This window comes from Erwinia persicina, assembly GCF_019844095.1.
Lineage (GTDB): Bacteria > Pseudomonadota > Gammaproteobacteria > Enterobacterales > Enterobacteriaceae > Erwinia > Erwinia persicina.
Window position 1 is genome coordinate 3504734 of record NZ_CP082141.1, and the last position, 56401, is coordinate 3561134.

Consider the following 56401-nt stretch of genomic DNA (forward strand, 5'->3'; position numbering starts at 1 on the left):
CGAGTTTGCTAAAGACCTGATGGAAAAAGAAGGGAAAGGACTGGTTGAGGCTACCCTGGATGCGGTACGTATGCGTTTACGTCCGATTCTGATGACCTCTCTGGCCTTTATCCTCGGTGTTCTGCCGCTGGCAATCAGTAGCGGTGCCGGTTCCGGTGCTCAGAACGCCGTCGGTACTGGCGTCATGGGCGGTATGGTGACGGCAACCGTACTGGCTATCTTCTTTGTTCCTGTGTTCTTTGTGGTGGTACGCCGCCGCTTCAGTAAGAACAAAGAGGAGCTGGAACACAGCCATCCTGTTGATACCCATCATCACTGATCAACGCTGAGTTGATGTGATTAAGAGGCCACCTTCGGGTGGCCTCTTTTTTTTTGCTTATTTGCCTTCCTCCTCCCCCTTCTGAAGTTGCAATTTAACAATCAGCAGCGCATACTAATGTTATAGTATAACATTACACTTGAGGCCAATAATGAAACAGGGCATTCATCCTGCATACCGCCAGGTAGTTTTCCATGACACCACAGCTGATGCTTACTTTGTGGTGGGTTCCACCATCAAAACTGACCGCACGATTGAACATGAAGGTAAACAGATGCCGTATGTCCTGCTGGACGTCTCTTCTGCATCACATGTTTATTACACCGGTAAACAGAAAGAATTTGCTAAAGAAGGCAGCGCCGCACGCTTCAGCCAGCGCTTCGGCGGTTTTCTTGGCGCGATGAAAAAGTAAGGAGTCATCATGCAGGTATTAAGCTCACTGGCTTCGGCCAAAAAACGCCACAAAGATTGTAAGATCGTTCGCCGCCATGGCCGCGTCTTTGTTATTTGTAAAAGTAACCCCCGCTTTAAAGCCGTACAGGGCATGGGGGGGAAAAAACGCTGATCGCCCCCGCAGGTGGTGACTGTAAAAGGGATAGCACAAGCTATCCCTTTTTTTGCCTTTTTTCTGCCACATCCCCCTCACCGTTATCAATCCTTAATACTTCCAGAGCGTTAGTGAAAACCATATTACGCCAACCCTTATTTCGCTGCGGCTACCGGCATTTTAAGCCAAGATAAAAACATCAAAATCAGTAGCTTAAAAAAGCAAATAAAGAGTCAGGCATTAGTAATGTTACGGGTAATACTTTAATAGGGACATCAAATGAAACGTTCAACATTCGCTCTATTATGCACATGTGCGATCTATTCTGTTGCAGGCCATGCCACGCCCATCCAGCTTTCGGCGTACAGCAACCTGCCGAAAGACACCGAAGTGAATGGCTTTCACGGTACGCTGTTTTATAGCGATACGGGTACCGTCAGCGGTTTGGATCTGCCTGTTCTCGGTTATGATCAGCTCGATCAGCTCAACGGTTTGCAGCTTGGCGTGATAGCGGGCTCTCGTATCCGGCATGGCATGAATGGTGCCGCAATCAGCCTGTTTAACTGGCACGGCGGTGAAGACAATGGTTTCAACCTGGGTGTCGTTAACCGTGTCGGCGATCTGTACGGTGCGAGCCTGGGAATTTACAGCGAGGCGAAAAGTATTAACGGGGTAAACCTCGGGGTGTTTACTGCCACGGGCGACGTGAACGGTGTCAATCTTGGCGCCATTGCTAATGACACGACCGGACAGGTGAATGGCGTTAATGTAGCCCCCTTTAACTGGACTCAGCAGGATACGGCAGGGGTGAATGTCAGCATCCTGAACCACTCCGGGAATGTGAACGGCGTCAATGTTGGCGCGCTGGGCAACTGGAGTGAAGGTGATATCAACGGTCTCAATCTTGGCCTCGTCAACGTTTCCGGCAGTATTACTGGGGCAAATTTAGCTCCCTTTAACTATTCGGGAGACATTACGGGGGCCAACGTCGGGCTGGTGAGCATGGCGCATAATGTGACAGGGATGAACCTGGGCGCGGTCAATATTTCCCGCGATGTGGAAGGCGCTAATCTGGGCGTGGTCAACGTCTCTCATCACGTTAACGGGCTTAATTTCGGCGCGGTTAATTTTTCCGCCGGGGAAAGCAGCACTGATATTGGCGCCTTTAACTATGCCGATACCACCTCCTTTCAGTTTGGTCTGATTAACGCGACTCAACACCTTGAGGGACTGCAAATTGGGGTCATCAATATCGCCGCCAACGCCGCCGTTCCGGTTCTGCCACTGGTGAACTATCACCGTACCTTCTGATTTTTAGCCCCCCCGGCTCAGGGGGCTGTCAGTAAAATCCTTACTTCATACTGCTGACCATCGCATTCACATTATGTTTAAAGGCGTTGATATAACTGTCAGCCGCTCCCCCACGGGCTGTTAAGGCTTCCGGATAAAGCTCCCCACCGGAGGTTGCCCCACCGGAGGCAGCAATTTGTTGAACCAGTCGCGGATCAGTCTGATTTTCAATAAAGTACGCATGGATTTTCTCATGCTTTAGCTGCCTGATCAGTGCAGCGACATCAGAGGCACTGGCCTCAGACTCCGTTGAAAAACCTACCGGTGACAGGAATTTCACACCGTACCGATGTCCAAAGTAGCCAAAAGCATCGTGACTGGTCAGCACTTTCCGTTTTTCCACCGGTATCACACTGAACGCCTTTTGCGCCCAGCCATCCAACTGCTTCAGCTGTGCAATATACGCATTTCCGTGCTGACGGAAATAATCTGCATCCTGCGGATCGGCGGCAATCAGTGCATTCATCACGTTAGTGGCATAAGTCACACCGTTCTGCATACTGTTCCAGGCATGGGGATCGGTGATGGTCTTGCCATCTTCTTCCATGGTGCGGGTATTAATGCCGCTGGAAGCCACAACCGTCTGCCCTTTATAGCCGGATGCCGAAATCAGACGGTCCATCCACCCTTCCATACCCAGTCCACTGACAAAAACAAGATCAGCCTTTGCGAGCGCCTGACTGTCTTTCGGTGTGGGTTCGAAGCTATGCGGATCGCCATTTGGCCCCACCAGACTTTTTACCACCACATGCTCACCGCCGACATTCTTTACGATATCAGCCAGCACGGTAAAGCTGGCTACCGCTTCCACGGTCTTTGCCATCGCTAACGGGGTGGCCATTACTGCTGACACTGCCAGCACTAAAGGTAATTTTTTCATTTTGACTCCTTTGCCATAGACAATGTTTTGCGTCCGGCAAAAATGCCGCCGCAAGGCCCGATTAAAATAGAAATAAAAAACAAAATTGCAGCACTGAGCACCACAGCGGGCCCGGCAGGTAATGAGAGATAAAAAGAGGCATAGAGACCACTGAAGCTGGCGATAGTCGCCAGAATCATTGCGGCGGCCAGCGTGCCGGAAAGATGGCGACTCCAGAAGCGCGCACTGGCGGCCGGTAGCATCATCAGGCCGACACTCATCAGCGTGCCGAGCACCTGAAACCCGGCGACCAGATTCACCACCACCAGCACAAGAAAAATGCCGTGCACCAGCGGCGAGGTCCAGCGGTTCTGGGCGCGTAAAAAAGTTGGGTCGAAAGCATCGATCACCAGTGGTCGGTAGATAAGAGCTAAAATCAGCAAAGACACGCTGCTGATGGTACTGACCAGCACAATAGAGGGAGTATCGACCGCCAGAAGCGACCCAAACAGAACGTGCAGCAGATCAACGCTGGAACCGCGTAAGGAGACCAGAGTGACGCCCAGCGCCAGCGAGCCGAGATAGAAACCTGCAAAACTGGCATCCTCACGCAGTGGCGTATAGCGGCTTACCGCGCCCGACAACAGGGCGACCGTCAGTCCGGCAATTGCCCCACCAATACCCATCGCCACCAGCGAGAGCCCGGAAAGCAGATAACCTATAGCGGCACCGGGCAGCACGGCATGTGATAATGCGTCGCCGACCAGACTCATGCGGCGCAGCAGAAGAAAAACTCCCAGCGGTGTAGCACTGAGCGACAACGCCACGCAGGCGATCAGTGCACGGCGCATAAAACCGAACTCGATGAAAGGTTGTATCAGCATCATATCCGGCTCCCTGCATTGCGAACGAAATCCAGTCCGGTTACGCCGCTGTCGCGGCACGACCATTCACAATGCTGATCCTTCAGGCGTAATACCTGTGGGAAATGTTCCGCCACCGTCGCCATATCATGCAGAACGACAATCAATGTACATCCCGCACGATGGCGCTCTGCCAGCAGCGCCAGCAGCAACGCTGTGGTATCGCTGTCGACTCCAGTGAAGGGTTCATCAAGCAGCAGCAATCCGGCATCCTGAATCAGCAGACGGGCAAATAAAACGCGCTGTAGCTGACCGCCCGACAGGGTGCCGGGTGCGGCATTGACAAAAGGCAACATGTTGACGCGTTCCAGCGCGACCAGAGCCTCCTCCCTCTGCTGCCTGGAAATGCCGCGAAACCAGCCACAGCGACGCCAGAATCCCATCGCGACCAGATCAAACACCGTGAGTGGAAAGCTCTTTTCAAGTTCGGAATGCTGTGGCAGCCAGGCCACGGTCGGACGCGGTAGGGAATAACGAAAGGAGCCACTGATGGCTGGAAGCATTCCACACAACGTTTTCAGCAGTGTTGACTTACCGCATCCATTGGCCCCCACTAATGCCGTCATGCTGCCGTGGCTAAATGTTCCTGACAGCGGGGGGGTTACAGCACGATGCTGGTAGCCTACCACCAGTTGATTCAACAGGATCATCAGCTCGCCGCCCACCACGTCAGCATAACCAGCATCATTACCAGAATGGCCGTGAGCACCACGCGCAGCCATGCCGGGCAGGTTATAAGCGTACCGAAACGTAAAAAAATGGGGGATGTGTTCATAAAAAACCAGATAAAATGTTATAACATAACAATTAAAATATCGTAAAAAGCGCCTCATCGGCACAGTAAAAATGTATCCAGGTATTTCACGGTACGTGAGGTTAGTCGCCCGTTTTTATATAAATAAAATTCAACAAGCCGTAAAGGCTGTGACAAAAGGCGCATTTCAGGTGAAAATAATCAACTGACAAATCATCACCATAGGCTACACTGGATTAAGCAGATGCTTTTATTAACAGTCAGAAACAATAGCCCTGATTAGTAAAAATTAACTCTGTGAGGAAAAAATGCGCAAAACGATAACGTTAAAATATCGTCAAACTCCTCCTGACCCACTAGAATTAATGGGTGTGAAACAACAGATAATTCCCAAAATAGAAGATAATTCTGTAGGTGCTCTGGAATGGTATTCACAGAATGCGCGATATGTTCCCGACGACGACAGAATTATTTCCCTGGAACATTTGCAGCAATCGCGTTATAAACTTAACTATCGTTTTCGCTGGAAGCCGTTCAATGCCTGTCTGGATATAGACGCCTTTGAAACGTCTAACCATTCAGTCAATTTTAGCTATCACCCAGGAGCTCCGGCGTTTGATTTTGCTGATAACCATCGCCATGAAATGTCAGATGAATTGTAATATTGAGTCAGGCATTTAACGCCTAATTAAATTAAGTTATATTTTGTATATACTATTCATAGTTGAGATGTATTTATCACTTCCTGGCACACCCTGTTTAAAAGTGCAGTCATATGGCACGTTTCGCAAGCTATGGAGGGGAAAAAGATGGACGAATACTCACCGAGAAGGCATGATATTGCACAGCTTAAATTCTTATGCGAGAACCTGTACGATGAAAGCCTGGCGACATTAGGTGACAGCCATCATGGCTGGGTTAACGATCCTACTTCTGTTGCTAATCTTCAGCTTAATGATCTTATCGAGCATATTGCAGCCTTTACTATGAATTACAAAATTAAGCACATTGAGGATGTTGACCTGATAAGCCAGGTTGATGAATACCTTGATGACACTTTCACATTGTTCAGTAATTATGGCATTAATGTTCAGGACTTACAGCGATGGCAGAAATGTGCAAAGCGGCTGTTCAACATTTTTGCAGAAGAGTGTTCAACGGCACGTACACAGGCCAGTCATTCCTTTTAGTAACCCATTACTCTTTCTACGGTTTAATAATGACAGACAAACTTTTAACGAAAACTGATTATCTTATGCGCCTGAGACGCTGTCGTTCAATCGACACGCTTGAGCGTGTAATCGAAAAAAACAAATACGAATTATCTGATGACGAACTGGCTGTATTCTATTCGGCTGCGGATCATCGCCTGGCTGAGCTGACAATGAATAAGCTCTATGACAAAGTGCCTGTGGCAGTATGGAAATTTGTTCGTTAAGCGTGTGACAACTGAAGCTGGAGGAAGTGGAGAGAGGCTGGGGGCAGAATTGGGTGGGGGCCCTGCCAGCTACATCCCGGCACACGCGTCATCTGTTACGGCTGCTTCCTTCCGGATCTGACCGAGTTCACAAATTAGCATTGCGGGAGAACCAACCGGGCCCCCATTGAGTGCCCTGGATAACCAGAGCGCAGGCATTATCAATGATGCCCTTGCCAATTGCAAGCCACCCCCTCATGACCGTTGGTTTCTTGCACGATTAGCCGCATATTTCTTTCGGCAGAGATAATCATGACCTTCGAAAACGATAGCTTTCAGCAACGCATCTATCAGATTGTCGCCGCGATCCCTCCTGGTTCCGTTGCCACCTACGGTGACATTGCCCATATGGCAGGTTCCCCACGCGCGGCCCGTCAGGTAGGTGGCGTGTTAAAACGCCTTCCAGCGGGCAGTAAGCTGCCATGGCATCGCGTCATTAACCGGAAAGGGGCGATCTCATTAGCGGGTGACGATCTCAGCAGACAGCGCAACGCACTGTTGAAGGAAGGGATCGCAGTGTCAGCGGAAGGCAATATCGATCTTAAGCGCTACCGCTGGCAGCCTTAAAAACGCCCCTTCCGGGGCGCTGTATCTTTTACAGAGACGTCGGCGCCGGAACGGCTGAAGACGGAGTCACCTGCGTCGGTGACGTGGAGGGTAACGTGGTCGCTGCACCGTTCTGCGTTGGCATAGCCATAGAAGGCACAGGCACCAGCGTCAGATCCTGTTCCGTCCCGCCCGTGGTCACAACCTGCTTAACGGTGTCGGTAATGAACAGCATTTTACCGTCAACAGTCACCGCTGCGCTTAACAGAATACGGGCTCCGGGTTGGACATCTGCCGGGTTGAAAGGCAGGGTAAATTTGAACGGAGCCTGCTTGCCTTCGGTACGCACGGCACGCTGCGACAGCACTTTAGACGGTGCATCTGCCAGAGAGGCATCAGACAGGGTCACGGTCAGCACGGCATCCGGTGGCAGGGCCACTTTCTGACGGATCCAGACTGTCCCGCTCACGTTAGGCTGCTTAATCACCGCCTGCTGCCCGTTCACCTGGGAACCCAGGGTTGGCGTCGGCACATCTTTGCTTTTATCAGCACAGCCTGAAATGGCTACAGCCAGCGCCGCACTACTTAATACATGCCAGTATTTCATTGATAGTTCTCCTTCCAATCAACGCTTACGGCCATCACTACGCCGCAAAAAAGACAGTTCTCTACTGCCTGGGTAGCTTTAATTCTGGCACACGTTCCTGATTTTTTCCTGCAACCCCCTGATAATCTGCTTTTGCCCCCCTCCCCCACAGATCGCATAAACAGACGTTGACGCTAACTGGTCGGATCTCGCAAACTGGAAAAGGAAAAATTATTGAGGAACCGCATATGGGCCAGGCGCTGCAAAATTTGTTAAATCTGCTGGATTTGGAAACGCTGGAAGAAGGCCTGTTTCGAGGGCAAAGTGAAGATCTGGGCCTGCGCCAGGTCTTTGGCGGACAGGTGGTTGGACAGGCACTGTATGCAGCGAAACAGACGGTACCGCAGGCACGTATTATTCACTCCTTCCACAGCTACTTCCTGCGTCCTGGCGACAGTCAGAAAGCCATTATTTATGATGTTGAAAACCTGCGTGATGGCCAGAGCTTTAGCGCCCGACGGGTCAAAGCCGTACAGAACGGTAAACCTATTTTCTATATGACCGCCTCCTTCCAGGGGCCTGAAAGCGGCTTCGAACATCAAAAACAGATGCCTGATGTCCCGGGGCCGGACAATCTGCCCAACGAGACGGAGATTGCCCGCCAGCTGGCACACTACATTCCGGAGAAGGCACGCGATAAATTTCTTTCTGAAAAACCCTTTGAGATCCGCCCGGTTGAGTTTCATAACCCGTTAAAAGGCCACGTCAGCGAACCGGCGCGCTATACCTGGCTACGGGCGAACGGCACCATGCCGGAAGATAAACGCATTCATCAGTATTTGCTGGGCTATGCTTCAGACTTTAACTTTTTGCCTGTCTCACTGCAGCCGCATGGGAAAGGCTTCCTGGAGCCGGGAATGCAGGTGGCGACGATTGACCACTCCATGTGGTTCCATCGCCCTTTCGACCTGAACGAATGGCTGCTGTACAGCGTAGAGAGCACCTCTGCCTCCAGTGCGCGTGGCTTTGTACGCGGTGAGTTCTGGAATCAGCAGGGCGTCCTCGTCGCCTCTACCGTGCAGGAAGGTGTGATCCGCCAGCGATCTTAACCGGCTCCATAAAAAAAGCGGGCCTGATGGCCCGCTGTTTCTTCGGCTTGCTGCGCACCGCCTTTTCAGGCTGACAGCCGCTTACTGGTTGTAAGCATTCTCGCCGTGGCTGTTGACGTCCAGCCCTTCACGTTCGTGCTCTTCCGGCACACGCAGACCAACAATCATATCCGCCACTTTAAAGCCGACGAACGCCACCACCGCCGTCCAGACAATCGTCAGGCCCACGCTGAACAGCTGTACCCAGACCTGATGTCCCATGGTCACGCCTTCTGCGTAGCCTACGCCGCCCAGAGAAGAAGAGGCGAAGATACCGGTCAGGATGCAGCCAACAATACCGCAGACGCCGTGAACACCGAAGACATCGCAGGGATCGTCAACACGCAGCCATTTTTTCAGAATGGTGACGCCCCAGAGACCGGCGAGCCCCCCGACCAGACCAATAATCAGTGCTCCGCCTACGCCCACATAGCCACAGGCTGGCGTGATGGCGACCAGACCGGCAATCACACCCGAGCTGACGCCCAGCAGAGAAGGCTTACCGCGCAAGGCCCACTCACCGAAGGTCCAGCTTAACATCGCTCCCGCTGTCGCAATCACGGTGTTGAGGAATGCCAGGCCGGCAATTTCGTTAGCTGCACTGGCTGAACCCGCGTTAAAGCCGAACCAGCCAAAGTAGAGAATAGCTGTACCGGTAAATACCATCGGCAGGTTGTGAGGTTTGAACGCCTCTTTACCAAAACCGGCTCGTTTACCGACCAGGTAAGCGCCGACCAGACCCGCCACCGCCGCATTGATGTGTACAACCGTACCGCCCGCAAAGTCCAGCGCGCCGTCCTGAGCGAGGAAACCACCTGCCCATACCATGTGCGCAATCGGCAGGTAGGCAAAGGTCAGCCAGATGACGACAAAAATCAGCAAGGCAGAGAAGCGAATACGTTCAGCGATAGCACCCACAATCAGCCCCACGGTGATGCAGGCGAAGGAGGCCTGGAAGGCAACGTGAATGTACTGGTAGTAAGACCCCATCACGGCGGTCGGTGAGATATTTTTCAACATCGCCCAGTTAAAGTTACCGAAGAACGCATTCCCTTCGCTGAACGCCAGTGAGTAGCCGTAGACCATCCACAGCACACAGACCATGGCGAAGGTCATTGCCACCTGAGTCAGCATCGACAGCACGTTTTTAGCGCGGATCAAGCCGCCGTAAAACAGGGCAATGCCGGGGATTGTCATAAACAGCACCAGCGCGGTGCAGATCATCATAAAGGCATTATCGGCTTTATCAGCAACTGCAGGCGCAGCGGCCATTGCCAGCGACGGTAAAAAAGCAGCACCGGCGAGGCCAAACTTAGCGATTTTTTTCATTTTGTCCCATCCCATCATAATTCTGAGCCCCGAATTACAGTGCTGCTTCGTCAGTTTCGCCGGTGCGAATACGAATGACCCGTTGCAGTTCTGCAACAAAGATCTTCCCGTCACCAATCTTGCCTGTGTAGGCCGCTTTGCTAATCACATCGACCACTTCATCAAGCTGGTCGTCTGCAATCGCGATATCAATTTTTACTTTTGGCAGGAAGTTCACGCTGTATTCAGCACCGCGATACAGTTCTGCATGACCTTTCTGGCGGCCGAAGCCTTTGACTTCAGTGACCGTAAGACCCTGAATGCCGATTGACGACAGTGCTTCACGCACGTCTTCCAGTTTGAACGGTTTGATTACCACGGTAACCAGCTTCATACGATCCCCTCCAGTAAAAAAATAGGTTGTTTCACCGACACGAAATGATTAAAGCAAACGCTGTGCCAGAGTTGAAAAATCTGCATTTTTCAGACGATTAGTCAGTCCTGGTCTGAGCCGTAGCTGAGACACAGATCACACAGAAAAGGGAGGCACAATGAGGAGTATAGAAAAAACGCACCAGAAAGGTGCGCTGTGCGTTAAGTCAGTGCATTTGGGGGATGATCGCGGGTTTGATCGCCTGTATTTGGTGCAGCGCAGCGGTAAGCTTTCAGCCGTTTTCAGCGGCCGCCAGCTCCTCACCCGCTAACTGCAATTGATACATCTGCCAGTAGCGCCTGATGGCTGCCGCGCTCCACTGCCTGCCCACGATGCAGCACCAGAATGGTATCTGCCTCGGTGATGGTGGAGAGCCGGTGCGCAATCACCACCAGCGTCGTTCGCTCGCGTATCGCCCGCAGCGCTTTCTGAATGGCCTGCTCAGTACCGGAATCAATATTAGCGGTGGCTTCATCCAGGATAAGGATTTGCGGCGATGCCACCAGCACCCGCGCCATCGCCAGCAGTTGCTTCTGCCCGACAGAGAGGGTGTTCCCCTGCTCTCCCAGCCGGGTATGGATCCCCTCCGGCAGTTCACGCGCCAGAGAGGCCAGTTGCACCGTTTCCAGCGCCTGCCATACAGCGTCCTCACCAATATCGCGCCCCAGGGTCACGTTAGCAAAGAAGGTGTCAGCCAGCACGACGGGATCCTGCTGTACCATCGCCACGCTACCCCGCAGCGCCGCATGGCTGAGGGAAGCGAGCGGACGGCCGTCCAGCAGAATCTCCCCCTGACTGAGCGGATAATAGCCCATCAGCAGATTCGCCAGCGTACTTTTTCCGCTGCCGGTATGGCCGACCAGCGCCACAAAATGGCGCGAGGGCACCGACAGGTTGATATCGGTTAACACCGGACGACCGCTGCGGTAGGCAAAGGTCACATCACGGATCTCAATGCTGCCGCTGCGTAGCGGCTCACTGTCTTCACCATAGGGCTGACGCGGCGCGTCCATCAGTTCAAAAATACGCTCTCCCGCCACAACCGCCTGCTGTAACATCGACTGCTGGGTGGTCAGTTCGATCAGCGGCTCATTTAATCGCCCGAGGTAGTTAATAAAGGCATACAGTACGCCCACCTCAATCGTGCCGACGGAGGTAAAGCCAAACAGCATCATCAGGCCGCAGAGGATCATCGCTGAAAAAAGACTGAGCAGCGGCCGCAGCAGGAAGCCGTCCAGCCGCAGCGTCTGCATCCGCGCCAGATAGTGTGAACGGCTGGCCTCGCCCATCCTTTCGCCAAAGCGTGCCTGCTGGCGGAATTGCTGGATAACGCTCATCCCGTTGATCACTTCATTAAAGCCGTTGTTGATCTCGGCCAGATAGCTGCGGACGCGGCGCACAATTGGCGTGCTGTAACGCTGATAAATCAGCATCACCACCAGCACGGCCGGAAAAATAGTGATCGCCACCAGCGCCATACGCCAGTCAAGGCTGAACATCGCTACCAGCATTGCCCCGACCAGTGCCGCACTGCGCAGTACGGTGGCGACAACGGTGACATACAGGTCGCGCACGACCTCGGTATCATTCGTCACGCGAGAAATAATCTGCCCCACCGGCTGCGTATCAAACGCTCCCAGGGGCTGGCGCAGCGCCGCATCCATCACGTCAGTTCGCAGACGCTGAACCACGCCCACCGCCGCCTGATTAAACAGCAGTGCCTGAGCGTAGTGCAGCGCTGCCGCCAGCAATTGTAATAACAGGAAACTGACGACCAGGCCGGCAGCAAGCCCAACCGGCATGCGGTGTTTCGCCACCATGTTGTCGATAAAGTAGCTGACCAGCACCGGCCCCAGCACCTCGGCGGCGGCGGCCACCCACAGCATCAGTACCGCCAGGCTCAGGGATTTACGCCACGGCGCACCGTAGGACAGCAGCCGTTTGATCGTCGGCCACAGTTGGATGACATTAGCCATGCACAGCTCCCTGTTCTGTTTCATCATCGTCCAGTGCAGCTTCCAGCTGTTGATAACGGTACATATCGCGATACCAGCCCTGTTCTGCCGCCAGTTGCTCATGGTCGCCGCGCTGCGCCACCTGGCCGTGCTGCAGTACCAGGATCTCACTGGCTTCGGTGAGCGCAGAAAGGCGGTGGGCGCTGATGATCACCGTGCGCCCTTCCCCCCAGCTGCGCAGGTTATGCAGGATCTGATGCTCGGTGCGGCCATCCACAGCGGACAGTGCGTCGTCCAGCACCAGAATTTCCGCATCCAGCAGCAGGGCACGCGCAATGGAAATCCGCTGTTTCTGACCGCCGGACAGCATCACCCCCCGCTCTCCGACTTCCGTCTCATAGCCTTCAGGTAAACGCAAAATATCGTCATGGACAAAAGCGAGACGGGCGGCCTGTTCAATTTCACGTTGTGTCGCCCCCGGACGGCCCAGTGCAATATTACTGGCCACGCTGTCGGAGAAGAGGAAGGGGGTCTGACTGACCACGGCCAGACGGCTGCGCCAGCTGTCCAGACGCAGCTGTGGCAGCGGAATATCGTGATAACAAATGTCGCCCTGGTCGATATCAAAGTGGCGCTGGATAAGACTCAGCAAGGTACTTTTCCCCGCACCGGTCGGGCCACACAGTCCCAGCATCTGTCCCGGCTGAAGGCGAACGTGCAGATTGCGCAGCGCAGGCTGTTGCGCCCCCGGATAGCAGAACTCGCTGACCGAGATCGCCAGCACGCCCCGGCCTTCCGGCAGCACTTTATCGCCGTCAACGACGGCCGGCGCTTCCGCCAGCAGCGCCTTAATTCGGGTCCAGGCCGCGCTGCCGCGTTCAACAATGTTAAACATCCAGGCCAGCGCCAGCATCGGCCAGATCATCAGCCCAAGGTACATCACAAAACTGGTGAGCTGACCCAGGGTCATAGTACCGTGCCATACCATCCAGCTGCCGCCGCCGATAGCCAACAGATTCGACAGGCCGATAGCGATATAGATAGTAGGGTCAAAGCGCGCATCAACGCGGGCTACCCGCAGGTTTTTCTCTCCGGTATCTTTGGCAATGGCAGCAAACTGCCCGGACTGGTGGTCTTCCAGGCCAAACGCTTTGATCATACGAATACTGCTCAGGCTCTCCTGCGTCTGATCGTTCAGCGAGGAAAATGCCGCCTGGGCCAGCTTAAAGCGCTGATGGAGCTGGTCACCGTAGCGTTTGATCACCAGCGCCATTACCGGCATCGGCAACAGGGCCAGCAGCGTGAGCTGCCAGCTGATTTGCGTGCTCATCACAATCAGCACTGCCATGCCCATGACCAGCGAGTCGACCAGCGTCAGCACGCCTTCACCGGCGGCGAACACCACGCGGTCAACGTCATTGGTGGCCCGTGCAATCAGGTCGCCGGTCCGGTGGCGTAAATAGAATCCGGGATGCTGGCGACTGAGCTGACGGTAAAAATCTTCACGCAGCTCCACCGCCAGCTGATAGGAGGCACCAAACAGCAGCACGCGCCAGACATAGCGCAGCAGATAAACGACAATGGCCGTGGCCAACATGACGCCAACCCACATCATCAGCTGAGCGTGAGTCATGCCGTCGCGGCTGACGCCGTCGACGATCCTGCCCACCACATGTGGTGGCAGGAGTTGCAGTATGGCAATCACGATTAACAGCAAAACCGCCCCAAGATAACGGCGCCATTCACGCAAAAAGTACCAGCTAAGTTGGCTAAAAAGTCGCACAAAAATATCCTGATTATCGACCGGTTAAAGCGTCACCGGCAAAGCGGTGGTGTATTTTATCTCTTCCATCGCAAAACTCGAAGTGACATCGATCAGGCCCGGCACGCCGTTGACCAGACGCTTATAAAAGCCATCGTAGCTTTTCATATCGGCCACCTGAACGCGCAGCAAATAATCATATTCCCCGGCCATGCGGTAGAACCCCATCACTTCCGGCATAGCCTGAACCACATCAACAAACTGGTTAAACCATTCGCTGCTGTGCTGCTGGGTTTTGATCAAGACAAAAGCAGTCAGACCAAGGCCGAGTTTTTCACCATCGAGTAACGCCACCCGGCCGCGAATATAGCCTTCATCCTCCAGCCTTTTCAAGCGCTTCCAGCAGGGGGTAGTGGTCAGGCTGACGGCATCCGCCAGCGCCTGCAGAGAGAGCGTACAATCCTGCTGAAGCAGGTTTAACAGCAACCTGTCTTTTTTATCCAGCGGCATAGGTAGCAAAATTTTCTCCATAGCATCAGAAACACAGTAGTATTATAGCAACCTTTTCCCCGGGTATTTCGTTAATCTGGTTCTCCTGCAGTCTCTCACTCAAGGATGACGAAAATGCCGCGTTCTGCTTACCGTAACCTGTTGATCATTGGATTATTCACGGCTGTCGCCCTCACCTGGGGTACAACCTGGATGGCAATGAAAATTACTGTGGCTACCGTTCCACCCGTTTTTGCCACCGGGCTGCGTTTCCTCTGTGCTGCCCCGCTGCTGCTGTTACTCGCAGGGTATAAAAAGGCACCTTTACTGTTTCCACAAGGACAGCGTGGTTTTCAGCTCTGTGTCATGCTGTTCTATTTCGCGATTCCGTTTACGCTGATGATCTACGGTGAGCGTTACACCTCATCCAGCCTGGCAGCCATTATTTTTGCCACTATGCCTGCGGCAGTGCTGGCCGCTTCCCTGCTGTTTCTGCGTGAAAAAACATCGCTGCAGCAGCTGCTGGGCCTGGCCATCAGTATTGGCGCGCTAAGCACAATTCTGTGGCACGAAACCCGCCACAGCGGAGAGAGTCAAATCCAGGGGATCCTGGCGCTGGTCGCTGCCGTGCTAATTCACGCGGTGATGTACGTCCAGTGTAAAAAGCGCTGTGCGGGTATTTCCGTATTGAGCTATAACGCCCTGCCCTGTCTGGGAGCGGGCATACTCCTGACGGTAGCCGGGCTGGCGGAATCACCCGATGTCCATGCCTTCGCACCCGAGGCGCTGATGGCGATTGCCTATCTTGGCGTGGTGGCCGGCGTGGGCGGTATTCTGGCTTACTTTGCTCTGCAACAGACGGCAAAACCTTTCCAGGCTTCACTGGTCTTTCTGGTCTTTCCGCTTATTGCGGTGGCGCTGGAGAGTCAGGTGAATGGCAGCAGTATCAGCCGTGAATCTTTACTGCTGTTGTTGCCTTTCCTGCTGGGGATATTGCTGACGCTGTATCGCGGTGCACGCAGCCGACAGCCGGCGGTGACAACCAAAGCGGCGCTGCGCCGCTAAAGAAAATAGCCGGACGTCCAGGTCCGGCACACTGACCAATAAACGGATTATTCGGGGGAATAAACCCGGTGTGGTGTGGAAAGCCAGTGGTTGAGATAATGAGACACGCCCTGTGTCGCACAGTCGCCAATAACCGGTAAATGCGGCAGTTTCGCTTTCAGTTCACGCATGGCGTTGCGCATCACAAAACCCTGCCCCACGCCTCCCAGCATCTCCAGATCGTTCATTGCATCGCCAAAGGCCATGCACTCTGCCATGTGAATACCCAGCCGATCCGTTAGCTGCGCCAGGGCCGCCCCCTTGTTACAGTCGAGAGGCAACACCTCCAGGCAGTCCTGCGCCGAAAAACAGAGGTGGGCGCTATCGCCCAGCGCTTCATGAAGCTGGATTTTCAGCGCACAAAGCGTCTCATAATCCGCAATAAAGCAGGCTTTCGTCACCTGATGTTCCGACAGCGTACGCAAATCGGTCAGTTGATAGCGGAAATTTGACAGCTGATGCGCCTGTAAAATCTCCGGAACGTCATACTGCGTAAACCAGCCATTATCATTGAAAACATGCAGACTGGCGCGGGTATGCCAGTGGCTGTGGATCACCTGCCTTGCCACGGCCGGAGGAAGATCGCTGGCATGCAGTAACTCACCTGCGGGATCGTGGATGCGTGTCCCGTTGCCGCTGATCAGAAAAGCAGGCAGATCGTAATTGCGTAGCAGTGGCTGCATCTCCAGATAATGGCGACCGGTGGCAAAGGTCAGCTGCACGGGATGTGCCTGAAGCGCACGAAGGCTGAGCAGGGTTTGTTGCCCTAACTGATGGTCTGGCATCAGCAGCGTGCCATCCATATCAAATGCAGCAAGACGCACCATTTTCTCTCCGCTTGAAGGGGTTTTCATCTGCACTGAGTATCCTCTGGCATTTACGGAACTAATAGTGAATACTTTTTTTAAACTGTTCCGGGTTTGGATGACATGAGAAAACTGAATCGGTTAAATCAGTATCAGCGCCTGTGGCAACACAGCGCAGGCCAGCCGCAGTCGACCAGCGTGGCCGAGATTGCCGCCTGCTGTTTTTGCAGTGAGCGCCACGCCCGAACGCTGCTGCGTCAGTGGCAGGAGAGCGGATGGCTGAACTGGCAGGCGACGTCAGGGCGCGGAAGGCGCGGCAGTCTGACCTTCTTGCAATCTCCCGCCACCCTGCGCAGCGAACTGATGCTACAGCAACTCGATAACGGCCAGCCGCAGCATGCGCTGCAGATGGTACCGCTTGCTCCGGAGCAGCTCAGCCAGCTGCTTCAGCCGTTTATGGGCGGACAGTGGCAGAACAACCAGCCTACGCTGCGTATTCCTTATTATCGTCCCCTGGACCCCTTGCGTCCGCTGATGCAGCCAGGTCGCGCAGAGCAGCATCTGGCCCAGCAGGTTTTTGCCGGATTAAGCCGTCTGGCAGGAGATGAGGCCGTTCCCGACCTGGCGCACCACTGGCAGGTCAGTGAAGATGGACTGAGCTGGTTCTTCTTTCTGCGCCCTCAGTTACGCTGGCATCACGGCGAGGCGGTCACCGCTGAACAACTGCAACAGCGGCTGGAGATGATCCTTGCCAGCGCTGGCGGGAAGCGCCTGCTGGCCAGCGTTAAGACGGTCAGCCGGGCCCATGCCCTTTGCCTGCGTATCGACCTGCTGACGCCGGACTACTGGCTGGCACACCGGCTGGCCAGCGTCCCGTGTCTGCTGCCGCACCCGGAAAATGCGGATATCGGAGCCGGCCCCTGGCGCTTGATGGTGAACTCCCCGGCGCTACTGCGCCTGGAAAGCCATGGCTGGTATCACGGCACACACCCCCTGATGCAGGCCATTGAATACTGGATCGCACCGCAGCTGTTTGACCCGGGGCTGGGCACCAGCTGCCGTCATCCGGTGAAGATTGCCATCGGCGCACAGCACGATCTGAAGGCTCTGCAGCCCGTCAGCCAGCGTATCAGCCTTGGATTTTGTTATCTGGCGCGAGGGCGGCGTGCCGGACTATCCGCGCGTCAGGCCAGGCATATTATGTCGCTGGTGCATCAGTCTGGCATTATCGAAGCGCTGCCTCTTGAAGAAGGCCTGATCACTCCCAGCCGGGAAATGCTGCCGGGCTGGCATATTCCTGACTGGCAGCCTGATCCGGACGTTTCTCTGCCTGCCCGACTCAGCCTGCATTACCACCTGCCGGTAGAACTGCATGCCATGGCGACAACGTTAAAGCACCTGCTGGCCACCCAGGGCTGTCAGCTGACGCTGCATTTCCACCCAGCCAAGAACTGGCAGGATTATCCCGCACTGGCAGAGGCAGATCTGGTGATGGGCGACAGGCTGATCGGTGAGGCGCCGGTGTTTACCCTTGAGAGCTGGCTGCGCCAGGATCCCCTGTGGCCGATACTGACCGGGGCGGACGGCTGGGCGCAACTGCTGCATCATCTGGAGGATTTACAGGCTCATCCTGAACTGGAACAGCGCCAGCAATGTCTCAGGGCGTTATATCTGCAGCTGATGGCGGATGCCGTGATCACCCCACTGTTTAACTATCGTTATCAGGTCAGCGCGCCCCCAGATGTTGAAGGGATCCGCCTGAACGCCTGGGGCTGGTTTGATTTTTCCCGGGCCTGGATTGCCCCGCCCGTCGCAATCATCTGAGAACAGGCTCCTGCAGCGGCCTGCTGCTATCAGGTGCCGGTTCAGCCGGCGCATTGGGATGGATATCGCACTGAGGGCCAAAGCATTTGATCTGCTGGCAGCCTGGCTTGCCGCTCAGGCAGTTGTGATAAACATGCAGGTTATGCAGTCTGACATTAAATACCCTGTCCATATGGATGCCGTAATCAGCGTTGTCATACACCGTCAGATCGCTCATATAAACGTTGATCATGTGCGATCCGCGAATGCCGTGTCCACGGGGGCTGGCATAATAACCGCCGCTGTTTTTTCCGGTCTGGATCAGCCGAACATCAGCTACGCGCCGAAGGTAGATATTATGAAAATAGTCCTTTTCGGTGTTGCCGTTGTTATGCAGCTTCAGGTCTGTCGCCGTTATACGACTGACGCCTTTCAGGTGGATCCCGTTGCTGCTGTTCTCCACCTCAACATTCTGCAGGGTGATATCACTGCAACCGGTTTTTTCACCGGCCGTCGGATCCCCACTACAGTTAAAGAAGAGTCCTATCTGATGGTTTCTCCGATCCTGACTGTCAGGCCGTTGGTCAATGGTGCCGACCAGCTTGATATTTTTTATCGTGACGTGGATGGCGGCAGTGGTATAGAGCAGCGGGGCATTAATGGTGCTGCTGACCGCAGGACGCCAGGTGATAACGGTACCCGGCCCCCTGCCTTCAAGCGCCACATTGCTGCTCAGTAACAGACTGCGGTCCTGAAAATAGGTGCCGTTGCCCAGCTGCACCGTGCCGCCACCGGCATCGGCCACCCGCTTAATGCATTCAGACAGGCTGTGCGTAACCGGACATGCCACACGGCCTGCAGCCTCCCCTGCGGGGGCGTAACAGGCCAATGTGAAGAAAGCAATCACACCGGCATAACGGAACAGGGCTTTCACAGTCATTTTCGCTCACAGTGACTTTACTAACAGGCAGGGAAGACAGTCCGGACTGACAGAAATTATCGCATAATGAGCCGTAGCCCCAGATATCCCATCACCAGTCCACTCACTTTATCCAGCCAGGAGGTGTATTTCATGTAGACCTGGCGGGGCCTTTCAGCCGACAGCAGCCATGCCACCAAACCATACCAGAGCGCATCGATGCAGAACGCCATGATGGGCAGCACCAGATACAGATAAGGCGAAATATGCTGACTGAGTAAGGCAGCAAAAATACTGCCGAACACGATCGCCGTATTCGGATTACTGAGCTGAGTCGCCATGCCGGTAAGAAACGCGCGGCGCGGGCCCCGGGCGTTATTGCCCACCAGACTTGAGGCCACCCTGTCGCCCGTCCTGAAAAGCATGTTGCCGCCCAGCCAGAGAAGGTAAACGCCGCCGGCGGTTTTAAGCGCGGTATACAGCCAGGGCACCAGTGTCAGCAGCGAATGCAGCCCGGCCAGTGCAATGACTGAAAAAATCATGCACCCTACGCCCATGCCAGCGGCGGCAGCCAGCGCACTGAGACGTGAGGAAACCACGGCCGTCCGGGCTATCATGATGAAACTGGGCCCGGGACTCATGGCCCCCAGCAGAATAGCGCCGGCGATGGTCATCAGGGCGACGGGTGAGTCAGTCATTTTTTTACCTGCTCTGTCATCATTAAGTAGGGTTTCTCCCTGCGCAGGGAGTGGGTTACTGGCGGCTCTGGCAGTAACGTTCGGCCAGCTTATCCAGGAATGTGAACAGTGCCTGATTCATCTCCCGGTAATCAAGGGCTCGCAGCTCCGCTGGGGTCTGCACAAAGCGAAATTCAGCTGCCCGGCTCAGATCCTTTTCAGAATGTGCAATCAGTCGTTCAACCACTTCCGCAGTCAGCTCCAGGTGGCACTGAAAACCGTAAACCAGATCGCTGTACGCGACGATCTGGCGCGGGCACCCTTCGCTGTAAGCGATAAGGGTGGCATCGGGTGTCAGGCCTGGCATATCGTTATGCCAGTGCCCGACCTCAAGCGAGTGACCGAAATGCGTAAACAGCGGGTGCTGTCGCCCGGCTTCCGTCAGAGAGACGGGAAATTTGCCGATCTCTTTTTCCGGGCTGTGTGCGAAAGGAGCCTTGAGCGCCTCACCGATCAGCTGGGAACCCAGGCAGATACCGATAACGGCTTTTCTGGCGTGAATCGCGGCCGCGATGAAAGCCTGCTCCGCTTTCGCATCAAAATGTGGGCACTCTTCCGGCGTGGTGGCCGGATCCTGTGGCCCGCCCATGACGATCAAAAAATCAATGTTCTCCACGCTGGACGGTAGCGCCTCGCCTTCATAAACCCGGGAACAGGTCACGTGATGGCCCTGGTTCCTGGCCCAGCTCTCACAGGCACCCGGTGCCTCAAAACTTTCATGGATGAGGAAATGTACGTGCATTTTAATATGCTCCTCTGATGCTTATGATAACCTTAATTTTCAAGCCTCACCCTTTCAGGATATTGACCGATCGGATGAGTCCGACTTAATGATGATAAGTGCAGGAACAGAATTTAAAATGCCAGGTAGCATAGATAAAGCGCCAAGACATGACGATGCGACAGGCTGGTCTGGCACCTCCATAAGCTATCAACGTGGAGAGACCGATCCTCCTCATCATCATATTGAAGGACAACTCTTATTTGCGACCAGAGGCGTTATGCTGGTTGAAACAGAAGGCAATCGTTGGGTGATCCCCCCTCAGCGTGCACTGTGGCTTCCGCCTCTCCAGATTCACAGCTACAACCTGCTCTCCCATACTGACTTACGGGCCATTTATTTCAGCCGCAGTCTTATCGCAGAATGCCCGAACTTCACGAAAAGTAACCATGTGCATGTCATTACAGCCACAGCACTGGTGAAAGAGTTGATAGCCGGGCTTTTCGATGCTGACTACAGTGGCCCGAGTCAGCGTAAAATGGCGCTGTTGATTTTGGAAATTCTCAGTGAGGCAACTCCCCTCGCTACCGAGTTGCCTGTGCCAAATGATGAGCGCTTATTTTGCGCCACGAGAGAGTTACTGGTCAGCCATCGCTGGGAAGCCTCTCTGAGCGATCTGGCCTTTATCGCCAACATGTCTGAACGTACCTTTTCGCGGCTGTTCATTAAGGACACGGGGTTCAGTTTCAGGACCTGGAAGCAAAGAGCAAGAATTTGTGCTTCGTTAGATCTTCTCGCCAATGGCCTCTCCGTTAAACAGGTCGCTTACCAGCTTGGTTTCTCATGCCCGGCGGCGTTCACTGCTGCATTTCGTTCCCTTCTGCATTCAACGCCGCGCAATTTTCTTCCTTAGTCCTGGCCCATGCCTGGTCTTTACCCCTGGCAGATACACCTTATTTGCCGCCGCTGCATATCTGACACCTCCCTTCCCTGATTGACATCACACACAACTGCACACCCGCCCGGGCGGCACAAGGGATACCTTTCTGAACCGCAAGGTATTACCATAGCCAGCAGAAATTAACCGGGAAGGTAAAGTATGAAACGTGCAGTGGTGGTATTCAGCGGTGGTCAGGACTCAACAACCTGTCTGATTCAGGCGTTACAGCAGTATGACGAGGTACATTGCGTCACCTTCGATTATGGCCAGCGTCACCGTGCGGAAATCGATGTTGCCCGGGAACTTTCGCACGCGCTCGGCGCGCGGGCGCATAAAGTGCTGGATGTGACCATGCTTAACGAGCTGGCCGTCAGCAGTCTGACGCGTGATAACATCCCGGTGCCTGCCTACGAACCGGATGCCAGCGGCCTGCCCAGCACCTTCGTACCGGGTCGCAATATCCTCTTTTTAACCCTTGCAGCCATTTATGCCTGGCAGATTGAAGCCGAGGCGGTGATTACCGGTGTCTGCGAAACCGATTTTTCCGGTTATCCGGACTGTCGCGACGAGTTTGTGAAGGCGCTCAATCACGCCGTCAGTCTCGGTATGGCGCGAGACATCCGCTTCGAAACACCGCTGATGTGGCTGAATAAGGCAGAGACCTGGGCGCTGGCCGACTACTGGCAGCAGCTTCCGCTAATCCGTCATCAGACGCTGACCTGCTATAACGGCATTCAGGGCGACGGTTGCGGTACCTGTGCGGCATGTCATCTCCGTGCCAATGGCCTGCAGGCGTATCAGCAGCATCCGGCCACTGTGATGCAGGCAATGAAAACCAAAACCGGGTTGGTGTAACCCATCGCGAAACCGGTCAGGCCCCTGCCCCGGCGTTCAGGGTTTCAAGGTGGGCCTTCAGCTCACCTTCCAGCGGCAGGGCTTTTTTCGATTTCAGATCGATGCAGACAAAGGTCAACAGCGCATCGGAAATCGCACTGCCATCGGACTGCAGTGACACCCGCTGGTCAATCACCCCGCTTTTTCCGCCCAGCGTCATCAGTTGGCTGTCGATATTCAGCACATCCCCCATCACCGCCGGGCGGCGATAGTTAATATTAATATTCACCACCACAAAGGCCAGACCGCGCTCATTCATCCAGTGAAATGCCCGACTCTGTTCCAGCCAGGCCCACCGGGCCTCCTCAAGAAACTCAAGATAGCGGGCATTATTCACATGCTGATAAACATCCAGATGATAGCCGCGAACTTTGATGGTGGTCTGCATAAAGGATCCTCATAAATAGAAAAGGCCATACCAACTGGTATGACCTCTGAGAGATTAGCAGTCTGTCCGCACAATGTGCTGCGCAGATAGCCGTGACTGGAGATAGATCACAATTTCAGCGATGACAGATTGCGCTCAACCAGCTTATTGCCCATCCCCGGCACCTCTTTTAACTGCTCAAGCTGAGTAAAAGGGCCGTATTTTTCACGGTAGCTGACGATAGACTCCGCTTTTTTAATTCCTACCCCATTCAGTGCCGCCGCCAGCTCCTCGGCGCTGGCACTGTTAATACTGACCTGTGACGTTGACGGGCTGATAGCGTCTGTTTCCGGTACCGCCTGTACAGTCGCGGGCTTCTCCGCTACCGGTTCAGCACCAGCGATTCCCGGCAAAAACAGACCGGCTGATAATACCAATGTCAGGGCCTGCAAAGTGCGATTAAACATGCTGTTTTCCTCCATGTGTTAGACAGCACGGCCACCCTAACGTGATGGCGGCAACCCGGCAAACGGCGGATTACAAAATTGGAAAAGGCCGCATAAGCGGCCTTTGGATGTTGCAATCAGTTGCAGTGACTTTGCGAGGCTTACTGTGCCTGTGCAGCCGCACCGTATTTGATTTTAGCGTCTTTGCGCAGATTGCTTAACATGGCAGCAAAAGCCAGCTGGGCATTGTTCTGAGTTATGCCCTGGACTAGCGCCTGCTTCTGTGCTTCCGGCATGGTCCCTTTTTGAACTTTATCCAGTGCCATGACCACGACGTTACCCTGTGCATCTTCGCTGATGCCAAAGGAAGGCTTACCTTCAGAAGGCAACGGCAGCGTAAAGGCCGCCTGAGACAAAGCGTCCTGTCCGGTTCGGGACAGTGTCTGCTGAGGTCCGAAGCTCAGACCCGCCGCCTTCAGTGCCTCATCGCCTTTGCCCGCTTTCAGCGCAGCCAGAAGTTTGTCAGCCTGGGCTTTCGCTTCCTGCTGTGCTTTCTGCTGTTTCAGCGTATCTGTGATCTGCGCAGTCACTTCATTTAGCGGTTTAACTGCCTCTGGCTTATGTTCGCTAATACGCAGCACGAAAGCACGGTCGCCATCGACGGTGATCACGTCTGAGTTACTGCCCGGAGAACCGTTTTCCCCGACCAGACCACCGTTAAAGATCGCGTCCTGTACGGCTTTAAAGTTCAGCTCGGCAGGCAGGTTGTCATGATTAAACCAGCCCGTTTCTACTGCTTTCACCCCAGCAGCCTGCTCTGCACTGGCCAGCGACTCATTGTCATTGCTGGCAGCATCGCTAACTTTCTGCTGCAGTTTATAGTAAGCATCTACCGCTTTTTCCTGCTTCACTTTAGCAGCGATGTCATCATGTACTTCAGCCAGCGTTTTTACTTTTTCTGCCTGAGTATCATCAAGACGGGCGACAATAAAGCCAACAGAGGATTTAATCACGCCAGAAAGCTGGCCTTTGTCTTTCAGCCCCGCGTCTTTCAGTTCGTCTGGCGTCGTGTCAGGTTCCAGCCATCCCATATCACCGCCATTGCGGGCAGAGATCGGGTCGGCAGATTTTTCTTTCGCCAGGGCTGCAAAGTCGCCGCCCTGTTTCAGCGCGTCCAGAACTGATTGCGCTTCCGCTTCAGTTTTCGTCTGAATGATGCTGTAACGATTACGCTGCGGCTGGGTGTAATCCTGCTGATGCTGATCGTACCAGGCCTGAATGTCGCTCTCGCTCACCGGTTGCTGCATCGCGGCAGCATCCAGCTTAATGTAGCTCACACGAAACTGTTCAGGTGACATAAAGCTGTTTTTATTCTGCTCATAGTAGCTGTTAACCCCTTCCGGCGTGACGGTCTGCTTTGCCACCAGGGCATTAACATTGATGGTCACATCACGCACCAGACGCTGCTGAGAAACCAGCGCGGCCAGAGAATCGGTTTCGTTACCCAGCACGAAATCCGTACCGGTCACAGACTGAATCAGCTGCTGAGTGGTCAACTGCTTGCGCAGAGCCTCGGCGTACTGATCGGCAGAGAAGCCCATGTTGCTGATAATGCTCATGTACTTGGCGTTATCAAATTTACCCTCCGTCTGGAAGGCCGGCTGGGTGAAAATCGCCTGTTTAATCTGATCGTCACTGATAGCCAGGCCAATATCTTTGGCATACTGGTCAAGTAACACTTCGTCAATCAGCTGTGACAGGGCCTGCTGACGGATCTGTTGCATGTAACCTTCGTTACCCGCCAGAGCCGAGAACTGCTCGCCCAGCATCTGCTGCTGACGCGCACGTTCGCTGCTGAAAGCACGCTCAAGCTGCGCACGGCTGATTTCCTGGCCGTTTACTTTCGCGGCGTAATCACCGTTGCCACCTGTCAGATACCCGCCTACACCGGTAAGGACAAAGGAAAGGATGATCAAGCCCAGTAAAATCTTGAGCACGACATGGTTCGACGCCGCGCGTAAATTGTCCATCATGGTGTGACAACACTCCGCTGTAGTGTGAATGTATAACCTTGCGCTGCCGTCCCGCGTTCCCGAGGACGCACTCAGCCATTTTAGACAACCGCAGCACGCGTTTGTCAATCAAACATAAAAAAGGCACATCAAGATGCTGATGTGCCCCGTATGTTACATGAGAACGCGTTGGCGATCCTCAATACGCCGAAGAAATCTGCTTCTGCGACGGCTTAATACATTTAATTTACAGAGTCTTTCAGCGCTTTACCGGCACGGAAGCCCGGCACTTTACCCGCAGCAATGGTAATTTCTTTGCCGGTCTGCGGATTACGCCCGGTACGCTCGGCGCGCTCACGCACAGAGAAGGTACCGAAGCCGACCAGCGCCACTTCATCGCCAGCCTGCAGTGATTCAGTGACTGAACCGATAAATGCATCTAATACACGTCCCGCTGCAGCTTTGGAAATATCGGCGTTTGCAGCAATTTTGTCGATCAACTGTGACTTATTCACTCAATCATCCCCTCTTTTATTTTATACATCGTGAACGGACTTTCTGCCGGACACGTGCGTGCATCATTTGTTATTGCCATTCAACCGGACCCGTTGAGCCTTACTGCCCGACAGCCTCTGCCATCACTGACTTAACAGCCCCCTAACTTAGCGGCACAAAAAAAGGCTGGCAAGCACCAATTCACTTGCCAGCCCTAGTTTTACAGTGAGTTTGCCTTAAATCACTATTTCGCCGTCACGACCTGCATCCCGGATGGGGCATTCTGCAGGGCGAGGGCTAATACTTCCTCGATGCGTTTCACCGGATGGATCTCCAGATCAGCAATCACGTTGTCCGGGATCTCTTCCAGATCGCGCTTGTTCTCATCGGGGATCAGTACCGTCTTAATACCACCACGGTGAGCGGCCAGCAGTTTTTCTTTCAGACCGCCAATCGGCAGAACCTGGCCACGCAGCGTAATTTCACCTGTCATGGCCACATCGGCACGCACCGGATTACCGGTCAGGCAGGAAACCAGCGCAGTACACATTGCAATACCGGCGCTTGGACCATCTTTCGGCGTCGCACCTTCAGGTACGTGAACGTGGATATCGCGCTTCTCGTAGAAGTCTGCATTGATACCCAGTTTTTCAGCACGTGCACGTACCACGGTCAGTGCGGCCTGGATAGATTCCTGCATGACTTCACCCAGAGAACCGGTGTAAGTCAGCTTACCTTTACCCGGAACGCAGGCTGTTTCAATCGTCAGCAGGTCACCCCCGACTTCCGTCCACGCCAGCCCGGTGACCTGACCCACGCGGTTCTCACTGTCAGCACGGCCGTAGTCGAAACGCTGCACGCCGAGATAGTCTTTGAGGTTATCGCCGTTGATCTCGATGTGTTTGATCGATTTATCCATCAGCAGCGTTTTCACCGCCTTACGACACAGTTTGGACAGTTCACGCTCAAGGCTACGCACGCCCGCTTCACGGGTGTAGTAACGGATGATCCCGACGATGGCGCTGTCGTCCACGGTCAGTTCACTTTTCTTCAGCGCATTACGCTCAATCTGCTTCGACAAGAGGTGCTGTTTGGCAATGTTAAGCTTTTCGTCTTCGGTGTAGCCGGACAGACGGATTACTTCCATACGATCCAGCAGCGGTGCCGGAATGTTCATCGAGTTGGAGGTCGCCACAAACATCACATCGGAGAGATCGTAATCCACTTCCAGGTAGTGATCGTTAAAGGCAATGTTCTGCTCGGGATCAAGCACTTCCAGCAGCGCCGAGGCCGGATCGCCGCGCATATCCGACGACATCTTATCAATTTCATCCAACAGGAAAAGCGGGTTTTTCACGCCGACTTTTGCCATTTTCTGGATCAATTTGCCCGGCATTGAACCGATGTAGGTACGTCGGTGACCACGAATTTCCGCTTCATCACGTACCCCACCCAGCGCCATACGTACGTATTTACGACCGGTGGCTTTGGCGATGGACTGGCCCAGAGAGGTTTTACCCACGCCAGGAGGCCCCACCAGACAGAGGATCGGGCCCTTAATTTTGCTGACGCGGCTCTGTACTGCCAAATACTCCAGGATACGGTCTTTGACGCGCTCAAGGCCAAAGTGATCGGTATCCAGCGTTTCCTGCGCTTTCAGCAGATCTTTTTTCACCTTGCTGCGGGCATTCCACGGTACCTGAACCATCCAGTCAATATAGCCACGAACCACCGTCGCCTCTGCGGACATCGGTGACATCATTTTCAGCTTTTGCAGTTCGGCTTCTGTTTTGTCACGCGCCTCTTTCGGCATTTTTGCCGCATCGATTTTGCGTTTCAGCGCTTCATTTTCGTCCGGCGCATCATCCATCTCACCGAGTTCTTTCTGAATCGCCTTCATCTGCTCATTCAGATAGTACTCGCGCTGGCTTTTTTCCATCTGCTTTTTGACGCGGTTACGGATGCGTTTCTCAACCTGCAGCAGGTCAATCTCCGACTCCATCATCGCCATCAGATATTCCAGACGTTCATTGATGTCCGACATTTCCAGCACAGATTGTTTATCAGCCAGTTTCAACGGCATATGTGCAGCGACGGTATCAGCCAGACGTGCCGCATCGTCAATGCTGTTCAGCGAAGTCAGTACCTCCGGCGGGATCTTCTTGTTCAGTTTGATGTAGCCTTCAAACTGATTGATCGCCGTGCGTACCAGTACTTCCTGCTCGCGCTCTTCAATTTCAGGCGACTCCAGGTATTCGGCCTGGGCAGTAAAATGGTCGCCGTTATCGGATAACGTCGTGATATGGGCACGCTGCAAACCTTCCACCAGCACTTTGACAGTGCCATCAGGGAGTTTCAGCATTTGCAAAATAGAGGCAACCGTCCCGACTGAGAAGAGATCGTTGATGCCAGGTTCATCCGTTGAAGCTTCTTTCTGAGCGACCAGCATGATTTTTTTGTCATGATCCATGGCGGCTTCAAGGCAGCGAATTGATTTTTCACGACCGACAAACAACGGAATGACCATGTGCGGATAAACCACTACGTCACGCAACGGCAACACAGGGATTTCAATGCGTTCAGAACGCTCAGGATTCATAGAGCTCTCTCTTAGTTTAATTTCCGCCAGGGTAAGGGGAACCGCATCATCCAGAAAAAGTGCAGTTTGACCCACAGGTATCTGAGTATATGGGGATGAACGGAATAGATTCAATGTCGGGGTTACGAGAAAAGTTAAAGGGGGAACATTTTCCCCCTTTTCGGATAACTGTCTGGAATGGTTTGGTTATTTATTCGCCAGATGCCTGCTGTGCTTCAGGCTTGCCATAAATCAGTAATGGCTCACTGTCGCCGCTGATAACCGACTCGTCAATCACCACTTTTTCCACGTCATCGACCGACGGCAGATCGTACATGGTGTTCAGCAGCGCGCCTTCCACGATTGAGCGCAGGCCCCGGGCGCCGGTTTTACGCGACATCGCCTTTTTGGCGATCGCCTTCAGCGCTTCTTCACGGAACTCCAGCTCCACGCCTTCCAGGTTGAACAACGCCTGGTACTGTTTGGTCAGGGCATTTTTAGGTTCACGCAGGATCTGGATCAGCGCGTCCTCGCTCAGTTCAGTCAGCGTTGCCACCACCGGCAGACGGCCGATGAACTCCGGGATCAGGCCAAACTTGATCAGGTCTTCCGGCTCCACCTGAGCCAGCAGCTCGCCTTCAGTGGCCTTTTCTGACTTGCCCTTCACCGACGCACCAAAGCCAATGCCGGTGCCGGTGTCCACGCGCTGCGACACCACTTTGTCCAGGCCCGCAAACGCGCCACCGCAGATAAACAGAATTTTCGAGGTATCCACCTGCAGAAACTCCTGCTGCGGATGCTTGCGACCGCCCTGCGGAGGCACTGCCGCCACCGTACCTTCGATCAGCTTCAGCAGCGCCTGCTGCACGCCTTCCCCCGAAACATCACGGGTGATGGACGGGTTATCTGACTTACGGGAAATCTTATCGATCTCATCGATATAGACGATACCGCGCTGGGCTTTCTGCACATCGTAGTCACACTTCTGCAGCAGCTTCTGGATGATATTTTCCACATCCTCACCGACATAGCCGGCTTCAGTCAGCGTGGTGGCATCGGCCATGGTAAACGGCACGTCCAGCAGGCGCGCCAGCGTTTCCGCCAGCAGCGTTTTACCGCTGCCCGTCGGGCCGATCAGCAGAATATTACTTTTGCCCAGCTCAATGCCGTTGCTGGTGTCGCCGTTGCGCAGACGTTTGTAGTGGTTATAGACAGCCACCGAGAGCACCTTTTTGGCGCGTTCCTGGCCGATAACGTAGTCGTCCAGGTGGTGACGAATTTCATGCGGCGTGGGCAGTGAACTGCGCTCGCGGTGCGGCACAGCTTCTTTGATCTCTTCGCGAATGATGTCATTACATAAATCGACGCATTCATCGCAGATGTAGACTGACGGGCCGGCAATCAGCTTACGCACTTCATGCTGGCTTTTGCCGCAAAAAGAGCAGTACAGCAGTTTCCCTGAACCGTCTTTGCGCTTATCTGTCATCAGTTAACCTCATGCCTTACTTAATTTACACGTACCAGTCCTTAATATAGCCCATTTCATCCGCTCATTGGGAGGAAAAGTCCCGCGTCTTCATCGATTGGACTGGCGCATCCTCACCGCAGCCAGGCCTGTGAGAAATAACCGCAGGTCGGCGCAGTAAGAAGAAACATCATTCAACCTGCTGTTTTAAAGTATAAAAAGTGCCTGATATTGCTGTTGATTTAGCTGCTATCTGGATTATGCTAAACTCTGGTCACTTATGATTATCCGATGGAGTGTAAAGCATGCCTCAAGAGCCAGATAAAGAAGAAAATGGGCAGGAAGAGAAGGGTTCCTCACTGGCGGTCAGTAAACTGCTTCAGTCACGCTCTATTATCATTTCCGGTGAGATTAATCAGGCGCTTGCTGAGAAAGTGACCGCCCAGTTGCTGATCCTGCAGGAAATGGGGGATGAGCCAATCAAGCTGTTTATTAACAGCCAGGGGGGTCATGTTGAAGCGGGTGATACCATCCATGACATGATTAAGTTTGTGAAACCCAAAGTGCTGGTCATTGGCACCGGCTGGGTTGCCAGCGCCGGGATCACCATCTTCCTGGCCGCTGAAAAAGAGAATCGTTACTCGCTGCCAAACACGCGCTTTATGATCCACCAGCCACTGGGTGGCGTTCGCGGTAAAGTATCCGATATCGAAATTGAAGCGAAAGAACTGCTGCGCGCCCGTGAGCGTATCAACCAGCTGATCAGTAAGGCAACCGGACAGCCGCTGGAAAAAGTCGAGAAAGACACTGACAGCAACTACTGGATGAGCCCTCAACAGGCCGTTGATTACGGTATTACTACCCACGTCATCAGTCACTGGGATGAACTGAAAGCCTAACGGTTTCGGTAGTATCCAAAATGAAAAAGGCCCGCATTGGCGGGCCTTTTTTCAACATCACATCAGGTTATTCGCCTGAGGCCTGCTGAGTTTCAGGTGTGGCATAAATCACTTTAGGTTCACTGTCACCCTCAATGACCCGGGCATCCACCACGACTTTCTCAACGTCATCCATCGATGGCAGATCGTACATGGTGTTCAGCAGCGCACCTTCCACGATTGAGCGCAAACCACGGGCACCGGTTTTACGCGACATCGCCTTTTTGGCAATCGCCGTCAGCGCATCGTCACGGAACTCCAGTTCCACGCCTTCCAGGTTGAACAATGCCTGGTACTGTTTGGTCAGGGCATTTTTAGGTTCGCGCAGGATCTGGATCAGCGCATCCTCGCTCAGTTCAGTCAGCGTTGCCACCACCGGCAGACGGCCGATGAACTCCGGGATCAGGCCAAACTTGATCAGATCTTCCGGCTCCACCTGAGCCAGCAGTTCGCCTTCAGTCGCCTTCTCTGACTTGCCCTTCACCGACGCACCAAAGCCAATGCCGGTGCCGGTGTCCACGCGCTGCGACACCACTTTGTCCAGGCCCGCGAACGCGCCACCGCAGATAAACAGAATTTTCGAGGTATCCACCTGCAGAAACTCCTGCTGCGGATGCTTGCGACCGCCCTGCGGAGGCACTGCCGCCACCGTACCTTCGATCAGCTTCAGCAGCGCCTGCTGCACGCCTTCCCCCGAAACATCACGGGTGATGGACGGGTTATCTGACTTACGGGAAATCTTATCGATCTCATCGATATAGACGATACCGCGCTGGGCTTTCTGCACGTCGTAGTCACACTTCTGCAGCAGCTTCTGGATGATGTTTTCCACATCCTCACCGACATAGCCGGCTTCAGTCAGCGTGGTGGCATCGGCCATGGTAAACGGCACGTCCAGCAGGCGCGCCAGCGTTTCCGCCAGCAGCGTTTTACCGCTGCCCGTCGGGCCGATCAGCAGAATATTACTTTTGCCCAGCTCAATGCCGTTGCTGGTGTCGCCGTTGCGCAGACGTTTGTAGTGGTTATAAACCGCAACAGAGAGCACTTTCTTCGCCCGTTCCTGGCCGATAACGTAGTCATCCAGGTGGTGACGAATTTCATGCGGCGTAGGCAGTGAGTTACGCTCGCGGTGCGGCGCAACTTCTTTAATCTCTTCGCGAATAATGTCGTTGCATAAATCAACGCATTCATCACAGACATACACCGACGGGCCGGCGATCAGCTTACGCACTTCATGCTGGCTTTTGCCGCAAAAAGAGCAGTACAGCAGTTTCCCTGAACCGTCTTTGCGTTTATCAGTCATTTACTTCCCCCTCATTGTCACACTCACCTTCCCACAAGGGGTTAGTTACGCAGGCCGCCACCCTCACGCCCTGCGGAGGCAACGGCACCGTGTCACAACATATTAAATCAGTTACGCTGAGACAGCACAGAATCCACTAAACCATACTCTACAGACTCGCTTGCCGACAGGAAACGGTCGCGATTAGTATCACGTTCAATAGTTTCGATCGTCTGTCCGGTATGTTTTGCCATCAGCTCGTTCATCATATGCTTAGTTTTGATGATTTCGCGGGCATGAATATCGATATCAGATGCCTGGCCCTGGAAACCGCCCAACGGCTGATGGATCATCACGCGTGAATTGGGCAGACAGTAACGCTTGCCCTTCGCCCCTGCGGTCAACAGGAACGCACCCATTGAGCAGGCCTGGCCCATACAAATGGTGCTGACGTCAGGTTTAATAAATTGCATGGTGTCGTAAATTGACATCCCGGCAGTAATGACGCCACCAGGAGAGTTAATGTACAGGTGGATGTCCTTCTCAGGATTCTCCGCTTCCAGAAACAGCATCTGCGCGACGATCAGGTTGGCCATATGGTCTTCGACCTGGCCGGTCAGAAAAATAATGCGCTCTTTCAGCAGGCGCGAGTAGATGTCGTAAGAACGCTCTCCGCGAGAGGTTTGTTCGACCACCATTGGCACCAGGGCCATATGAGGTGCAGTTTGTTCACGTTCGCCGCTGTATGACATTATCGTCTCCTGGATAAATTTCATTTGGCAACACTCTTCAGTGATTTTACTTGAGAGCGATCAGGAACACTATGATTCCAGGCCTTACACCCGATGCCGTCCGGACAGTTATCGGGTCTGATGACTTCGTTGTACCAATTTGGGGATGATCCCCCGCTGTTTCAAGCATAACAACGTTTTTATCAACTGCTAACCAGGAAAAGTAGCTTAGTCGATAATTTGCGGATTAAATGCGCAAATAACCAGTAAAAGCAGCAGTACCTTGAGCCATAAATGACAAAAGCCCGCTGCCGGAAGGCAGCGGGCTTGACGTCAACCAGAGAATTCAGAATCAGGCCGTAGCGGTCTGGTTCATCAGTTCCTGGAAGTTAGTGGCTTTTTCAGTCACTTTCGCTTTTTCCAGCACGGCTTCAACAGCCTGCTCTTCCAGCGCGACGTTACGCATGTTGTTCATCAGCTCGTTGTTCTTGCTGTAGAACTCGATCACTTCTGACGGGTCTTCATACGCAGAAGCCATCTCTTCGATCAGCGCTTTGACACGGTCTTCGTCAGCTTTCAGCTCATGGGTACGAATCACTTCGCCCAGCAGCAGGCCAACCACGACACGGCGTTTAGCCTGCTCTTCGAACAGTTCACGAGGCAGCTCCAGAGCCTGCTTCTCGTTGCCGCCAAAACGCTGTGCAGCCTGACGCTTAAGCACGTCGATTTCACTGTCGATCAGTGCTGCAGGAACATCGATATCATTGGCTTTCACCAGACCGTCGATAGCCTGAGTCTTCACGCGGTTACGCACAGCGCCTTTCAGTTCACGCTGCATGTTTTTACGCACTTCAGCACGCAGACCGGCAACAGAGCCATCTTCAACGCCGAAACGTTTGATGAACTCTTCAGTGAACTCTGGCAGCTCACGCTCTTCCACTTTCTTCAGGACGATTTCAAACTTCGCTGCTTTACCTTTCAGGTTCTCAGCATGGTAATCGTCCGGGAAGTTAACGTCGATAGTGAAGGTTTCGCCGGCTTTATGGCCAACAACGCCTTCTTCAAAGCCTGGGATCATACGACCCTGACCCATCGCCAGTACGAAGTCGGATGCTTTACCGCCTTCGAACTCTTCGCCATCGACAGAACCGGAGAAGTCGATAGTCGCACGATCTTCTGCAGTCGCTGCTGCATCGGTTTCTTTCCAGGTGGCCTGCTGCTTGCGCAGGGTATCCAGCATGGTGTCAACATCAGCATCAGTCACTTCAACCACCGGTTTTTCAACTTCGATGGCATCCAGACCCTGCAGTTCAACTTCCGGATAGACTTCGAACTCAACGGCGAAAGTGAAGTCTTCACCTGTTTTGTATTCGCCTGGCACGTAGTTAGGTGCGCCAGCCGGATTGATTTTTTCTTTGATGATCGCATCAACAAAGTTGCGTTGCATCAGATCGCCCAGGACGTCCTGGCGAACAGAAGCACCGTAACGCTGTTCGACAACGTTCATCGGTACTTTTCCTTTGCGGAAGCCGTCGATACGTACTTTCTTAGCTACGCTTGCCAGCTCACTTTTCACCGCTTTTTCGATCACATCTTTATCAACGGTAATCGTTACGCGACGGCCCAGGCCCTGAGTTGTTTCTACTGAAACTTGCATCTTATTACCTCAAAAAATCACGTGCTCGGTCAACTTCAGACATACCCGGCTGCTGTGAGCAGAGCAAATCTAAGAACCGGGACGGCTTCTGATGTCAGAACCGCATTCCCTGTTTACAGAAGCATCCCGAAGACATTCCGGAAAAAATAGACGCAGCATTATAGCGGTAACGTCTTAACGAGTCGAGGCTACACTCTCGCCTGAACCCTGCTACTTTTTACATTTTTGCCAACAAATCGCAAGAATTTGCTCACGGAAGGCATTTTCAGGCTGCGTAAACGAAAAAAAACGGCCAAATGGCCGTTTTTCGCATTTTATGCCGATTTACGCCAGCGTGCCGGCACCACGGCAGTTTGGCGAGGCGGGGACGGTATCCTGTAAGCCCTCCCACTCTTTCAAGGTATAGCTGTGCAAGGCCAATGCATGGACGCTTCCGGCCAGCTCTTCCGCCAGTACACCGTAAATCGCCCGGTGGCGGGTCAGAAAACGCTGGTCCTTAAAGCTGTCACTGACAATCACCACTTTAAAATGACTCTCAGCCCCTGCAGGAACATTGTGGCGATAACTTTCGTCATGCACCTCAAGGTGCGCCGGTGAAAATGCCGTACGTAACTTTTCTTCAATTTGCTCACGGATCATACCTTGACTCCTCTGATGCAGAGAACTGCGCCCCATCTCTTTAAATCGTAGTCGCTTTTTATCTAAAACCGACGCAGTTTAACGAATTTTTCCTGTGCTTGTTCACTTTGCACCGTACGACGTGAAACTGAGAGGTAATGGTGTGGTCGAAGGATCAAGCGTTCACGAGTCTGAAATTTCCGCAACGCGATGAATTTACGCTCGATCGGGGCTTCCCCTGTCGACAGGCAATGATATGATGACCGCAGTTTTGTCAGCAATACTACTCACGTAATCGAGAAAATAAGCATGTTAAAAAAATTATTTTTCCCTCTGCTGGCCGTCTTCATTCTGGCTGGCTGCGCAGGGAGCAGCAATACACTCGACATCTCTCCCAAGATTCAGTTGCCACAGCGTGATCCAAGCCTGATGGGTATTACGGTTAGCATCAATGGTGCCGACCAGCGCAGCGATCAGGCCCTGGCGAAGGTGAATCGTGATGGCCAACTCATCACCCTGACGCCATCCCGTGACCTGCGCTTCCTGTTACAGGAAACCCTGGAAAAACAAATGACCGCTCGCGGTTATATGATCGGGCCTAATGGTGCAGTAGACCTCCAGATTGTGGTCAACGGACTGTATGCTGATGTTACTCAGGGTAATGTCCGCTACAGCATCACCACCAAGGCAGATATTTCCATTATTGCCACCGCTAAAAACGGCAGTAAGCAGGTCAAAAACTACCGTCAGACCAGCAGTGTTGAAGGTGCCTTCTCTGCCAGCAATGAGAAAATCACCAATGTCGTTAATAACACTCTGGGTGACGTGATTGCCGACATGGCTCAGGACACCAGCGTTAACGAATTTATTAAACAAAACGCGCGTTAATCCCTCTGGCCCGGCAGGACGCCGGGCCTGATTTAAGGTCCGTATGTCCAATCACTATCTGCACATCTTCACCCGACGTAACTCCGCCCTTCTGTTGATCCTCGGCTTTGCTTCTGGTCTGCCTCTGGCCCTGACCTCGGGCACGCTTCAGGCGTGGATGGCGGTAGAGAATATCGATATCAAAACCATCGGTTTCTTCTCTCTTGTCGGCCAGGCCTATGTCTTTAAGTTTCTCTGGTCTCCCCTGATGGACCGCTATACGCCGCCCTTTTTGGGGCGCAGGCGTGGTTGGTTATTGCTGACGCAATTAATGCTGATCGTCGGTATAGCGTCGATGGGCTTTATGCAGCCTTCACGTGACCTTACTCTGCTGGCAGCGCTGGCGGTCCTGATCGCGTTCTGTTCGGCTTCGCAGGATATTGTGTTTGACGCCTGGAAAACCGATGTGCTGGCCGCCAGCGAACGCGGTAGCGGTGCCGCAATCAGCGTGCTTGGCTACCGTCTGGCCATGCTGGTATCCGGCGGCCTGGCGCTGTGGCTGGCCGACCGGTTCTTAGGCTGGCAGGCTATCTGGTGGTTGATGGCCGCCATGATGGTCCCGGGCGTGATCGCAACCCTGGTAGCTAAAGAGCCGGAAGCCACGGCCGACCGCCCCCATACGCTGGAAGAGGCGGTGATAGCCCCCCTGCGGGATTTTTTCAACCGTAATAATGCCTGGCTTATACTCTCACTGATCGTTCTCTATAAGTTGGGTGATGCTTTCGCCGCCAGCCTGACGACCATTTTCCTGATCCGTGGTGTAGGCTTTGATGCAGGTGATGTCGGCCTGGTCAACAAAACCCTGGGGCTGGTCGCCACTATCGTCGGTGCGCTGGCAGGGGGACTGCTGATGCAACGTCTCAGCCTTTTCCGTGCGCTGATGCTGTTTGGCATCTTACAGGCCGTTTCTAACCTCGGTTATTGGGTGCTGTCGGTCACAGATAAGCATCTTTACACCATGGCGGCTGCGGTTACCGTGGAAAATCTGTGCGGCGGCATGGGCACCGCCGCGTTTGTTGCGCTACTGATGACCCTGTGCAACCGCTCATTCTCTGCCACTCAGTTTGCACTTCTCTCAGCACTCTCTGCGGTGGGCCGCGTTTACGTCGGGCCTGTAGCAGGATGGTTTGTAGAATCATGGGGCTGGCCGACATTTTATGCCTTCTCAGTACTGGCGGCGTTACCCGGTCTTTTGCTGCTGCTCGGTTGCCGTACTACACTGGAGTATGCGCAGCACCATACCGACTTTCTGCCCCGTACCGCGTACGCTTCAGGTTACCGTTGGGCGCTGCGCGGAGTGATCGCTGGCGCGGTGTTACTGGCCTTATGGCTGGTGATGCTAACCGTTAACACGCTTGGCTGGGTCGCACTCACAGAACTGATCCCCCCCCTGTTTGAGGTGGGTATCTTGCTGATGTTGAGTGGAATTGTTACCGGAACATGGCTGGATTTCCTGGCGCTACGCCAGGCGCATTCGCGGGCAAAATAACCTCTTTTTCGTTTCGCTGCTGGGATGTTAAAGAAATTATTTGCTCAACAAAGTGTTTACAAATTCGGGTTGTTTTCATCGCACGTGATGGGCAACCCGAAGGTAACACGCCAGAAAATGCGAAACTTTGACGAAAAATATTAATTTCTCGATTTATCGTCCCGGTAAAAAAATTCTCAGGTGTTTACGCGAGTCAGTTTCAAGTATTAAAAACCGGTGCGTAATTAGTTTTGGTTAATTAATATCACGCAATTGATAAGGATTTGTTAAATAAATGGAGCAATAAATGGCTGGTTATAGCAGATACAATTTTTGTACGGTTTTTTCCATCAAGTTTTGTTATATTAACGCCAACCCTTTGCCAGCATTCATATTTTGTCACTCTCGGCAACATATGTGACAGCGTTTGCAAAAGGTGTCAACACTCCGCTGACACAACCTGTTGCAGGTTTACAGTACTGAAACCTTCCCGTAAAATGCCGCCACACTTAAACGACAATAGAGCCCTTGTCATTGAGGTCGTTAAATGAGACTCATGAAATACAATAAAAGTTTGGGGATTTTGTCATTAATCACAAGCATGATTTTGTTAAGTGGTTGTGATAGTGCGTTATTAAATCCCAAAGGACAGATTGCAATGGAGCAACGTTCGCTGATTCTGACGGCCTTTGGCCTGATGATGATCGTCGTGATCCCTGCAGTCTTGATGGCCGTGGTGTTCGCCTGGAAATATCGGGCATCCAACACCAATGCGAAATACAGCCCGAACTGGTCACACTCAAACAAAGTGGAAGCCGTGGTTTGGACTGTGCCAATCTTGATCATTGTCTTCCTTGGCATCCTGACATGGAAATCGACCCATGCGCTGGAACCAAGCAAGCCACTGGCATCTGATTTGAAACCCGTCGTGATCGAAGTTGTCTCGCTTGACTGGAAATGGATGTTTATTTACCCAGAACAGGGTATTGCTACCGTTAACCAGATTGCTTTCCCGGCTAACCGCCCGGTGAGCTTCAAGATTACTTCGAACACCGTAATGAACTCCTTCTTCATTCCTACCCTCGGTAGCCAGATTTACGCTATGGCGGGGATGCAAACTAAACTGCATCTGATTGCGAATGAAGCCGGTACCTTTGACGGTATGTCCTCGAACTTCAGTGGTCGTGGTTTCTCTGGTATGAAGTTTAAAGCGATTGCAACGCCTGACGAAGCCAGCTTCGAACAGTGGGTCGCGAAAGCTAAACAGTCTCCAGACACCCTCATGACAATGGATGATTTTAATAAGCTGGCTGCGCCTAGCGAAAATCACCCGGTGGAATTCTTCTCAAGTGTGAAACCTGGACTGTTTAAAGACATCATTGGTCAGTTCCAGATGAACCACGGCGGAAGCATGGACATGTCTCACGGCGAAGGCCATGAAGGCATGGATATGAGCAATACCGCTCACGCGGGAGCCGAGGAATAATACGATGCTTGGAAAATTAACACTGGATGCAGTGCCGTACCATGAACCGATTATCATGGTCACTGTTGCCGCCATTATTCTTGGTGGCCTGGCGCTTGTCGCCGCGCTGACTTACTTCGGTAAGTGGAAATATCTGTGGACCGAGTGGCTGACCTCCGTTGACCATAAAAAACTCGGTATCATGTACATCATCATGGCCTTCGTCATGCTGCTGCGCGGCTTTGCCGATGCCGTGATGATGCGTACCCAGCAGGTGCTTGCCTCTGCCGGTGAAGCGGGCATTTTGCCACCGCACCACTACGATCAGATTTTCACGGCTCACGGCGTGATCATGATCTTCTTCGTAGCGATGCCGTTTGTTGTTGGTCTGATGAACATTGCTGTTCCTTTACAGATCGGCGCACGCGACGTGGCCTACCCGTTCCTGAACAACCTGAGCTTCTGGTTCACGGCTGTCGGTGTGGTTCTGGTTAACCTGTCACTGGGTGTGGGCGAATTCGCACAGACCGGCTGGCTGGCATACCCACCATTATCGGGGGCGGAATACAGTCCGGGAGTCGGCGTTGACTACTGGATATGGAGTCTACAGCTCTCCGGTATCGGGACGACCCTGACAGGTATCAACTTCTTCGTGACCATCATGAAGATGCGTGCGCCTGGTATGACCATGTTCAAAATGCCTGTCTTTACCTGGGCATCTCTGTGCACCAACGTACTGATCATCGCTGCGTTCCCGGTTCTGACCGTGACCCTGGCGCTGCTGACCCTTGACCGTTATCTTGGCTTCCATTTCTTCACCAATGATATGGGCGGCAACATGATGATGTACGTCAACCTGATTTGGGTTTGGGGTCATCCGGAAGTGTACATCCTGGTTCTGCCGGTCTTCGGTGTGTTCTCGGAAGTGGTTGCTACCTTCTCGAAAAAACGTCTGTTTGGCTACACCTCACTGGTGTGGGCGACGGTGGTGATTACCATCCTGTCCTTCATCGTATGGTTGCACCACTTCTTCACCATGGGTGCGGGTGCCAACGTTAACGCCTTCTTCGGTATTATGACGATGATCATCGCCATCCCGACCGGTGTTAAAATCTTTAACTGGCTGTTCACCATGTATCAGGGCCGCATTGAAATGCACTCCTGTATGCTGTGGACCGTCGGCTTCCTGGTCACCTTCTCTGTCGGTGGTATGACCGGGGTGCTGTTGGCCGTGCCAGGTGCTGACTTCGTGCTGCACAATAGTCTGTTCCTGATCGCTCACTTCCATAACGTTATTATCGGTGGTGTGGTGTTCGGTTGCTTCGCTGGTGTGACTTACTGGTTCCCGAAAGCATTCGGCTTCAAGCTGAATGAAACCTGGGGTATCCGCGCGTTCTGGTTCTGGATCATTGGCTTCTTCGTTGCCTTTATGCCGCTGTACGTGCTGGGCTTCATGGGTATGACCCGTCGTATCAGCCAGGACATCGATCCTCAGTTCCACCCAATGCTGGTTGTTGCAGCATGTGGTGCGGGCCTGATTGCCTGTGGTGTGATTTGCCAGATTACTCAGTTCTATGTTTCGGTCCGCGACCGTGAACAGCTGCGTGATGTGACCGGTGACCCATGGGGTGGACGTACTCTGGAATGGGCAACCTCTTCTCCACCACCGTTCTATAACTTTGCTGTCGTTCCTGAAATCCATGAGCGCGATGCGTTCTGGGAAATGAAGGAAAAAGGCGAAGCCTATAAGCAGCCGGCTCACTATGAAGAAATTCATATGCCGAAGAACAGCGGTGCCGGTGTTGTAATTGGTTTCTTCAGCGTGGTCTTTGGTTTTGCAGCAATCTGGCATATCTGGTGGCTGGTAGGCCTGTCATTCCTGGCCATTATCGTGTCCTGGATCGTCAAGAGCTTTGACGAAGACGTGGATTACTACGTCCCTGTTGCTGAGATTCAAAAAATCGAGAATCAGCACTTTGACGAAATTAGCAAAGCAGGTCTGAAAAATGTCGACTGAAACTGTGACTAAACACCACGACGCCCATGCGGAGCATGGGCATCACCATGATGCAGGAGCCAATAAAGTCTTTGGCTTCTGGATCTACCTGATGAGTGACTGCATCATCTTCGCAACACTGTTTGCGACGTATGGTGTGATGGTTAATAACACCGCGGGCGGCCCGGCAGGCAAAGACATCTTTGAACTGCCATTCGTTCTGGTGGAAACCGCCCTGCTTCTGTTGAGCTCCATTACCTATGGTATGGCAGTAATCAACATGAACAACAAGCAGAAAGGTGCCGTCATTGGCTGGTTAGCGATGACCTTCCTGTTTGGTGTGGGCTTCATCGGAATGGAAATCTATGAGTTCCATCACCTTATTAAAGAAGGCTTCGGTCCTGACCGCAGTGGCTTCCTCTCTGCGTTCTTCACGCTGGTGGGAACTCACGGTCTGCACGTGACCTCAGGTCTGATCTGGATGGCGGTACTGATGTATCAGGTCGCTTCACGCGGTCTGACGGACACCAACCGCACCCGTATCATGTGTCTGAGCCTGTTCTGGCACTTCCTGGACGTGGTGTGGATCTGCGTATTCACCATTGTTTACCTGATGGGGGTTATGTAATGAGCCATTCAGTAACTGAACATGGCGCTTCTCACGGTAGCGTGAAGTCTTATATGATCGGCTTTATCCTGTCGATCATTCTGACAGGTATCCCATTCTGGATGGTCATGGACGGCGGCGCTTCTAAAGCGACCATCCTCGCGGTTGTTCTGGTGTGTGCAGTCGTCCAGGTGCTCGTTCACCTGGTGTACTTCCTGCATCTGGACAGCAAGTCTGAGGGCGGCTGGAACCTGATTGCTATCGTGTTTGCAGCACTTATCATCCTGATTGTTGTTGTTGGCTCGCTATGGATTATGTGGAACCTCAACTACAACATGATGAGCCACTAACAGAGCTACTGTGATGATTAAGCAATACCTGCAAGTAACAAAACCAGGAATTATTTTCGGGAATTTAATTTCTGTCATCGGGGGATTCCTGCTGGCTTCTAAAGGCAGCATTGATTATTCCCTGTTTCTCTTCACCTTAGTCGGCGTCTCGCTGGTGGTTGCATCAGGTTGTGTTTATAACAACTTTATCGACCGTGATATCGACAAAAAAATGGAGAGAACCAAGAATCGGGTGCTGGTTAAAGGCCTCATCTCTCCGAAATTAAGCCTGGTTTATGCAACCGTGTTAGGTATTGCTGGCTTCGCAATGCTGTATTTCGGAGCGAATCCGCTGGCCATGTGGCTGGCGGTGATGGGTTTTGTGGTTTATGTCGGCGTTTACAGCCTGTACATGAAGCGCAACTCCGTCTATGGCACTCTGATTGGCAGCCTTTCCGGTGCTGCGCCGCCAGTGATTGGCTACTGTGCTGTGACTAACCAGTTTGATGCCGGTGCATTGATCCTGCTGGCGATCTTTAGCCTGTGGCAGATGCCGCACTCGTATGCGATTGCGATCTTCCGCTTTAAAGATTACCAGGCAGCCAATATTCCGGTTCTGCCGGTAGTGAAAGGCATTTCGGTGGCAAAAAACCATATCACGCTGTATATCATCGCGTTTATGGTTGCCACACTGATGCTGACGCTGGTGGGCTACGCCGGGTATAAATACCTGGTTGTTGCTGCGGCGGTCAGTGTCTGGTGGCTGGGAATGGCACTGTCAGGTTACAAAACTCAGAACGATCGCGTCTGGGCCCGTAAGCTGTTTGTGTTTTCGATTGTCGCCATCACCGCATTAAGCGTGATGATGTCGGTCGACTTTATGACCCCTGCCTCGAAAGACTTTCTGACTTACGTCAGCTAACAGTCCGTACACATCACACTGAGGGCGCGATTATCGCGCCCTTTCTTTTTGTTACCACTAACTAAAAAGTAATGTTTTACCCGCCCTCCCCTCACACATAAACTATGTGCATTCGACAGACTGAGGTAGTAATGAACGATAATAAAATGACTCCGGTCGAGCTGCGTGCGACCTGGGGTTTGGGGACGGTTTTTTCCCTGCGAATGCTGGGAATGTTTATGGTGTTACCGGTCCTGACCACTTATGGCATGGCACTGCAGGGAGCAAGTGAAGCGTTAATTGGATTCGCCATTGGCATTTACGGCTTAGCGCAGGCCGTGTTCCAGATCCCCTTCGGACTTCTTTCCGACCGTATAGGCCGTAAACCGCTGATCGTCGGGGGCTTACTGATTTTTGTCTTGGGTAGCGTGATTGCTGCCATGACCACCTCGATCTGGGGCGTGATCCTCGGACGCGCCCTGCAGGGTTCCGGGGCGATTGCGGCAGCGGTAATGGCCCTGCTGTCTGACCTGACCCGTGAGCAGAACCGGACCAAAGCGATGGCGTTTATTGGTATCAGCTTCGGCGTCACCTTCGCGATTGCCATGGTGCTGGGACCGGTGATCACCCACGCCTTCGGCCTGCACGCGCTGTTCTGGATGATTGCGCTACTGGCCAGCGGCGGCATCGTGATCACCCTGCTGGTGGTGCCGTCGGCCTCAAGCCACGTGCTGAATCGCGAATCCGGCATTGTGAAAGGCAGCATTCGTGATGTTCTCGCCAACGCCCGGCTGGTCAAACTGAATATCGGTATTCTCTGCCTGCATATTCTGCTGATGTCGAGCTTTGTCGCCCTGCCTGGACAGTTTGAGCAGGCGGGTCTGCCCGCTGCCGAGCACTGGAAGGTGTATCTGTTTACCATGCTGATCGCCTTCGCCAGCGTACTACCGTTTATTATTTACGCTGAAGTGAAGCGCCGGATGAAACGCGTGTTTGTTGGCTGCGTGGCGCTGATGCTGGTGGCGGAAGTCGTATTGTGGGGCGCAGGGAATCACTTCTGGACGCTGGTCGTTGGCGTGCAGCTTTTCTTCATCGGCTTTAATTTGATGGAGGCGATTTTGCCCTCACTGGTCAGCAAAGAGTCACCGCCAGGTTACAGGGGAACAGCCATGGGGCTTTACTCTACGAGCCAGTTTATCGGTGTGGCGATTGGTGGCAGCATGGGCGGCTGGATTTATGGTCACGTTGACGCGCAGACGGTATTTTTGATCGGTGCGTTGATTGCAGCCGCCTGGCTGATGGTCAGTCTGACCATGCAGGAACCGCCTTACGTCAGTAGCCTGCGTATCACGCTTGAACAGAATAATGAAGATAAAGAACAGCTGGAACAGCGTCTGAAAGCGCAGCCGGGAGTCGCTGCGGTGTTTATCGTGCCTGAAGAGCGCAGCGCTTATGTCAAAATTGACAGTAAAATCACCAGCCGCGCCGACATTGAGAAACTGATCGCCGCAGGGGTATAAGTGCGGCAGGCGGACCATAACGATTGGTCCGCCCCTTCATACCGCCATGGCCGACGCGGGTTATTAATTCTTAAGCGACGGCCGGGGCAGTCTTTCTTACGATCGGCCTGAGTGCCTAATCGCGGAAGTTTTTGAACTGGAACGGCTGCCCCAGATCCGCTTTCCTTACCAGCGCCATTGCACTTTGTAAGTCATCGCGCGACTTGCCAGTTACCCGCAGTTCATCACCCTGAATCTGAGTCTGGACCTTGATTTTGCTGTCTTTAATCTGCTTAACCAGCTTTTTAGCGATGTCGGACTCAATGCCTTTTTTCATCTTCGCTTCGACACTCCAGCTTTTACCGCTGTGTTCAATCTGCTCAGGTACGTCCAGCGCAGCCCCTTCAATGCCACGCTTCAGCAGTTTTTCACGCAGAATATCCACCAGCTGTTTCACCTGGAAGTCGGACTCGCTTAATACTTTGATGGATTCATTTTTTTCATTCAGCTCGAAGCTGGCTTCTACACCGCGAAAATCAAAGCGGGTGGCAATCTCACGGTTAGCAATGTCTACCGCGTTACGCACTTCCTGCATATCAATTTCAGAAACGATATCGAAAGATGGCATGATCTATTCTCCTGATACTAAAGTGACAGGCATAATACCTGCTTGCCGCAGGTAAATAAAACCGCTGGCGCTGAAAGCTATAATAATGAGCAGGACGGTTAACTCAACCCGCGTGCGGGGAGGAATAATGAAAATTACCGTACTTGGATGCGGAGCGTTGGGGCAAATCTGGTTAGCGGCTCTGGAACAACAGGGACATGAAGTGCAGGGATGGCTGCGGGTACCGCAACCCTATTGCTCGGTGAATGTTATCGGCCTGAATGGTCTGACGCTCAATAAAACGTTTATTGCTAACGATCCGACCTTTCTGGCCGAATGTGAACTGCTGATTGTCACGCTGAAAGCGTGGCAGGTTTCTGAAGCCGTGAGAAATCTCCGGTCTGTACTGCCCGCCCACTGCCCGGTTCTGCTGCTGCACAACGGCATGGGGACGCTGGATGAGCTGAAGGGCCTGCTCCAGCCCCTGCTGAAAGGGGTGACGACGCATGCTGCCCGTCGTGACGGCACGGTCATTGTCCATGTCGCTTCCGGGATTACCCATATTGGCCCGGCACTCCCCGCAGGCGTGGAGATGAGCGAACTGGCAGAGATACTGCACCGCGCTCTGCCGGACGTGGCATGGCACAATAATGTGGCTTCCGCCGCGTGGCAGAAGCTGGCGGTCAACTGTGTGATCAACCCTCTGAGTGTGTTTTACAACTGTACGAACGGTGAACTGGCGGAACATCGCCAGGAGATCGAAGCGCTGAGCAACGAGGTAGCCAGCGTCATGGAGCGTGAAGGCCAGCACACATCACGAGAGTGGCTGATTGATTACGTGCTGGAAGTCATCCGCAGTACGGCAGGCAATACCTCGTCGATGCTGCAGGATATTCGTGCAAAGCGCCGCACCGAGATTGATTACATCAACGGCTATGTCATCCGCCGTGCACGCGCGCAGGGGCTGACAACACCGGAAAACAGCCGCCTCTATGAATTTATTAAACGTAAGGAACAAGATTATGACCGCGAAACCATCGGTTCTGGTTTGCCTGGCACCTGGGAGTGAAGAGACCGAGGCCGTCACCACCATTGACTTACTGGTGCGCGCCGGGCTGAAAGTGGTCACGGCCAGCGTAGCGGATGATGGCAACTGCGAAATAGTCTGTTCCCGTGGCGTCCGGCTGCTGGCCGATGCTCCACTGGTGGAAGTTGCCGATGATGACTACGCCGCCATTGTGCTGCCCGGCGGGTTAAAAGGCGCAGAGTGCTTTCGCGACAGCCCGCTGCTGGTCGAAACGGTCCGCCAGTTTAATCAGTCAGGACGCATTGTCGCGGCAATCTGCGCCGCCGCCGGGACAGTCCTGATCCCACACGATCTTTTTCCCGTCGGCAATATGACCGGCTATCCCGGTCTGAAAGAGACCATCCCTGAAGAAAAGTGGATGGATCGTCGCGTGGTGTGGGATCGTCGCGTCAACCTGCTGACCAGCCAGGGGCCGGGCACCGCGATCGATTTCGCCCTGAAGCTGATTGATTTAGTGGCAGGAAAAGAGAAAGCGCGCGAGGTGGCAGAGCAGATGGTTCTGGCCGCCGGGATTTACGACTACCGCGATTGAAATATTGTCAGTTTGCGGCCGGACGCACCCGATGCCGGCCGCGCAGCCCGTTCGCATCCGGTCAGCACACAGCCTCCACAGCGTACATCAGTACGTGAGGAGGGCGAGCACTGCCCGGGCACGAAATGGCCAGTAAGCCAGAATGGCACTGACTTAAGGACGATACACTTTAACGTTTTTGAAGCCCTGCTCGTGCAGATACAGCGCCTGCAAACGGCTCATGACGCCGCGCTCACAGTACAACAGCCAGGTCTTCTGCTGATCGAGATCGCCAAACTGAGTACCCAGCTTGTAGAAGGGCAGCGGTTTCACTTCCACCCCCGTCAGCATCAGCGGACGAGCATCCTGCTCGTCACTGGAGCGGATATCCAGGATCACATCGTTTTCAGCGAACGAATCCACGGTTTCCACTTCTACCACTTCTTCTTCGGTCTTTTCTGCGATTTCACGGATGTCGACGTTCGTCGCTTCATCGACCATGCGATCCAGAATGCTGAAGTCGAAGTGCTGCTCTTCCGCTTCGATTTTCTCTTTAACAGCCTTAACCGTCGGGCTCTTCGAGATCACCCCGCAGTATTCCGGCATGGTACGGGCAAAATCTTCCGTCCCGATCTCGCGGGCAACTTTGATGATGTGCTCTTTGTCATGAGAGATCAGCGGGCGCAGGATCAGCGTATCGCTGGCGTTGTCGATCAGGCGCAGGTTGGTCAGCGTCTGACTGGATACCTGGCCCAGTGCCTCACCGGTCACCAGTGCCTGTACGCCATAGCGCTCGGCCACTTTCGATGCCGCCCGCACCATCATGCGCTTCAGCACCACGCCCATCTGGCCGTCGTCCACTTTTTCGAGGATTTCCCCGACAACCGGCTCAAAGTTAATCGCCACAAAACGCACGCGGTGCGAACTGCCGTAACGCTTCCATAAATAGTGGGCCACCTGACGAACACCGATCTCATGCGCGGCACCGCCGAGATTAAAGAAGCAGTAGTGCACACGGCAGCCACGGCGCATCAGCATATAGCTGGAGACGCCCGAGTCGAAGCCGCCCGAGATCAGCGACAGCACATCTTCCTGCGTACCAATCGGATAACCGCCAATCCCTTCATAGCGCGCAGTAACCAGAATCAGGCGATCGTCTTCAATTTCCAGATTCACGGTGACATCAGGGCGATTTAACTGCACCTGTGCCGTCGCAACGTGCTGGTTAAGGCCACCACCGACATAGCGCTCCACATCCTGCGAACTGAACGCGTGCTTACCACGACGCTTCACACGCACACTGAAGGTTTTACCCTCAATGCGCTCGCGGTTCATTTCCAGAACCTGCTCAAAGATATGATGTACATCGGTATATGAACGGTCTTCTACCGCCAGCACATGGTGAATACCCGGGATTCGCGTCAGTTCAGCCACGATGGCTTCACGCTGATTTTCGTCTTTGGCGCGCACTTCGATATTGTCCCAGTGGCGCACAACGGCGAGGGTTTCATCGAAGGGTTTGAGAACGTTGCGGATATTACCGGTGAGGATTTTGATAAAACGCAGGCGTACTGACTGACTTTTAATCGTAATTTCAGGGAATAACTTAATGATAAACTTCATAGCGGCATGTATTCGTCAGGTAATTAAGTGCTGAACAGCATGGCACTTAACTGATAAAATCAGAGTCTTGCAAATTGGCTTACGCCCTTTGCATCCAGGCGCAGTAGTATATCATCTTTGTACAGTGGCTGCTTCTTCATCTGCAGCCCTGATTACCCTTCCCTGATGTGTGAAAAATGCAGGGATATTTTGCTAATCATTTGTCATCAGCTACCATGAGCCTTTACTGATGAAAAATGATAAGTCAGGATTAAACATGCCGAAAAAAGCCGAACAGCCTGTCAGTTTCGAAACATCACTGCAGCAGCTGGAACAGATTGTTACCCATCTTGAGAGCGGCAGTCTTCCCCTGGAAGAAGCGCTGAATGAATTTGAACGGGGCGTGCAACTGGCGCGTAACGGGCAGAAAACACTGCAGCAGGCTGAACAGCGTGTACAGATTTTACTCAGCGAAGATAAAGACGCTGACCTGACGCCTTACCTGCCGGAAAATGACTGATGGATTTCAATGTGTTACTCACCGCGCACTATCAGCGGGTGAATGCCGCACTGCAACGGTTTATTTCGCTATTGCCCTTTCAGAGTAGTCCTCTGGTGAATGCGATGGAATATGGGGCACTATTAGGGGGTAAACGATTACGCCCCTTCCTGGTGTACGCAACGGGCCAAATGCTACGCGCTGACGATGCGGCGCTTGATGCGCCTGCAGCCGCCGTGGAATGCATTCATGCGTATTCCCTGATCCACGACGATTTACCCGCGATGGATGATGACAGTCTGCGTCGCGGACAACCCACCTGCCATATAAAGTTTGGCGAGGATTCTGCCATTCTTGCAGGGGATGCCTTACAGACTCTGGCCTTTTCTATTCTTGCCGACACGCCGATGCCCGGTGTAACGGCGGAAGCCCGTATCGCGATGCTGTCAGAGCTGGCCCAGGCCAGCGGTGTGGCCGGGATGTGTGGCGGGCAGGCTCTGGATCTGGCCGCAGAAGGGAAACAGGTCAGTTTGCACGAGCTGGAACAGATCCATCGTCATAAAACAGGCGCGCTGATCCGTTCTGCAGTGCGACTGGGTGCCCTGACCGCCGGTGAGCACGGACGCGCTGCCCTGCCCGCTCTCGATCGTTATGCCAGTGCGATTGGCCTGGCATTTCAGGTACAGGACGATATTCTGGATGTCATCGGCGATACCGCCGTACTCGGTAAACGGCAGGGAGCCGATCAGCAGTTAGGCAAAAGTACCTATCCGGCGTTAATGGGGCTGGATAATGCCAGGAAAAAAGCATGGGATCTCTACCAGGAATCCCTCAGCGCATTAGAAACGCTTGCCGCACAGTCTTACGACACCGCCCCACTGAGGGCGCTGGCAGGCTTTATAATTGAACGCGATAAATAACTTCCAAATGAGTCTCTGAATGAGTTTTGAACCTGCAAAATACCCGACGCTTGCTCTGGCAAGCACGGTGCAAGAATTACGTTTGCTACCGAAAGAGAGTCTGCCAAAACTCTGTGACGAGCTACGCCAGTATCTGCTCGACAGCGTTAGCCGCTCCAGCGGTCATTTTGCGTCTGGTCTTGGTGTGGTAGAACTCACCGTTGCCCTGCACTACGTCTATAACACGCCGTTTGATCATCTTGTGTGGGATGTGGGCCATCAGGCCTATCCGCATAAAATCCTGACCGGGCGTCGCGATCGCATCGGTACCATCCGCCAGAAAAATGGCCTGCATCCTTTCCCGTGGCGCGATGAAAGTGAATATGACGTGCTTAACGTCGGCCACTCGTCCACCTCCATCAGCGCCGGTCTCGGTATGGCTGTGGCCGCCGGGAAAGAAGGAAAAGATCGCCGTACCGCCTGTGTCATTGGCGATGGTGCGATCACCGCGGGCATGGCGTTCGAAGCGATGAACCACGCCGGGGATATTAAAGCCGACCTGCTGGTGGTGCTGAACGACAATGAAATGTCGATCTCAGAAAACGTCGGAGCACTGAACAACCGCCTCGCGCAGATCCTGTCCGGCAAGACCTATTCACGTCTGCGTGAAGGTGGCAAAAAAGTACTGGGCGGCCTGCCGCCGATCAAAGAGTTGGTCAAACGCACCGAAGAACACCTGAAAGGAATGGTGGTGCCGGGCACGCTGTTTGAAGAGCTGGGCTTTAATTACATCGGCCCTGTTGACGGTCACGATGTGCTGGCGCTGGTACAGACGCTGCGCAATATGCGTGCACTGAAAGGCCCGCAGTTCCTGCACGTGATGACGAAAAAAGGTAAAGGCTACGCCCCGGCTGAGAAAGATCCGATTAGCTGGCACGCGGTGCCGAAATTCGACCCTGCCAGCGGTTTACTGCCCAAAAGTGCGGAAGGTCTGCCAAGCTACTCGAAAATTTTCGGCCAGTGGCTGAGTGAAACCGCCGCAGAAGACAGTAAGCTGATGGCCGTCACCCCAGCCATGCGTGAAGGATCGGGTATGGTCAGCTTCTCACGCGATTATCCGCAGCAGTATTTTGATGTGGCGATTGCTGAACAGCATGCGGTAACCTTTGCCGCCGGGCTGGCCATCGGCGGCTATAAGCCGGTGGTGGCGATCTATTCCACCTTCCTGCAGCGCGCCTATGATCAGCTGATCCATGACGTGGCAATCCAGAAGCTACCGGTGCTGTTTGCCATCGATCGCGGTGGCATTGTCGGTGCCGACGGTCAGACACATCAGGGCGCATTCGACATCGCCTTCCTGCGCTGTATTCCAAACATGGTGATCATGACGCCAAGCGATGAAAACGAGTGCCGCCAGATGCTGTATACCGGCTATCATCACGACAGTGGACCCAGTGCGGTACGCTACCCGCGCGGCAGCGGAACCGGTGCGGCGCTGGAGCCGCTGGCCTCACTGCCGCTGGGTAAGGGACGCACGCTGCGTGAAGGAAGCGGGCTGGCAATTCTCAACTTCGGCACGCTGCTGCCGGAAGCCGCTGCTGTTGCCGAGGCGCTGAATGCCACGCTGGTGGATATGCGCTTTGTGAAACCCCTGGATGACGCGCTGATCCTCGAACTGGCCGCCAGCCATGATGCGCTGATCACCCTTGAAGAAGGGGCCATTAAAGGCGGAGCCGGAAGTGGAGTGAATGAGCTGCTGATGGCTAAGCGCCGGCCAGTTCCGGTGCTGAATATCGGCCTGCCGGATGCCTTTATTCCCCAGGGAACGCAGGATGAAATCCGTGCCGATTACCTGCTGGATGCCGCCGGTATCCGCCAGCAGATCGAGACCTGGCTGGCACAGTAATTCTGCCGCTAAAGTGTTACAACGTGCTCCCTTCCCCGGGAGCTTTTTTTTGCCTGCTATTCTTAATGAATGATTAATAGCAGGAGTCCGCATGAAAACCCTTCAGTTAGCCAATACCGATCTGACCGTTTCCCGCCTGTGCCTGGGCTGCATGACCTATGGTGAACCCGACCGGGGCCGCCATGCCTGGACGCTGCCCGAAGAGAGTAGCCGCCCGCTGATCCGCCAGGCACTGGAAGCCGGCATCAACTTTTTTGACACCGCTAACAGCTACTCTGACGGCAGTAGCGAAGAAATTGTGGGCCGGGCCCTGCGGGAATTTACCCGGCGTGATGAGGTCGTCGTTGCGACAAAAGTCTATTTCCCGATGAGCAACCTGGCCGGCGGCCTGTCGCGCGCCAGTATCATGCAGTCCATTGATGACAGCCTGCAGCGCCTGGGAATGGAGTACGTCGATCTGCTGCAAATCCACCGCTGGGATTACGAGACGCCGCTCGAAGAGACGCTGGAAGCCCTGCATGACGTGGTTAAAGCGGGTAAAGCACGTTACATCGGTGCGTCCTCCATGCACCCGGAACAGTTTGAGCGCGCGCTGCAGACGGCAGACAGCAACGGCTGGACGCGTTTTGTCACCATGCAGGATCAGTACAACCTGATCCAGCGCGAGGAGGAGCGTGAAATGCATCCTCTGTGCCTGAAAGAAAATATTGCCGTACTGCCCTGGAGCCCGCTGGCCCGCGGCCGTCTTACACGCCCATGGGGGGAAACCACCGCCCGTTCCGTATCGGATGAATACGGCGAAACGCTCTACAACCAGAGTGAGCAGAATGATGCAGAAATTGCAGAAAGGCTGGCTAACATTGCCCGGGATAAAGGCGTGAGTCGTGCGCAAATCGCGCTGGCCTGGCTGTTGAGTAAACCCGTGGTGGCTGCACCGATCATTGGCGCTTCGCGCAGTGAACAACTGGAAGATTTGGTGAGAGCAGTGGACGTTGAATTAACGCAGGAAGAGATTTTTGAACTGGAAAGCGTCTATCAGCCGCACCCGGTCGTCGGGTTTGAATAACCCCGGGGTGAAGGGTTCACCGGGCTGACCGTTATAAAGGGCCGGTCGCAACAACAGGCCGGCCCCCTGCATCAGCCCGCCAGATAGAGTGCGCTGCCCCAGAGCAGGCCGGCAGAGATCACCCCGGCAATAATATCATCGACCATGATCCCCATGCCGCCGTGCACATTGCGGTCAAACCAGCGGATGGGCCAGGGTTTCCAGATATCCAGAACGCGGAACACCAGGAAGCCTGCCAGCACCCACTGCCAGCTGTCGGTCGGGATCGCCATCAGGGTGATCCACATGCCGATAAACTCGTCCCAGACGATGCTGCCATGATCGTGAACACCCATATCTTTCGCGGTACGGTGACAAAGGTAGACACCGATACTGATCCCCAGCAGCAGCACCAGTGAATAGAGATCCTGCGGCAGCAGGTTAAGCAGATACCAGAACGGAATGGCCGCCAGGGACCCTGCTGTTCCCGGCATCCAGGGGCTGAGACCGCTGCCAAACCCGGTCGCCAGCAGATGCCAGGGGTTGCTCATCTTCAGGCGACTTTTCGCCACGTCCTTAGCGCGTGCCAAAATGGTCAAATCCTTTCAGGTTCAGTTCTACCGGCTTATCGTCCTGTAACAACGTCAGCCCTTCCGACTGCGGAGCAATCTGACCGATGCAGGTGAAGGGAACGCCAAGATAGCCCAGCGCCACGTCCAGCGCGCCGCGGTTAATCTCCGGAACGGTGAAGCACAGCTCATAGTCTTCGCCCCCACTCAGCGCCCAGCGTACGGCCTGTTCCGGTTCGAAGTGCTGTTTCAGTACAGCGGAGATCGGCAGCGCATCCAGATGGAGGCGGGCACCACAGTCACTGGCTTTAAGGATATGGCCGAGATCGGAGATCAGCCCGTCAGACAGGTCGATAGCCGAACTGGCGAGATCGCGCAGCGCCTGCCCCTGAAGGATTCGCGGCATCGGGCGCAGATGGCGCTTGATCAGCGCCTCATGGGCTGCCGGATCGTTAATCTTCACGTGGTGTTGCAGCAGTTCAAGGCCAGCGGCACTGTCACCGAGGGTGCCGGTGACATAGATCCAGTCGCCCACGCGCGCACCGCTGCGCTTCAGCGCCCGTCCCTGCGGCACCAGGCCATGAATGCCCAGTGTCATACTCAAGGGCCCACGCGTGGTGTCACCACCAATCAGCTGCATATCGTAGTAGTCGAGCAGCTCAAACAGGCTGTCGCTGAAGTCTTTCAGCCAGGCTTCATTGATCTCCGGCAGCGTCAGGGCCAGCGTCAGCCATGCAGGATCGGCGCCCATGGCAGCCAGGTCGCTGAGGTTTACTGCAAGGGCTTTATATCCGAGGTCGGCGGGATGAATATCACGCAGAAAATGCACGCCTTCCACCAGCGTGTCAGTACTGATTGCCAGCGTCTGCTTTTCCGGTACGCCGAGTAATGCGCAGTCGTCACCGATGCCTTTTTCAACATCGCGACGGGAACTGGTTACACGGTCAAAATAACGTGCAATCAGTTCAAATTCGCCACAAGCCATAATGCATTCCGGGAGTAAAAAGATGAGGCCGTGATGAGCGGCCTCAGAGAATTATTTGCGGTTGGGACGGATAAACGGGCCAGCTTTGTCAAGCACGCCGTTGACAAACTTATGGCTGTCTTCAGCACCGAACACTTTAGCCAGTTCGATCCCTTCGTTGATCGCCACCTTGTAGGGAACGTCTGCACGCTTGCTGAGTTCAAACAGTGAGATGCGCAGGATAGCCTTCTCAACCTGTCCCAGCTCTTCCAGCTGGCGTGACAGGTAAGGTTGCATCAGGCCGTCGAGGTATGCACTGTTAGTTGCAACGCCGCCGACCAGCTCACGGAAGTAAGTAATATCGACGTCTTTGACGTCCTGTTCCGCCAGAAACTGGTATTCGACATCAGCGATGTCGTTTTTGGAGATTTGCCAGGAGTAAAGTGCCTGAACAGCACATTCACGGGCGCGGCGACGAGCAGCAGGTTTCACGAAATTCCCCTTAAAATCAGGCTTTGATGGCTTTCAATACGTTAATCATTTCCAGAGCGGTCAGGGCTGCTTCAGCACCTTTATTACCCGCTTTGGTTCCGGCGCGTTCAATGGCCTGCTCGATGTTTTCCGTCGTCAGTACGCCAAAAGCGACCGGGATATCGCTGTTCATGGCAACGCTGGCCAGACCAGAGCTGGCCTCACCTGCCACATATTCGAAATGGGCGGTACCGCCACGGATAACGGTTCCCAGCGCCACAACGGCATCATGCTTACCGGTGTTCGCCAGCGCACGTGCGGTCATTGGCAGCTCATAGGCACCCGGAACCCAGACGACGGTGATGTTTTCATCTTTGACCTGACCAATACGCTTCAGGGCATCAATGGCACCACTCAGCAGGCTGTCGTTGATAAAGTTGTTGAAACGCGCAATAACCAGAGCAACGCGCGCGTCAGGAGTAGCAACAGCAGCTTCGATAACGTTCATATTCTTCCTTTCAGGGTTCTGTTTGGCCCCGCAGGGGGGCGGATTCTATCATACTCTTCATGGGTCTGCTTGTTTTTGCGCAAACCGCTATAACGGCGCCAGCGTCAGGCGTAAATCAGGCCCAACCTGACGGACATCACTAAAAGCAAAAGCGGGAGCATCGACGAGATGCTCAAGGCCCGGCAGCTGACACAGGCCTCGCCCGCGATCACCCAGCAGTTTAGGGGCCAGATAAACAATCAGTTCATCCACCACCCCGGCCTGTAACAACGCCCCTGCAAACTGCGCCCCGGCTTCCACCCAGACACTGTTAATCTGTTTTCTGCCCAGCAGCATCATCATTGCCACTAAATCCAGCCGCTGGTTATGCCGCGGCACACTGAACTGAGTGACATTTTCCGGCCATGCCAGTTCATCGCAGGTTGTGCGCGCCAGCCAGGTTTCACCGGATTGTGCAATAAGCTGATGCTGAGGCGTGACGCGATTCTGGCTGTCGACAATAATTCTCACCGGCTGGCGCAGCAGGTCAGCGGGGTAATCAGCCTGAGTCGCGTCATCCAGCTCCTGGTGACGTACCGTTAATGACGGGTTATCCGCCAGTACGGTCGCACTGGTGCTGAGAATGGCGGAACTTTGTGCCCGCAGACGCTGGACGTCGCGCCGCGCCTGCGGCGAGGTAATCCACTGACTTTCGCCACTGGCCAGCGCGGTGCGGCCATCAAGCGATGCCCCCAGTTTAAGCTGCACCCAGGGGAAACCGGTACGCATGCGCTTAAGAAAACCACGATTCAGTGCTTCGGCCTCCTGCATCATCAGGCCGTGGCTGACATCAATACCCGCCTGCTGTAAACGGTAGAGGCCACGCCCTGCGACTTCCGGGTTCGGATCCTGCATGGCCGCGACAACGCGGCTAACACCGGCGCTTATTAAGGCGTCACAGCACGGGGGTGTACGCCCGTGATGGCTACACGGCTCCAGTGTCACATAGGCTGTCGCGCCTTTAGCTTTTTCACCGGCCATGCGTAACGCATGCACCTCCGCGTGTGGCTCACCGGCACGCAGATGGTAGCCTTCACCGACGATGTCGCCGTCGCGAACCAACACACAGCCCACGTTAGGGTTCGGTGTGGTGGTAAAACGCCCTCTTCGCGCCAGCTCCAGCGCGCGCGCCATATACATTTCATCACGCATAACGTCAGTCCTGTAGGCGGGCGATCTCTTCGCCAAATTCGCGGATATCTTCAAAACTACGGTAGACAGAGGCAAAGCGGATATAGGCCACCTTATCCAGCTTTTTTAACTCATCCATCACCAGGCTCCCGATCAGCTTACTGGCAACTTCACGCTCCCCCGTCGCCCGTAGCTGGCTTTTGATATGGGTGAGTGCAGTTTCGACCGCATCAGAATTAACCGGCCGTTTTTCCAGCGCTTTCATCAGGCCACTGCGCAGCTTGTCTTCATTGAATGGCTCACGCACATCATTGCTCTTGACCACGCGCGGCATCACCAGTTCGGCCACCTCAAAGGTCGTAAACCGTTCATGACACACCAGGCACTGGCGGCGGCGGCGCA

The 56401-nt window shown here is 53.9% G+C and carries 58 protein-coding genes, 1 other RNA gene and 1 pseudogene (2 of these 60 cut by a window edge); 28 read left to right on the forward strand and 32 right to left on the reverse strand.

Annotated elements, in window-relative coordinates; translation table 11 throughout:
- From acrB to K6L24_RS16180, 4 genes are all read left to right on the forward strand, one after another.
- Positions 1-319, forward strand: partial view of a multidrug efflux RND transporter permease subunit AcrB gene (acrB, locus tag K6L24_RS16165; RefSeq protein WP_137268734.1) — the final stretch only. The gene continues 2834 nt to the left of window position 1, outside the view; only the last 319 of its 3153 coding nucleotides appear in the window; its start codon lies off the left edge, out of view; it ends in the stop codon at positions 317-319.
- A 151-nt stretch (positions 320-470) separates the two neighbouring features.
- The gene (locus K6L24_RS16170) at positions 471-731 is read left to right on the forward strand and encodes a type B 50S ribosomal protein L31 (protein WP_062745010.1); all 261 of its coding nucleotides are present in this window, start codon (positions 471-473) and stop codon (positions 729-731) included.
- Between the two features lie 9 nt (positions 732-740).
- Positions 741-884, forward strand: a complete 144-nt coding sequence (gene ykgO, locus K6L24_RS16175; protein ID WP_222681648.1) for a type B 50S ribosomal protein L36 — start codon at positions 741-743, stop codon at positions 882-884.
- Positions 885-1145: 261 nt separating this feature from the next.
- Positions 1146-2177 carry a hypothetical protein gene (locus K6L24_RS16180; protein ID WP_062745004.1) on the forward strand — a complete coding sequence of 344 codons (1032 nt, stop codon included), beginning with the start codon at positions 1146-1148 and terminating at the stop codon, positions 2175-2177.
- Between the two features lie 40 nt (positions 2178-2217).
- On the opposite strand, the gene K6L24_RS16185 is transcribed toward K6L24_RS16180, so the two are convergent.
- Genes K6L24_RS16185 through K6L24_RS16195 form a run of 3 tightly spaced genes read right to left on the reverse strand, consistent with a single transcriptional unit; the run spans position 2218 to position 4648 of the window.
- The gene (locus tag K6L24_RS16185; RefSeq protein ID WP_062745002.1) at positions 2218-3096 is read right to left on the reverse strand and encodes a metal ABC transporter substrate-binding protein; all 879 of its coding nucleotides are present in this window, start codon (positions 3094-3096) and stop codon (positions 2218-2220) included.
- Positions 3093-3962 (reverse strand): metal ABC transporter permease, encoded by an 870-nt coding sequence (locus tag K6L24_RS16190; protein WP_062745000.1) that lies wholly within the window; start codon positions 3960-3962, stop codon positions 3093-3095. The genes K6L24_RS16185 and K6L24_RS16190 overlap by 4 nt, the downstream gene beginning before the upstream one ends.
- Positions 3959-4648, reverse strand: coding sequence for a metal ABC transporter ATP-binding protein (locus K6L24_RS16195; protein WP_118665845.1), 690 nt, complete (start codon positions 4646-4648; stop codon positions 3959-3961). Before K6L24_RS16195 ends, K6L24_RS16190 begins: the two co-directional genes overlap by 4 nt.
- A 412-nt stretch (positions 4649-5060) precedes the next feature.
- Between K6L24_RS16195 and K6L24_RS16200 the strand changes: the two genes are divergently transcribed.
- From K6L24_RS16200 to K6L24_RS16210, 3 genes are all read left to right on the forward strand, one after another.
- Positions 5061-5414 (forward strand): hypothetical protein, encoded by a 354-nt coding sequence (locus K6L24_RS16200; protein ID WP_062744998.1) that lies wholly within the window; start codon positions 5061-5063, stop codon positions 5412-5414.
- Positions 5415-5561: 147 nt separating this feature from the next.
- Entirely contained in the window at positions 5562-5942 is a 381-nt protein-coding gene (tomB, locus tag K6L24_RS16205) for an Hha toxicity modulator TomB (protein WP_062744996.1), read from the forward strand.
- A 29-nt stretch (positions 5943-5971) separates the two neighbouring features.
- Positions 5972-6190 carry an HHA domain-containing protein gene (locus K6L24_RS16210; RefSeq protein ID WP_004156337.1) on the forward strand — a complete coding sequence of 73 codons (219 nt, stop codon included), beginning with the start codon at positions 5972-5974 and terminating at the stop codon, positions 6188-6190.
- A gap of 60 nt (positions 6191-6250) precedes the next feature.
- Here K6L24_RS16210 and ffs read toward each other — a convergent pair.
- Positions 6251-6347: signal recognition particle sRNA small type (ffs, locus tag K6L24_RS16215), an RNA gene on the reverse strand.
- Between the two features lie 134 nt (positions 6348-6481).
- Here ffs and K6L24_RS16220 point away from each other — a divergent pair.
- A complete protein-coding gene (locus tag K6L24_RS16220; protein ID WP_062744994.1) occupies positions 6482-6796 on the forward strand; it encodes an MGMT family protein in 315 nt (104 codons plus the stop codon).
- A 28-nt stretch (positions 6797-6824) separates the two neighbouring features.
- Here K6L24_RS16220 and K6L24_RS16225 read toward each other — a convergent pair whose 3' ends face one another.
- Entirely contained in the window at positions 6825-7382 is a 558-nt protein-coding gene (locus K6L24_RS16225; protein ID WP_062744992.1) for a YbaY family lipoprotein, read from the reverse strand.
- Positions 7383-7609: 227 nt separating this feature from the next.
- On the opposite strand from K6L24_RS16225, the gene tesB reads away from it, so the two are divergent.
- Positions 7610-8470: an acyl-CoA thioesterase II gene (gene tesB / locus K6L24_RS16230; RefSeq protein WP_062744990.1), complete on the forward strand. Its 861-nt coding sequence runs from the start codon at positions 7610-7612 to the stop codon at positions 8468-8470.
- Between the two features lie 81 nt (positions 8471-8551).
- Here tesB and amtB read toward each other — a convergent pair whose 3' ends face one another.
- The 5 genes and pseudogenes from amtB to K6L24_RS16255 form a co-directional block, all read right to left on the reverse strand.
- The gene (gene amtB, locus K6L24_RS16235) at positions 8552-9853 is read right to left on the reverse strand and encodes an ammonium transporter AmtB (RefSeq protein WP_118664527.1); all 1302 of its coding nucleotides are present in this window, start codon (positions 9851-9853) and stop codon (positions 8552-8554) included.
- 19 nt (positions 9854-9872) lie between these two features.
- Complete coding sequence (gene glnK, locus K6L24_RS16240; protein WP_007886947.1) at positions 9873-10211, reverse strand: P-II family nitrogen regulator; 339 nt, start codon at positions 10209-10211, stop codon at positions 9873-9875.
- Between the two features lie 271 nt (positions 10212-10482).
- A pseudogene (locus K6L24_RS16245) lies at positions 10483-12226 on the reverse strand (SmdB family multidrug efflux ABC transporter permease/ATP-binding protein).
- The gene (locus tag K6L24_RS16250) at positions 12219-13988 is read right to left on the reverse strand and encodes a SmdA family multidrug ABC transporter permease/ATP-binding protein (RefSeq protein WP_062744984.1); all 1770 of its coding nucleotides are present in this window, start codon (positions 13986-13988) and stop codon (positions 12219-12221) included. The pseudogene K6L24_RS16245 and the gene K6L24_RS16250 overlap by 8 nt, the downstream one beginning before the upstream one ends.
- A 24-nt stretch (positions 13989-14012) precedes the next feature.
- On the reverse strand, positions 14013-14486 hold the full coding sequence (locus K6L24_RS16255) for an Lrp/AsnC family transcriptional regulator (protein WP_275065371.1): 474 nt from the start codon (positions 14484-14486) through the stop codon (positions 14013-14015).
- Between the two features lie 105 nt (positions 14487-14591).
- Between K6L24_RS16255 and K6L24_RS16260 the strand changes: the two genes are divergently transcribed.
- Positions 14592-15521 (forward strand): DMT family transporter, encoded by a 930-nt coding sequence (locus K6L24_RS16260; protein WP_187509924.1) that lies wholly within the window; start codon positions 14592-14594, stop codon positions 15519-15521.
- 47 nt (positions 15522-15568) lie between these two features.
- Here the strand turns inward: K6L24_RS16260 and cof are convergent, their stop codons facing one another.
- Complete coding sequence (gene cof, locus K6L24_RS16265) at positions 15569-16387, reverse strand: HMP-PP phosphatase (RefSeq protein ID WP_062745366.1); 819 nt, start codon at positions 16385-16387, stop codon at positions 15569-15571.
- 102 nt (positions 16388-16489) lie between these two features.
- Between cof and K6L24_RS16270 the strand changes: the two genes are divergently transcribed.
- Complete coding sequence (locus K6L24_RS16270; RefSeq protein WP_222681649.1) at positions 16490-18190, forward strand: SgrR family transcriptional regulator; 1701 nt, start codon at positions 16490-16492, stop codon at positions 18188-18190.
- On the opposite strand, the gene K6L24_RS16275 is transcribed toward K6L24_RS16270, so the two are convergent.
- From K6L24_RS16275 to K6L24_RS16285, 3 genes are read right to left on the reverse strand one after another with little or no spacing between them, the layout of a single operon-like run.
- Positions 18183-19109, reverse strand: a complete 927-nt coding sequence (locus K6L24_RS16275; protein ID WP_222681650.1) for a right-handed parallel beta-helix repeat-containing protein — start codon at positions 19107-19109, stop codon at positions 18183-18185. The genes K6L24_RS16270 and K6L24_RS16275 overlap by 8 nt on opposite strands.
- 56 nt (positions 19110-19165) lie before the next feature.
- Positions 19166-19786 carry a LysE family translocator gene (locus tag K6L24_RS16280; protein WP_222681651.1) on the reverse strand — a complete coding sequence of 207 codons (621 nt, stop codon included), beginning with the start codon at positions 19784-19786 and terminating at the stop codon, positions 19166-19168.
- A 55-nt stretch (positions 19787-19841) separates the two neighbouring features.
- Complete coding sequence (locus K6L24_RS16285) at positions 19842-20567, reverse strand: type 1 glutamine amidotransferase (RefSeq protein ID WP_222681652.1); 726 nt, start codon at positions 20565-20567, stop codon at positions 19842-19844.
- 91 nt (positions 20568-20658) lie between these two features.
- Here K6L24_RS16285 and K6L24_RS16290 point away from each other — a divergent pair, with 91 nt between their 5' ends.
- Together K6L24_RS16290 and queC are read left to right on the forward strand one after the other, a co-directional pair.
- Positions 20659-21459, forward strand: a complete 801-nt coding sequence (locus K6L24_RS16290) for an AraC family transcriptional regulator (protein ID WP_240343622.1) — start codon at positions 20659-20661, stop codon at positions 21457-21459.
- Positions 21460-21645: 186 nt separating this feature from the next.
- Positions 21646-22341 (forward strand): 7-cyano-7-deazaguanine synthase QueC, encoded by a 696-nt coding sequence (gene queC / locus K6L24_RS16295; RefSeq protein ID WP_062744964.1) that lies wholly within the window; start codon positions 21646-21648, stop codon positions 22339-22341.
- Positions 22342-22357: 16 nt separating this feature from the next.
- On the opposite strand, the gene K6L24_RS16300 is transcribed toward queC, so the two are convergent.
- The 6 genes from K6L24_RS16300 to clpX (K6L24_RS16325) all read right to left on the reverse strand — a co-directional run bounded on the left by K6L24_RS16300 (position 22358) and on the right by clpX (K6L24_RS16325) (position 29764).
- Complete coding sequence (locus K6L24_RS16300; RefSeq protein ID WP_062744962.1) at positions 22358-22768, reverse strand: acyl-CoA thioesterase; 411 nt, start codon at positions 22766-22768, stop codon at positions 22358-22360.
- Positions 22769-22875: 107 nt separating this feature from the next.
- A complete protein-coding gene (locus tag K6L24_RS16305; RefSeq protein WP_222681653.1) occupies positions 22876-23214 on the reverse strand; it encodes a helix-hairpin-helix domain-containing protein in 339 nt (112 codons plus the stop codon).
- Between the two features lie 140 nt (positions 23215-23354).
- Positions 23355-25226 (reverse strand): peptidylprolyl isomerase, encoded by a 1872-nt coding sequence (gene ppiD, locus K6L24_RS16310; RefSeq protein WP_222681654.1) that lies wholly within the window; start codon positions 25224-25226, stop codon positions 23355-23357.
- A 221-nt stretch (positions 25227-25447) separates the two neighbouring features.
- On the reverse strand, positions 25448-25720 hold the full coding sequence (hupB, locus tag K6L24_RS16315) for a nucleoid-associated protein HU-beta (RefSeq protein ID WP_062744954.1): 273 nt from the start codon (positions 25718-25720) through the stop codon (positions 25448-25450).
- A gap of 224 nt (positions 25721-25944) precedes the next feature.
- The gene (gene lon / locus K6L24_RS16320; protein WP_062744951.1) at positions 25945-28299 is read right to left on the reverse strand and encodes an endopeptidase La; all 2355 of its coding nucleotides are present in this window, start codon (positions 28297-28299) and stop codon (positions 25945-25947) included.
- A gap of 190 nt (positions 28300-28489) precedes the next feature.
- Positions 28490-29764, reverse strand: coding sequence for an ATP-dependent protease ATP-binding subunit ClpX (gene clpX, locus K6L24_RS16325; RefSeq protein WP_118664533.1), 1275 nt, complete (start codon positions 29762-29764; stop codon positions 28490-28492).
- 284 nt (positions 29765-30048) lie between these two features.
- Here clpX (K6L24_RS16325) and K6L24_RS16330 point away from each other — a divergent pair, with 284 nt between their 5' ends.
- On the forward strand, positions 30049-30642 hold the full coding sequence (locus K6L24_RS16330) for an ATP-dependent Clp protease proteolytic subunit (protein WP_062749677.1): 594 nt from the start codon (positions 30049-30051) through the stop codon (positions 30640-30642).
- Positions 30643-30709: 67 nt separating this feature from the next.
- On the opposite strand, the gene clpX (K6L24_RS16335) is transcribed toward K6L24_RS16330, so the two are convergent.
- The 4 genes from clpX (K6L24_RS16335) to bolA all read right to left on the reverse strand — a co-directional run bounded on the left by clpX (K6L24_RS16335) (position 30710) and on the right by bolA (position 34990).
- Positions 30710-31984 (reverse strand): ATP-dependent protease ATP-binding subunit ClpX, encoded by a 1275-nt coding sequence (clpX, locus tag K6L24_RS16335; protein ID WP_118664534.1) that lies wholly within the window; start codon positions 31982-31984, stop codon positions 30710-30712.
- Between the two features lie 107 nt (positions 31985-32091).
- A complete protein-coding gene (clpP, locus tag K6L24_RS16340; protein WP_062747746.1) occupies positions 32092-32715 on the reverse strand; it encodes an ATP-dependent Clp endopeptidase proteolytic subunit ClpP in 624 nt (207 codons plus the stop codon).
- A 331-nt stretch (positions 32716-33046) separates the two neighbouring features.
- Positions 33047-34351: a trigger factor gene (tig, locus tag K6L24_RS16345; RefSeq protein WP_062747748.1), complete on the reverse strand. Its 1305-nt coding sequence runs from the start codon at positions 34349-34351 to the stop codon at positions 33047-33049.
- A gap of 324 nt (positions 34352-34675) precedes the next feature.
- Complete coding sequence (bolA, locus tag K6L24_RS16350) at positions 34676-34990, reverse strand: transcriptional regulator BolA (RefSeq protein WP_062747750.1); 315 nt, start codon at positions 34988-34990, stop codon at positions 34676-34678.
- 288 nt (positions 34991-35278) lie between these two features.
- Between bolA and K6L24_RS16355 the strand changes: the two genes are divergently transcribed.
- The 8 genes from K6L24_RS16355 to K6L24_RS16390 all read left to right on the forward strand — a co-directional run bounded on the left by K6L24_RS16355 (position 35279) and on the right by K6L24_RS16390 (position 44182).
- Positions 35279-35857, forward strand: coding sequence for a lipoprotein (locus tag K6L24_RS16355; RefSeq protein ID WP_062747752.1), 579 nt, complete (start codon positions 35279-35281; stop codon positions 35855-35857).
- 43 nt (positions 35858-35900) lie between these two features.
- The gene (gene ampG, locus K6L24_RS16360; RefSeq protein ID WP_062747754.1) at positions 35901-37385 is read left to right on the forward strand and encodes a muropeptide MFS transporter AmpG; all 1485 of its coding nucleotides are present in this window, start codon (positions 35901-35903) and stop codon (positions 37383-37385) included.
- A gap of 526 nt (positions 37386-37911) precedes the next feature.
- Positions 37912-38850 (forward strand): cytochrome o ubiquinol oxidase subunit II, encoded by a 939-nt coding sequence (cyoA, locus tag K6L24_RS16365; protein WP_062747756.1) that lies wholly within the window; start codon positions 37912-37914, stop codon positions 38848-38850.
- Positions 38851-38854: 4 nt separating this feature from the next.
- The gene (cyoB, locus tag K6L24_RS16370) at positions 38855-40846 is read left to right on the forward strand and encodes a cytochrome o ubiquinol oxidase subunit I (RefSeq protein WP_062747758.1); all 1992 of its coding nucleotides are present in this window, start codon (positions 38855-38857) and stop codon (positions 40844-40846) included.
- Positions 40836-41453 carry a cytochrome o ubiquinol oxidase subunit III gene (locus K6L24_RS16375; RefSeq protein WP_118664537.1) on the forward strand — a complete coding sequence of 206 codons (618 nt, stop codon included), beginning with the start codon at positions 40836-40838 and terminating at the stop codon, positions 41451-41453. Before cyoB ends, K6L24_RS16375 begins: the two co-directional genes overlap by 11 nt.
- Positions 41453-41782, forward strand: a complete 330-nt coding sequence (locus K6L24_RS16380) for a cytochrome o ubiquinol oxidase subunit IV (protein WP_062747763.1) — start codon at positions 41453-41455, stop codon at positions 41780-41782. Before K6L24_RS16375 ends, K6L24_RS16380 begins: the two co-directional genes overlap by 1 nt.
- Positions 41783-41795: 13 nt before the next feature.
- Entirely contained in the window at positions 41796-42683 is an 888-nt protein-coding gene (gene cyoE, locus K6L24_RS16385; RefSeq protein WP_062747765.1) for a heme o synthase, read from the forward strand.
- 131 nt (positions 42684-42814) lie between these two features.
- Positions 42815-44182, forward strand: a complete 1368-nt coding sequence (locus K6L24_RS16390; RefSeq protein ID WP_118664538.1) for an MFS transporter — start codon at positions 42815-42817, stop codon at positions 44180-44182.
- Between the two features lie 115 nt (positions 44183-44297).
- Here the strand turns inward: K6L24_RS16390 and K6L24_RS16395 are convergent, their stop codons facing one another.
- Positions 44298-44789 carry a YajQ family cyclic di-GMP-binding protein gene (locus tag K6L24_RS16395; RefSeq protein WP_062747769.1) on the reverse strand — a complete coding sequence of 164 codons (492 nt, stop codon included), beginning with the start codon at positions 44787-44789 and terminating at the stop codon, positions 44298-44300.
- Between the two features lie 127 nt (positions 44790-44916).
- Here K6L24_RS16395 and panE point away from each other — a divergent pair, with 127 nt between their 5' ends.
- Together panE and yajL are read left to right on the forward strand one after the other, a co-directional pair.
- Positions 44917-45837, forward strand: coding sequence for a 2-dehydropantoate 2-reductase (gene panE / locus K6L24_RS16400; RefSeq protein WP_222681655.1), 921 nt, complete (start codon positions 44917-44919; stop codon positions 45835-45837).
- On the forward strand, positions 45791-46387 hold the full coding sequence (yajL, locus tag K6L24_RS16405; protein WP_062747774.1) for a protein deglycase YajL: 597 nt from the start codon (positions 45791-45793) through the stop codon (positions 46385-46387). Before panE ends, yajL begins: the two co-directional genes overlap by 47 nt.
- A 153-nt stretch (positions 46388-46540) precedes the next feature.
- Here the strand turns inward: yajL and thiI are convergent, their stop codons facing one another.
- Positions 46541-47989 (reverse strand): tRNA uracil 4-sulfurtransferase ThiI, encoded by a 1449-nt coding sequence (gene thiI / locus K6L24_RS16410; protein ID WP_062747776.1) that lies wholly within the window; start codon positions 47987-47989, stop codon positions 46541-46543.
- A 256-nt stretch (positions 47990-48245) separates the two neighbouring features.
- On the opposite strand from thiI, the gene xseB reads away from it, so the two are divergent.
- From xseB to K6L24_RS16430, 4 genes are all read left to right on the forward strand, one after another.
- Entirely contained in the window at positions 48246-48488 is a 243-nt protein-coding gene (gene xseB, locus K6L24_RS16415; protein ID WP_062747778.1) for an exodeoxyribonuclease VII small subunit, read from the forward strand.
- Positions 48488-49387 carry a (2E,6E)-farnesyl diphosphate synthase gene (ispA, locus tag K6L24_RS16420; protein ID WP_062747781.1) on the forward strand — a complete coding sequence of 300 codons (900 nt, stop codon included), beginning with the start codon at positions 48488-48490 and terminating at the stop codon, positions 49385-49387. The genes xseB and ispA overlap by 1 nt, the downstream gene beginning before the upstream one ends.
- Before the next feature lie 19 nt (positions 49388-49406).
- Positions 49407-51272 (forward strand): 1-deoxy-D-xylulose-5-phosphate synthase, encoded by a 1866-nt coding sequence (dxs, locus tag K6L24_RS16425; RefSeq protein ID WP_062747783.1) that lies wholly within the window; start codon positions 49407-49409, stop codon positions 51270-51272.
- Positions 51273-51363: 91 nt separating this feature from the next.
- Positions 51364-52338, forward strand: a complete 975-nt coding sequence (locus K6L24_RS16430) for an aldo/keto reductase (protein ID WP_137270137.1) — start codon at positions 51364-51366, stop codon at positions 52336-52338.
- Between the two features lie 71 nt (positions 52339-52409).
- On the opposite strand, the gene pgpA is transcribed toward K6L24_RS16430, so the two are convergent.
- From pgpA to nrdR, 6 genes are all read right to left on the reverse strand, one after another.
- Positions 52410-52916, reverse strand: coding sequence for a phosphatidylglycerophosphatase A (gene pgpA / locus K6L24_RS16435; RefSeq protein WP_167550587.1), 507 nt, complete (start codon positions 52914-52916; stop codon positions 52410-52412).
- Complete coding sequence (gene thiL, locus K6L24_RS16440) at positions 52894-53871, reverse strand: thiamine-phosphate kinase (RefSeq protein WP_062747787.1); 978 nt, start codon at positions 53869-53871, stop codon at positions 52894-52896. Before thiL ends, pgpA begins: the two co-directional genes overlap by 23 nt.
- Positions 53872-53922: 51 nt before the next feature.
- Positions 53923-54342, reverse strand: a complete 420-nt coding sequence (gene nusB, locus K6L24_RS16445; protein WP_062747789.1) for a transcription antitermination factor NusB — start codon at positions 54340-54342, stop codon at positions 53923-53925.
- A 16-nt stretch (positions 54343-54358) separates the two neighbouring features.
- Positions 54359-54829, reverse strand: coding sequence for a 6,7-dimethyl-8-ribityllumazine synthase (gene ribH / locus K6L24_RS16450; RefSeq protein WP_062747791.1), 471 nt, complete (start codon positions 54827-54829; stop codon positions 54359-54361).
- Between the two features lie 87 nt (positions 54830-54916).
- A complete protein-coding gene (gene ribD / locus K6L24_RS16455; RefSeq protein WP_118664541.1) occupies positions 54917-56020 on the reverse strand; it encodes a bifunctional diaminohydroxyphosphoribosylaminopyrimidine deaminase/5-amino-6-(5-phosphoribosylamino)uracil reductase RibD in 1104 nt (367 codons plus the stop codon).
- A 4-nt stretch (positions 56021-56024) separates the two neighbouring features.
- Positions 56025-56401, reverse strand: partial view of a transcriptional regulator NrdR gene (gene nrdR, locus K6L24_RS16460; RefSeq protein ID WP_062747795.1) — the 3' portion only. Its footprint extends 73 nt past the window's final position; the window shows 377 of its 450 coding nt (coding positions 74-450); its start codon lies off the right edge, out of view; it ends in the stop codon at positions 56025-56027.

Excerpts from the sequence above, each read along its gene's own strand:
- K6L24_RS16170 (WP_062745010.1), top strand. The coding sequence starts at position 471 with ATGAAACAGGGCATTCATCCTGCATACCGCCAGGTAGTTTTCCATGAC.
- ykgO (WP_222681648.1), top strand. The coding sequence starts at position 741 with ATGCAGGTATTAAGCTCACTGGCTTCGGCCAAAAAACGCCACAAAGAT.
- K6L24_RS16180 (WP_062745004.1), top strand. The coding sequence starts at position 1,146 with ATGAAACGTTCAACATTCGCTCTATTATGCACATGTGCGATCTATTCT.
- K6L24_RS16185 (WP_062745002.1), bottom strand. The coding sequence starts at position 3,096 with ATGAAAAAATTACCTTTAGTGCTGGCAGTGTCAGCAGTAATGGCCACC.
- K6L24_RS16190 (WP_062745000.1), bottom strand. The coding sequence starts at position 3,962 with ATGATGCTGATACAACCTTTCATCGAGTTCGGTTTTATGCGCCGTGCA.
- K6L24_RS16195 (WP_118665845.1), bottom strand. The coding sequence starts at position 4,648 with ATGATCCTGTTGAATCAACTGGTGGTAGGCTACCAGCATCGTGCTGTA.
- K6L24_RS16200 (WP_062744998.1), top strand. The coding sequence starts at position 5,061 with ATGCGCAAAACGATAACGTTAAAATATCGTCAAACTCCTCCTGACCCA.
- tomB (WP_062744996.1), top strand. The coding sequence starts at position 5,562 with ATGGACGAATACTCACCGAGAAGGCATGATATTGCACAGCTTAAATTC.
- K6L24_RS16210 (WP_004156337.1), top strand. The coding sequence starts at position 5,972 with ATGACAGACAAACTTTTAACGAAAACTGATTATCTTATGCGCCTGAGA.
- K6L24_RS16220 (WP_062744994.1), top strand. The coding sequence starts at position 6,482 with ATGACCTTCGAAAACGATAGCTTTCAGCAACGCATCTATCAGATTGTC.
- K6L24_RS16225 (WP_062744992.1), bottom strand. The coding sequence starts at position 7,382 with ATGAAATACTGGCATGTATTAAGTAGTGCGGCGCTGGCTGTAGCCATT.
- tesB (WP_062744990.1), top strand. The coding sequence starts at position 7,610 with ATGGGCCAGGCGCTGCAAAATTTGTTAAATCTGCTGGATTTGGAAACG.
- amtB (WP_118664527.1), bottom strand. The coding sequence starts at position 9,853 with ATGGGATGGGACAAAATGAAAAAAATCGCTAAGTTTGGCCTCGCCGGT.
- glnK (WP_007886947.1), bottom strand. The coding sequence starts at position 10,211 with ATGAAGCTGGTTACCGTGGTAATCAAACCGTTCAAACTGGAAGACGTG.
- K6L24_RS16260 (WP_187509924.1), top strand. The coding sequence starts at position 14,592 with ATGCCGCGTTCTGCTTACCGTAACCTGTTGATCATTGGATTATTCACG.
- cof (WP_062745366.1), bottom strand. The coding sequence starts at position 16,387 with ATGGTGCGTCTTGCTGCATTTGATATGGATGGCACGCTGCTGATGCCA.
- K6L24_RS16270 (WP_222681649.1), top strand. The coding sequence starts at position 16,490 with ATGAGAAAACTGAATCGGTTAAATCAGTATCAGCGCCTGTGGCAACAC.
- K6L24_RS16275 (WP_222681650.1), bottom strand. The coding sequence starts at position 19,109 with ATGACTGTGAAAGCCCTGTTCCGTTATGCCGGTGTGATTGCTTTCTTC.
- K6L24_RS16280 (WP_222681651.1), bottom strand. The coding sequence starts at position 19,786 with ATGACTGACTCACCCGTCGCCCTGATGACCATCGCCGGCGCTATTCTG.
- K6L24_RS16285 (WP_222681652.1), bottom strand. The coding sequence starts at position 20,567 with ATGCACGTACATTTCCTCATCCATGAAAGTTTTGAGGCACCGGGTGCC.
- K6L24_RS16290 (WP_240343622.1), top strand. The coding sequence starts at position 20,659 with ATGATAAGTGCAGGAACAGAATTTAAAATGCCAGGTAGCATAGATAAA.
- queC (WP_062744964.1), top strand. The coding sequence starts at position 21,646 with ATGAAACGTGCAGTGGTGGTATTCAGCGGTGGTCAGGACTCAACAACC.
- K6L24_RS16300 (WP_062744962.1), bottom strand. The coding sequence starts at position 22,768 with ATGCAGACCACCATCAAAGTTCGCGGCTATCATCTGGATGTTTATCAG.
- K6L24_RS16305 (WP_222681653.1), bottom strand. The coding sequence starts at position 23,214 with ATGTTTAATCGCACTTTGCAGGCCCTGACATTGGTATTATCAGCCGGT.
- ppiD (WP_222681654.1), bottom strand. The coding sequence starts at position 25,226 with ATGATGGACAATTTACGCGCGGCGTCGAACCATGTCGTGCTCAAGATT.
- lon (WP_062744951.1), bottom strand. The coding sequence starts at position 28,299 with ATGAATCCTGAGCGTTCTGAACGCATTGAAATCCCTGTGTTGCCGTTG.
- clpX (WP_118664533.1), bottom strand. The coding sequence starts at position 29,764 with ATGACAGATAAGCGCAAAGACGGTTCAGGGAAACTGCTGTACTGCTCT.
- K6L24_RS16330 (WP_062749677.1), top strand. The coding sequence starts at position 30,049 with ATGCCTCAAGAGCCAGATAAAGAAGAAAATGGGCAGGAAGAGAAGGGT.
- clpX (WP_118664534.1), bottom strand. The coding sequence starts at position 31,984 with ATGACTGATAAACGCAAAGACGGTTCAGGGAAACTGCTGTACTGCTCT.
- clpP (WP_062747746.1), bottom strand. The coding sequence starts at position 32,715 with ATGTCATACAGCGGCGAACGTGAACAAACTGCACCTCATATGGCCCTG.
- tig (WP_062747748.1), bottom strand. The coding sequence starts at position 34,351 with ATGCAAGTTTCAGTAGAAACAACTCAGGGCCTGGGCCGTCGCGTAACG.
- bolA (WP_062747750.1), bottom strand. The coding sequence starts at position 34,990 with ATGATCCGTGAGCAAATTGAAGAAAAGTTACGTACGGCATTTTCACCG.
- K6L24_RS16355 (WP_062747752.1), top strand. The coding sequence starts at position 35,279 with ATGTTAAAAAAATTATTTTTCCCTCTGCTGGCCGTCTTCATTCTGGCT.
- ampG (WP_062747754.1), top strand. The coding sequence starts at position 35,901 with ATGTCCAATCACTATCTGCACATCTTCACCCGACGTAACTCCGCCCTT.
- cyoA (WP_062747756.1), top strand. The coding sequence starts at position 37,912 with ATGAGACTCATGAAATACAATAAAAGTTTGGGGATTTTGTCATTAATC.
- cyoB (WP_062747758.1), top strand. The coding sequence starts at position 38,855 with ATGCTTGGAAAATTAACACTGGATGCAGTGCCGTACCATGAACCGATT.
- K6L24_RS16375 (WP_118664537.1), top strand. The coding sequence starts at position 40,836 with ATGTCGACTGAAACTGTGACTAAACACCACGACGCCCATGCGGAGCAT.
- K6L24_RS16380 (WP_062747763.1), top strand. The coding sequence starts at position 41,453 with ATGAGCCATTCAGTAACTGAACATGGCGCTTCTCACGGTAGCGTGAAG.
- cyoE (WP_062747765.1), top strand. The coding sequence starts at position 41,796 with ATGATTAAGCAATACCTGCAAGTAACAAAACCAGGAATTATTTTCGGG.
- K6L24_RS16390 (WP_118664538.1), top strand. The coding sequence starts at position 42,815 with ATGAACGATAATAAAATGACTCCGGTCGAGCTGCGTGCGACCTGGGGT.
- K6L24_RS16395 (WP_062747769.1), bottom strand. The coding sequence starts at position 44,789 with ATGCCATCTTTCGATATCGTTTCTGAAATTGATATGCAGGAAGTGCGT.
- panE (WP_222681655.1), top strand. The coding sequence starts at position 44,917 with ATGAAAATTACCGTACTTGGATGCGGAGCGTTGGGGCAAATCTGGTTA.
- yajL (WP_062747774.1), top strand. The coding sequence starts at position 45,791 with ATGACCGCGAAACCATCGGTTCTGGTTTGCCTGGCACCTGGGAGTGAA.
- thiI (WP_062747776.1), bottom strand. The coding sequence starts at position 47,989 with ATGAAGTTTATCATTAAGTTATTCCCTGAAATTACGATTAAAAGTCAG.
- xseB (WP_062747778.1), top strand. The coding sequence starts at position 48,246 with ATGCCGAAAAAAGCCGAACAGCCTGTCAGTTTCGAAACATCACTGCAG.
- ispA (WP_062747781.1), top strand. The coding sequence starts at position 48,488 with ATGGATTTCAATGTGTTACTCACCGCGCACTATCAGCGGGTGAATGCC.
- dxs (WP_062747783.1), top strand. The coding sequence starts at position 49,407 with ATGAGTTTTGAACCTGCAAAATACCCGACGCTTGCTCTGGCAAGCACG.
- K6L24_RS16430 (WP_137270137.1), top strand. The coding sequence starts at position 51,364 with ATGAAAACCCTTCAGTTAGCCAATACCGATCTGACCGTTTCCCGCCTG.
- thiL (WP_062747787.1), bottom strand. The coding sequence starts at position 53,871 with ATGGCTTGTGGCGAATTTGAACTGATTGCACGTTATTTTGACCGTGTA.
- ribH (WP_062747791.1), bottom strand. The coding sequence starts at position 54,829 with ATGAACGTTATCGAAGCTGCTGTTGCTACTCCTGACGCGCGCGTTGCT.
- ribD (WP_118664541.1), bottom strand. The coding sequence starts at position 56,020 with ATGCGTGATGAAATGTATATGGCGCGCGCGCTGGAGCTGGCGCGAAGA.